Below are 56,219 nucleotides of genomic sequence, written 5' to 3'. Positions count from 1 at the left end.
ATGGCGGGATAAATAATAAATATTGTCCAGTCGGTAGCCGCCTGTCTCACAGTGGCTGATCGTAGCTGGGATCGTTGACGAACCGATCGAGATCGAGATCGAGCGTGATCGTCGAGGCGCTCGGCAGTCTGACCGTGAGTGTCGTCGTATCGAGATCAACCGATTCGCCCCCGTGTTCGACGTGTGTAATGTGGTGTTCGCCGTACGCACCCGCTTGCGTGCACACCGTTCTGGGGGCAACTCCTGCGTTGACGAACTGGACGGTGACGCCGTCGGCCTTCACGCTCGAAACCAGGGCTCCGACGCCGGGTGGCAGTCCTGGTCGCCCTCGTTCCGGGTCAAAATGGCGAAGCTGTGCCATCACCAGTCCACCGTAGTAGATCGGCTGGGGTGCCCCCATCGTCAGCTGTAACAGTGCGCGGTGGAACACTGGGTTGCGGTCTCTGAGATAATCCTCAGTCGGATTTGCTGGTGGCTCTCCCTCTTCGTCCATTCGACGGCACTGATGATACAGTCGTGATCGAGCGGCCCGGAGGACTTCCTCAGGGTAGTCAGGATATGCCCCGTCAAGATAGGAAAGCCAGGCGTATTCTTCTCCCGCGCCGTGTTTGGTGCTTGGCGTCGGGTCAACTCCTCTCCATGGCTTGGTGTCGTGGTTGCGAAGCCGTCGAACGCGATCTCGGTCAGCGTCGTCCAGTGACATATACCAGAGATGGATGACGTACGGCGGATCCGAGTGGGGTTGAAACGCATAGAAGCCGTCGCGATACAGCACTGAGCCGTCGTCATCGGTGAGGACAGCTCCTTCGTCATAGCGATATGGACCCGGATCGCCGTACTTGTGGGGAAGATAGAGGGTTTCGTTTCCGGCACCGTCCGGCACGGCGATGGCGTTGTCGATCAGTCGATCCAGTTGCTCTCGTGGAAAGTCGAGCGGAGCCGTCTCGCCACCGAGCAGCACGGCGTTTTCTGCGGCCACTGTCGGACCGATCCCCACGTAGTGCCATCCCCCCCACGACCAGCCGTAGTAGCCACCATACCACGAACCGCCGTTCGTTTCACCGATCGTTCCCGATCGACCGACGTTGTCCGGGATGATTCCGTCGTTCGCCGCCGTTCGCTCTTGCCAGGCCTCAAGGTAGTCAAACACCCACTCGCGGTAGGCAGCCTCACCCGTATGGAGATACGCGTTCGTCATCAATGAGGTGATATTCAGATTCAATGGAATATCGCCGGTGGAACACCGCTCTTCCATGAGCTCGAACAGTGCCGATTCGTTCGCCGGATCGAGCAGCTCTGTGGTGGAATCGAACGGGCCGTCGCGCCACGGTAGCCCGTGACGAGCCCAGCGGTAGTCTGCACCGTACGGGTGGTGTTCGTACGCCGAAAAGTCCGCGTACGATGGCCCCATCGAGCCGTTCATCGGTCCACGAACCAGTCGTCGATCGCCGTCGTAATTGTTAGTCGGGTGGTCCTGACGGTACAAATCGGCAAACCGCGTGGCCCGCGATCGAACGTCCTCGTCATCTGGCATGGCCAGCCCCATGTTGTAGGTGAACAGGCTTCCCTCGCCGAGATGGAACCAGTCACGGCAGGCCTCGAACTCGTCTTCGACCATGGCGTGACCGAACGGGGTCGGCGTTCGCGATGCCCTGGCGAGTGCACCCTCATAGACCGTGCGGGCGTGTTCGACGAGCTGTCGATCACCCCCCATCGCGTAGAGCAGCGGCCAGTTGTAGACCCCTTCGATGAGATCATCGAATCCGTCGATTCCTTCGTGGCCAGCCGGTGGCCAGACTGGCTCTCCATGGTCGGTCACGTACAACTCGACGAATCGATCGACAGCAGTCGTACTCAGATCGAACAGCTGCCGCTGGAGTGACACCCATTCCGGTGGCTCATAGAGCTCCGTCACCGCTTCGAATTCCACCATACGCCAGTTCTGTCTCGCAGTCACAATGAACGTTCGGGTGAAAGCTGTGATCTATTCTGGTTCTGGTGTTCTTACATAGTGTGGCCAGAATATTTGTATAGAAACATCGCGACAGGGGACTTGTGTTCGGCTGGGTAACGACCAGCGCGGTAGAACGGCGCTGAATCAGGAGTCAGAAGATTCGAGCGCCGCAACCTCGCCCGTGGTTATGCTGGCACCCGAGGTTGGTTTTGCCCACGCGACCGCGTTCGAGAGTACCCGCTTGATCTCGGGCTGGTGGTAGATTGGATACGCTTCGTGTCCGGGTCGAAACGCGAAGATTCTCCCCGACCCCCGTCTGTAACACAGTCCGGAGCGAAACACTTCACCGCCCTCGAACCAGGAGATAAACACCGTTCGATCCGGCTCGGGAACGTCGTACGGTTCTCCGTACATTTCCGTCGCAGGAACGACGAACTGTTCGTCGAGTCCGTCGGCAATCGGATGGCCGGGATCGGCAACCCACACTCGTTCGCGCTCTCCACCGTGGCGATACTTGATCGAACAGGACGTTCCCATCAGTCGAACGAACGGCTTGGAATTTTTTCCAGAGTGAAGCGGGATAAATCCCATCCCGTCGTGGACGGTCTCGACCACGCGATCGGCCGCGTCGTCGTCGACGGCGTCGTTGGCACAGTGAGACCACCACACCAGAACGTCCGTCTCTTCGATCGTCGTCGGATCCAGTCCACAGTCGGGTTCGTCGAGCGTTCGCGTTTCGACTGCGTAGCCGTCGGTTCGAAGCCCCGCCGCGATCGCACCGTGGATGCCATCTGGATAGCGCTCTCGAACCGACTCGTTTTCGCGTTCGTGTACATGCTCGTTCCACACGGTTACCTGAACCGTCATACACCGCTTACCTCACCGATCGAACTTAACCCTGTGGGACGCCTGCGCGTCATTGTCCATCACGTATCGATCAGTTCAGATGAGCCGCGCAATATCCTCGTCGAGACGGTCGTAGAGCTCTTTTGCCCGTTGCTGTTGTGGCTGTGTCAGTGGCTGACACGGCACCCTGACCGCACCGCCATGCAGGCCCCGCAGTTCGAGGGCTGCTTTCACGGCAGCAACGCTGCTGCCGCCGCTGATCGTGTTGTCCTCGCCGGTCTGTTCACGAAACTGCTGGTACGGCAGACAGGCGTTTTTCAGTGCTCGTGCTCTAGCCCACTCGCCGGACTCAAGTGCGTCGTACAGCGCAAGCCCCACTTCGGGTCTGAAGTTGCTGACACCGGCGGAAAAGCCATCGATCCCCTCCGCCCAGAACGAAACGGCATATGGCTCGGCGAGTCCGTCGACCCACGCAATTTCATCGCTTCCTGCCTCGATCGCAGCACCCAGCTTGACGGCATCGGGAATCGCGTATTTGATTCCCACCACACCGTCGATTCGACTCAGCGCAGCCAGATATTCGACTGATGGGTCGATCCCGCGGACGTACGGCACCAGGGGCGTCTCCGTGACATCGTCGAGCTTTCGGTAGTATTCGAGCAGTCCTTCCTCGTGAAGATATGTGTGATCGGGCGGCATGATCATCATCGCATCGACCCCGACGCCGTCGTACGCCTCGATCAACGACCGAGCGCCGCGGACGCTCCCTCCAACACCGGCCAGCACACACGCATCGCCCGGGAGTTCATCAACGCTGGTTTTGACCACTGCAATTCGCTCTTCGTGGCTCAGCGAATGATATTCGCTGATGTTTGCGGTGGCGAGAAACGTTCGAATCCCCTCCCCATACAGCGTCTGTGCATTTTCCCGGAGTTTGTCGTGCTCAACCTGGAGGGCATCGTCGAACGGCGTCAACAGACCGACTGCAACGCCGCTGAGCCGCTCCTGGACAGTTTCAGCTACCAACGACATACGTTCAGTATACATGCACCCAATGATAAAACCATCGACAACTCACACCTATCGACTCAGCGCAAGGATTATCCGGACACGGTTCGAGCCTCCGGTCATGCAGATAACGAATGTAACGGTGTATCCCCTCTCAGTGACGGTTTCGGAGCGTCTTGGCGACGCCCGCGGCGGAGGCCGGACCCGATCGACGGCGGTTCTCAAGCTCGTTACTGACGACGGGACGGTTGGCTGGGGTGAGGCGTTCGTGCCGGGCAACATTGCCTCGGCCACCGTTGAGTCCCTGTTCGAAGACCGGATTCTCGGCATGGATCCGTTCGCAGTCGAGTCAATAACCGAGCGGTGGTTTACGGACCCGTATCATTACGGACGGAGCGTCTTCGTGCAGGCGATCTGCTCTGCGATCGACGTGGCCTGCTGGGATATCATTGGGAAGACGGTCGGGTCGCCAATCTATCGGCTCCTCGGGAGTGGCGAGCGCACGACACTGACGCCGTACGCCTCAACGATGTATTTTGCTGATTCAGACCGTCCGATTGAAACTCCGATTGAAGCCGCCCGAGCGGAGGGCTTCACGGCAGTGAAGGTCAAGATCGGTGCTGGCCCGGACGATGATCGTCGTCGGGTCCGGACCACTCGAGAGATTATGGGTGATGATGCGCTCATCATGGCAGACATGAACGGGAACTACCGTCCCGATCAGGCGCTTGCGAGCGCACGCCGACTGGAGGAGTTCGATCTCGCGTGGATCGAAGAGCCCGTTCCGCCGGAGAATCTCAGCGGCTACCGAGAACTGGGAGCGTCGATGACAACGCCAATCGCCGCTGGTGAAGCGCTTGTCGGTCGGTTCGCGTTCAAGCGCCTCATTGATGATCGACTCGTGGACATTGTCCAACCGAATCTCGCCCGGTGTGGTGGACTCACGGAAGCACGACGGATCGCGACGCTTGCGACAACCGAAAACGTCGGTGTGACTCCACACGTCTGGAACAGCGGGGTCGGCATGGCGGCCGCAATCCAGTTTGCCACAGCCGTTCCTTCATATCCACACACGCAGTTCGAGCCAGAACCCGCGCTGTTCGAGTTCGACCGAAGTCCGAACCCGCTCCGTTCGGAGATCCTTTCGACCCCATTCGATCCTTCCGGCGGGACGCTGTCAGTCCCCCAGGACCCTGGACTCGGGATCGACGTGGACGAGTCGGCGCTGGAATTATTTTCGACGGTGGACTGATGCCCGGGACGTTCCCCACTGCCAAACGATGATGAGTTGTCCCACCGCCATCGAGACGTGTTGGTACGTTTGCGCGTGCACCTGAGACCGTGTTTTCTCTCTCTGTGACTGCTTCGTTCTGAGCGAGCCGTTTTGATCTGCCGAACGAACTGGCGACTGGTGTGGAATTGCTGTTACAGGCGTACGGCTGTAATGTTAGTTCGGTAATGGCTGTTCCACCCAAGAAGGGCTCACCCGCTCAGCCGTTGCACTGGCTGGTCGTCGTCCAGCAGCAACTCTCTACTGATCGACTGACATTGCTCCGACCGCCAGTGAGGTGACACGGTGGTGGTATTGCTCTATTTAATGATCAGCACTCGGTTTTTCATCACGGTGTTCGGCTATAAGAACGCCCACCTGATCATGCACGCGCTCGGCTGCCGTGATGGTGAACCCTTCGTCAGTGAGTACGTCCACGAGCATTCCAACGGTTGCCACATTGATCCCATGATCGAAGAGAGGTTCTTCAGGGTCTGCGGACCCGAAGAACATGGCGTCACCGAGCACGAATCGACGTGGCCCGAGGGTCCCAATGGCCCCAATAGCCTCGCGCTTTTTCTCATCGGGGAGATGGTGCAGGGCGAAATTCGAGACGACGATGTCTACGTCTCCGTCGAAATGTGGGTCGCAAAACTCGCCGTAGCCGAACTCCACGTTCTCGAGACCGTTGTCGGTAGCCTTCGATTGTGCTTGCGCTATCATGCCATCGCTGATATCGCGCCCGACAACGTGGCCAGCATTCTCGGCCAGCGCAAGTGCAATCAGTCCCGTCCCCGTTCCAAGGTCGAGGACGACGTCGTCGGGGTGAGGGTCGGCCTGTTCGATAACGAGTGAGGCGCACGCATTGTAGATCGGCTTTGTTTCGCTGGTGTGTTTCTCGTCGTACTGATCAGCAATCTGCGAGAAGCGCTCGGCGAGATCCTGCAGGTCCTCGTTCATTATTGTAGCCCCCAATCGAAGTCCTCCATAAACAGTTCCCCATTCATGGTCGTGCCGACTGCGTATCCATCCCCAACGGCGGATGGGATGGACGAAGAACCCACACTCAGGCCAGCAGTCTCGACGCCGATACTGAGAACGTCGAAATCAAAACCACTGACACCGGTTATTTGCATAAATAGTGCAATGAGGACTGAAACGATAAGACTGTCGCTATCGGAGGTGGGAAACATAAAATGGGATAGAATCAGCTCTTATGGGATATTTCGTCGGTATTGGCCGTTAAGATCGGTTGCTCACTATTGCGTAGTTGCCATCCCAACCGTCTTTCTTCGTAGTCCTAATTGCATTAATTGTGCAAATATTATATGGCTGCAGTACCAACCATCGATATCAATGCCAGACGCCATACAAAAGCAACTCCAGAAGGACCGAGAGTGGGAACGTCTTCTTGATTGTATGTTCGGACTCAATACGCTCGACAGGGGCGTCTTTAGACTGCTAGCGGAATCTTCTGAGCCCCTTACCGTAGATCACATTGCGAAGTTCATCGGTAAAGAGCGGACAACCGCGTACCGTTCGGTCAAACGGCTTGAAGAAACTGGAGTTGCGGTTCAGGAACAAGAAAGCTGTCCGAAAGGGGGCTATCACCACGTGTATCGCACCGCCGACCCAGACGAGATCGCAGATTCGCTCCAGCATATGCTTAACCAATGGTACGCCGAAACTGGCCAACTCATACAGGAGTTCCGAGATATATACGGTGAGAATCATTCTTCTGAAATACATCAATAATTTATTACCTTTGGTAATCTAACGCAGGATAATTGACTGCAGTGGGTGGAAACAACGTGAATGTTCCATTTGTCGCTATCCATGGGCATCTGGGATACTCTAATTTCGTCTATCTAGTAAACTACACCAGTCTGGATTGTCGATTGTGAATAGCTGCTATGGGGTAAGACGACGGATCCAAGATCTACAACAGAATCTATCAATCTTAGATATATGGCTCTTCTCAGATAGAAATTTTCCAGGAAGGATGGGTTTTTGATTGGCCTTTGAAATTTCCACTTATTCTCTAACGTTGTTTAGAATCTCGTCATATATATGCTAAGATAACGCGAACTGGTGGTAATCCAACGAAGGATCGCACACCAAAAACAAGCAGTAACAAACCGTGATTATAAGAGTTATTACTTTTATGCTATTGTCCTTAATATCTGCCTTTTCATTGTTTGTCTGCCGTCAGATCGACGGCGATCGATTCGATGGTGTCCGTAACGGAGTCTTCGGGGAGGTTTCCCTTCGATTGCCAGATGGTCATCATGAGCCTGGCAAACAGTTCGGTTCTGAACGGGTGACCATTTGTGGTGGTTTCGTCGGTCGGTGCACTACTGAGGGTATCGACCACGTCGGCAGTGTAATCCATCTCTGCGAGCACCGATCGAACGTCGAACGTCACGGTGCTGTCGTCGTCGGTCTGGAGCCACGGCGCAGTCCCCTGTTCGTCCGAGTATTCGAGCGTGTAGGAATCGCCACCGATGATTTCGATGATTTCTCCGAGCGGACCAATCTCGAGCCGGTCGTCATCCCGGTCAATGAACAGCGTTTCGTCGTCGATCGCGGTGTCATATCGGGTGGGCATGGCTGTCGAAGCCATCAGGCCTCGATAGCCATAAACGTGAGTGGTGAGCACCGCACCCACTGGGCGGATGGGGCGGCGTAACGTGTATCAAACACCTCGTCGTACGACGCCAGTATGGACGATGGCTCCAGTCAGCCACCTGAATGTGTCGACAGTATTTCTCGCCGGTCATTCGTCCGGTCGGCCGTGGCGGTCGGTGGCACTGCGGTCTTCGCCGCGTGTCTGGCACGCGAACGCCCACAAGCGCTTCCACAGGGGGTCACCGATCCGTCAACGCTCCCCGAGCGCCAGCACGCCTGGAACGAGGCGCTTTCGAAAGACGATCACGGCAACGTCGTCGTGCCCCGCCATCGGCTGTTGTTGTATCTCGACTATCGCTCGGAAGGTGTCCCGACGACCGATGAGCGATCCACGGTAGCAACGGCGCTTGAAACGTTGGAGCGGGCGTATCCCCGGTCAAATGAGGGTCTGTTGTTCACCGTGAGTTATTCGCCTCGGTATTTCGAACGGTTCGATGTGTCTCTCCCGTCGTCCGTTTCGCTCCCACCACCGGAGGCGCTTGCGCCGTTCGAATCACCGACGCTCGATACGCCAGACGCTGTCGTACACCTCGCGAGCGACTACGGATCGGTCGTGTTGAGCGCCGAGCAAGCACTGTTTGGGGAGCTCGATGCGCTCAACGGGCGAGGAGTCGATGCTTCGATCGAGGGCGTCTTTCACCGTCGCGAGCGACGAACTGGGTTCATCGGAGCCGGACTCCCGGCCGATAATCAGTCCGTAGCAGGACTCCCTGCATCTGAGCCAGTCTCAGAGGAGACGCCGCTGTATATGGGATTCAAATCGTCGTTCTCGAAGTCACAGGCCTCAGAGGATCGGGTAACGATCGACGATGGTCCCTTTGCTGGCGGTACGACCCAGCACATCTCCACGCTTCGGTTGCATCTCCAACAGTGGTACGAACAGGACAGTCGCCGTCACCGAGTAGCAACCATGTTCTGTCCTGCACACGCCGACGAACAACGTGTTGAAGGAGTCGGGGAGAATCTCGGAACTGATCCAGAGATCTCGGCGCAGGGGTGTCCGTCGAACACCCAAGCCGACTGGACTGAGCGTGGACGCGTGGGTCACGCACAGAAATCTGCACGAGCACGGCGCGACGATCGACCGATCATTCTGCGGCGGGATTTCAACTCTACCGACGACGACACGGCAGGCCTCCATTTCGTCTCGCTTCAGGCGTCGATTGAGGATTTCGTCGAGACCCGCACCGCGATGAACGGTACAGATCTCGATGGCGACGGGGGGTCTGTCCAGCGCTCGAACAACGGGATTTTGCAGTATCTAACCGTTCGGAACCGCGGAAACTATCTGGTTCCGCCACGGCGGCATCGAGTGCTTCCCGTACCGAATCCGACCCACAACGCTATAGAGTGACGGTTGGATTCTCCATCTTTAAGAATGCAGTCTCATACCCCTCGTGTCGAGCGATCTGTGGCGGTTGCTTGATCTGCAGCGTTATCTCATCAGCCCCGGAGAGTGCGCCGACGGGCGCGCCGTAATGATAGCCAAGCGCTGGAGTGATCGTTGGTGCAAGGTTCGTCTCCGTTCGGTCGCCTTCGCCTGTCACAACCGTTGCTGAAAGGCGCATGCTGACCAGCGGATATCGGTTGTATGGCGTTCGCGCGGAGACTGCAAGATACGGATCGTCGCCGTCGGTCCCGTTCGGTGGGGATTCGAGGCGTTGGACCACGAGTCGAGCATCGCCACTGGTGAGCGTTGCCATCGTGGAGCCCGCAAGTGATTCGGGTGTGGGGAGCTGTTCGTTCTGTGCTGCTCCCATTGGGGTGAGCGCGTCGCGGTCGCCTGCTCTCTCGGAGAGCGTCCGAAAGGAAATGTCATCTCGTTCGTTGGGATCGTACTCGAACGTCGTCGAGAACGTCCGACTCGATGGATCCAGGTCAGACAACCCGCCCGCAAGCCGTACCGTGATGGGGTCCATCGTTACGTCAAGCGTGTACGTCCCGGCCCCCGCGAGCGTGACGTTGTCTCCGAAATGAACGCCCATGTTCTGTGAGAGCATCGACCAGAGGCGCTTTGTCACGACCGTCTCGCTGTCGTTCGAGATCGTTATCTGCAGATTCGATGCCGGCAGTCCAACCGTTTGATCACCGTCCGTGAGCGTCGTCATCAGATGGATCGTTTCCGATTCATCGTACGGTATTTTTTTGGTGTACGTATCGGTCACCGTCCAGAACCGGTGTGGATAGCTGTAAAACACCGTGAGTGTGAGCCCGCCATTCGAAATCGTGTCGATCCGTTGCATGCCCTCCCGGTGTGTCGGCACGTACACTGCCTTCGGTCGATCCTCAAGCAGTGGTGGCGGTGCGTACACCGACCGTGTTTCGAACATCGATCCGAGACAACCCGCCGTCGAACTACACACCAGCATGAGACCAGCCTGCAGCGCCGTGCGTCGGTCCATCGGTCCGACTCACAGCTCCCAGCCATATACTCATTGCTGAAAATATAGATAAATAAATAATTTTTTCGGCTGTATCGAGGATTCGGTGAGGTGGGTTTATATATTAGCCCAGTAATTTACCGAGTTTGAAAACAATATTGTAGTTGATGGGATGATGGAATCTATAACCGTCTCTGGCGTTCGACGACGGGAGGTGTTACGCGCGATTAGTGGAGGTGTTGCTGGGTTGACAGCATTTTCTGAAGGAACCCGTGCGGCGAATGGAACGTACACCCGCCACAGCCATGATGGGCTCAGCTACACCAAATTCGTTCCCGATGGACTCGGGGGTGAATCGCCCGTCCCGCTGATTGTTATGCTCCATGGCTGTACCCAGACCGCAGACGATTTCAGGACTGGCACACGGATGAACGAGATCGCCACAGCCAACGATTTCATCGTTATCTATCCCGAGCAATCGACGAGCCGTCACGTCAATCGCTGCTGGCAGTGGTTCAATGATGAGAACACGACTCGTTCAAACGGAGAACTCGCCACGATCGCTGGAATGGTTGAGGCGGTGAAATCCACCCATTCGATCGATGGGCAGCGTGTGTACGCGGTGGGATTCTCTGCCGGTGGTGGGATGGTACCGAATCTGATCGTCGAGTACGGCGACGTGTTTGCTGGTGGTGCGATCCACTCGGGACTAGAATACGACGCCGTCGAAAGCCAGCTCGAAGGGACCCTGGCAATGACACAGTGCAGTGGGAAAGACCCACAAACGGCAGGTACGGCGGCATACGATCGGCTTTCCGCACTCGGTGTGGATGACCGTCTTCCGACGATCGTGATTCATGGCACGGACGACAGCACGGTGGCTCCCTGTAACGGCGAGCAGGCGCTCGAACAAGCGTTGCAGACGAACGACCTGCTCGATACTGGAGCAGATGACAACTCGGTCGGTGGCTCGCCGGACGAACAGCTGACCGACTGTTCGAATTCACTCTGTGCCGAGGGCGCTCGCTACACCGACAGCGCCGGTGAGACTGTCGTCGGACACTGGGCCGTCTCCGGGATGGGTCACGCGTGGTCGGGTGGCGACGCGGCGGGCACGTACACCGCACCCGGTGGCCCTGGGGCTTCGGCGATCATCTGGGAGTTCTTTGTGGCGTCAGCACCAGGTGATACAGACGATCCATCTAACTCGCCACCGACGGCTTCGGCCACTGTTGACAGAACCACCGTGATGCCGGATGAAATCATCACGTTCGACGGGTCGGCCTCGGTGGATTCTGATGGATCGATACTGTCCCACGAATGGACGTTTCCGGACGACACCACGGCCACCGGTGTGAGCGTCACCCGAAGCTTTTCCACCCCTGGCGAACGTATGGTAACGCTCACCGTTACTGATGATGACGGAGCGACAGCAACGGATTCGGTGACAGTCACTGTCGAATCGGCTTCGTTTGAGGGCTACTGTGGGGTTGCGTCGAACTACGAGCACGTTCGGGCCGGTCGGGCATACACCGAGGGGGGCTACGCCTACGCCGTGGGATCGGAGACAAAGCTAGGACTCTACAACAGCTTTTACACCACTAGATTACAGGAAACGAGCGACCGATATTTCGAGATCGTTTCCAGCTGCTGATCCAGCAAATTCAGGGAAATAATTTTATAGTTGTATTACAACTACCAGGTAGCGATCACGAACGGAGATGGCATCACATGATAGATATCACGATGGACATGGAGCAGTACGACTGCCCGTTCATCGATGTCACAGACGACACCGACGTGACGTTCTCGGCGGTCCACTGGGAGTTCGACACGGCAACCGAGCAGTTGGAAACCAGAATGGTCGTCGAAGCTGGCGACCGGTCGGCTCTCTCACAGGGGCTTGACGCGCTCGGTGCGCACGCAGAGATGGTTTCGTATACCCTTCTTTCGAAGCGTCAGAACGTTGCCCACATCCGGACGACGATCACGCAGACGTCAGCGATGGCGGCCATTCGAGAGAACGACGGCTACATCACGGGGCCGTTTTACATTGAGGATGGATCTGAGCTGTGGCATATTGGATTCGATGAACGGGATCGAGCAGACAGTGCGCTCTACGCACTCGATGATACGAACGATTTTTCGGTGGTAGACCGCCAGGAGGCCGAGTATCCCGAGCTGCAGGGATTCGTTCAGAACGCCGGTGCGGCGATGACGTTGATTGAGGGGTGTCGTGGACTGTCGGCAGTCGAACGGAAGACGCTAGAGCGAGCCGTCCAGGGCGGCTATTTTCAGAGCCCGCGGTCAGCGACGCTCGGGAGTCTGGCCGAGGAGTTCGACGTGTCGAAACCGGCGGTTTCGAAGAACCTCCGACGGAGTCAGCGCAAGGTAATCCAGCGAGTCGTTGACGTGCTCGAAGAGCTTGAGTGAAGTTCGCGCGACGGGCAATACGAGCCTTTATCAGGCTCATTGGCGTACTCAGCCTGGCATGATACTTTCGGGGACTGTGATCGTCGATTCGACGACAGTAATCGACGATGGGGGAGTTGTGGTAACCGGCTCCCGGATAGAGGCGGTAGGAGAGCGCTCGGCCATGCGTGCAGAGTTTCCTTCCCACGATGAGCGCCAGTTCGGGATCGTGATGCCAGGATTGGTTGGCGGGCACGTCCACTCGGTGCAGAGTCTCGGTCGAGGGATTGCAGATGATACTGAGCTGTTGGACTGGCTGTTCGATCACGTGTTGCCGATGGAGGCGTCGCTGTCGGCCGAAGAGATGCGCGTGGCCGCCCAGCTTGGCTATCTCGAATGTCTTGAGAGCGGCACCACCACGGTGATCGACCATCTTTCCGTCTCACACGCCGACGAAGCGTTCGAGGCGGCCGGCGAGCTCGGCATTCGCGGGCTGCTCGGGAAGGTGTTGATGGATCAGCGCTCGCCCGAGGGCCTCCGTGAGGACACCGAAGCCGGCCTCGCAGAATCACGCCGGCTCATTGAGCGCTATCACCGCTCGTTCGACGATCGCATTCGCTATGCCGTCACCCCACGCTTTGCCGTCTCTTGCTCTGAAGCCTGTCTCCGCGGCGCTCGCGAACTCGCCGATCAGTACGAGAACGTTCGCATTCACACCCACGCCAGCGAAAATCAGAGCGAAATCGAAACCGTCCAGGAGGACACCGGCATGCGAAACGTCGAGTGGCTCCACGAAGTTGGTCTCACCGGCGAGGATGTCATCCTCGCACACTGTGTCTGGACCTCCGAAGACGAACGCCAGCTCCTCGCTGAAACCAACACCAACGTCACGCACTGTCCATCGTCAAACATGAAACTCGCCTCCGGCATTGCCCCCATCGAAGAGTATCTCGAGCGCGACATCACCGTCGCTCTCGGGAATGATGGCCCGCCGTGCAACAACACACTCGACGGACTCACCGAAATGAAACAGGCGAGCCTCCTCCAGAAAGTTGACGCGCTCGATCCGACCGCGACGCCAGCTCCGACGATCTTCGAAATGGCAACCATCAACGGCGCACGAGCCGCCGGCTTCGAAAAACTCGGTGCCCTACGGCCCGGCTGGAACGCGGATATCATCGGCCTCGAAACCGAGCTCACCCGCGCAACCCCACTCCACGATCCCCTCTCGCACGTCGTCTTCGCCGCACACGGCGATGATGTCGTCTTCACTATGGTCGATGGGGAGGTTGTGGTTGATGATGGCGAGCTCACCACGGCAGATGCTGCGACGATCAGAGAGCAGGCCCGCTCGATCGAGCTCGATCTCGAGGGCGCACACACCACCGCACAGAACGCACAGAGCTAACGAGGATAGTACAGCTGTCAAACACTACTTCTGATTACATATCATAGCAGCGGGTGTGATACCATTTGGTTCGCTGCTCCGAATGATCGTTCGTCCCGATCAAGCGTTCGAGTCCGGGGCTCCGTCGTTTCGAATCGCGTGTGCGATCGTTCTCGTTCTCGCGGTCGCCAACGGTTTCGGCGTGGCCCACTCGATCCAGGTGGTCACTGAGCTCGTTTCTGGAACGGTACGTATCGAATCGTCGTTCGACAGAACGGCGATGAGAACTGCAACTGGTGTGGTTGCCCGCGCCACGAATGGTCTCGTTCTCGGTGCCGTGCTTGCGGTGCTCTCTTGCTGGCTCGCCACGGCCGCCGTGTTTGCCCTGCTCCTTGGCCGGAATCGCGGCGGCTTTCGAGAACTACTGGCGCTGGCTGGCGTGGGATTTGCACCCGCTGCCGTCAGATACACGGCTAGACCACTGTTCGTCTCACGTGCCGGTTCGTCGTGGCCAGTTCCTGAAACGGCCCCTGGACTGCGTGAAGCTGCCCCCCGATTCGTCACGGGTGTCACCCTAGAACCGTTTCTCGTTGTGGCTGTGGTCACGATTCTCTGGCAGGCGGTGATCTACGTGTATGGACTCAGTTCGCTGACCGACGTCTCTCGTCGACGCGCAGCCATGTGGGTCGGGCCCGTTGTCGTGGCGTTCGTCGGTTCGCTGTCCATGGAGCCGTTCCAGGGTCAGTTTTCGATTGTCAGCTTGTTCTGTCTGTGTGTTGGCGGACCGCTGGTGACATGGCCATACAAACTGAGCAAATTCGGCGAACAGCTCGATGCGATCGGTAGCAAACGGCGGATGCGAGACGTTGAGCCCGCTGCGTGGAACGTGTGGCTGAACCGATTACTAGGAACTGTGTTCTGTACCGCTTCAATCGTGTTCTTCGGAGGGACTGCTCTCCTGTGATTGTTTGCTCACTTCGTGGCGATCGCTTCGATTTCGAGCGCAGCACCCTTTGGCACCGCGGCCACCTCGATAGCGCTGCGGGCAGGGGGATCTTCGACGAAGAACTCGCTGTACGTTTCATTCATCTCGTCGAAATCGTCGATATCATCGAGAAACACGGTCACCTTCAGCACGTCGTTCATGGTGAGCCCCTCGGAATCAAGAACTGCAGCCACGTTCGAGAGCGCCTGCTCGGTCTGTTCGGCGACCGAGCCATCATCGAGTAGTGTCCCATCCGGTGTCATTGGCAGCTGGCCGGCCGTAAAGAGGATGTCGTCGTTCGTCGTTGCCTGGCTGTATGCGCCCACCGCAGCGGGGGCTTCGTCAGTGCTGACCGTCCGTTTCATACTCCTATAACTCGGGCACCGAGGGATAAAGTTCCTGACCTGGCGATACTGTGGGTGAGAGTGTCACCCTATTGCTGTGGGCTAGATGCCGGTTCGCGCCGGCCGAGTGTCACCTCGACAGTCTGCTCGGAGCCATCACGCAATAGCGTGCCGGAGACGGCCGCTCCCGGCGAGGTATGCAGCGCGATGAATGAACTCAGCTGTTGTTGTGAATCGATCTCGGTATCGTTTGCCCGCACGATCACGTCATCAACCTCGATCGTGCCACGTGCTGGATCACTCACCTCCGTGACGACGACACCACGCGGCCGGCCCATTCCGAGATCTTCTGCCACGGACGGTGTCACGGTAGCCGCGTTGATTCCCAACTTTGGATGGTGATAACTGCCCGAATCAACGAGCGAGGGAACGACCCGCTCTAAGAGCGGCGCAGAGATCGCAAACGCCAGATTCTCTCCACCTCCGGCGGAGATCACACCGACAACTGAGCCATCGACGGTGAGCAACGGTCCCCCGGAGTTACCAGGATTGACCGGCGCGCTGGTCTGTACAGCGTCCGGAATGGTGTAGTTGTTTGGCGCTGGCATCGACCGATTCAATCCACTGACGATACCGGTGGTCATTGTTCCGTCGAGTCCGAACGGTGTACCGATGGCGACAACGGTGGTACCGATGGCCGGCTCTCTGTCGTCGATCGGCAACGGCGTGACATAATCCGGGACGGCAGCGGGTTCGATTGCAGCCAGATCGCTGTAGGGATCGGAACCAAGCACCGTGGCTGAGCGCCATTCTCCACGCGCGAACTGCATCTCGATCGATTCCGCCCGAGAAACGACGTGTGCGTTGGTGACGATCGTGTTCCCATCGATGAGAAAGCCCGAACCCTGGCCCTGCTGGCCACCGCGTGCGGTCACCGAGAGCATCACGATCGAGTCGATCGTCTGGTCGTAGACACGCTTATATACCGACGATCCACCACCGCTGTCGGGTGTTTGGTTCTCGGTCGGCGTCGAATCCGACGGAAATCGATCGGTCAGCCCCTGACAGCCCGTGAGTGCTACCGCCGTTCCAACAACACCTGCCAGATACGATCGCCGCGAGAGCCCGGTTCGTCCCATTGCGTACTCCTTGTTTGTGAGGGGAATAAACGCACTGGATCGAACCAGTTCGTTGATGTTCGCGAACGGAATTCTCACACTGACCGTGTCCTGAATCTTCACCTGGATGTGTGGATGTACGACCCCGTTGCCGGCATGGATTCTGACCGCACCGATTCGCTACACGGTGAATCGTCACAGTGGATGAAAGTTTCTGGATGGCTACCCCCTGGATCTTGCTGGCCGACAGTTCGATCCCTCCACGGGTGCGCCCATTGTCCAACCCACAGATGAGAGTTATGCTTCTATTACTAGTCGTCGTTCTAACAGTAGATTTGTCACCTCAGCACTGTCGATGATCTCCGGGGTGGTTGCTGCTGGATCACCACTGGGATCGTACCGACGAACCTCGAACGAATCGAGGCGATTTCGATTCTCGGTTACTGATTTGTCGACTCGAATCAGTTGATCTGTCACGAGATCACGATAGACAGTATCCGGCTCGAAACTGACAACTGGGATGCTTTCGGGCCATTCTATCAACAACATTTTGTGATAGTTATCAAATTTCCATACTAATTCTTCTGGCGTGCTGGTGCTCGATTCCGATTGGCTATCGATCCGTGAGAGCGTTCGGTCCCAGTAATCGATAACACAGTGTTGAAGATCGTTTTCGAGCGATCCGTCCACAATCTTTTGTTCGAGCGGATAATCAACGTCGATCGCGACGATGCTGTGGTGATCGAGCGGTGACAGACAGCTCTGACAGTCGATTTCGAGCACGGAAATGTCAATTGTGCTCTCAGTCGTGAGGTGAACGACTTCGTTTCCACAGTTTGGACACCACAGGAACAACACACCGTTCTGTGGCTGTGTGAGTTCTGCGAGCACGGTGAGTGTTCCAAATTCGCCATTTCGCTCGGGTTCGGGCTCTCCTGTGTGTTCTGTTGGAGGTGTGGTCTCGGGTGATGCGACGAGTCGTGCCAACTCGCGGTCTCGGAGCAGTGATTTGATAACGGAATCGTGAGAGGAGTGTGACTCGTTGGATCGGATCCGGTCTAGTTGTTGTTTTGTCCACTCCCGTACCCTGATTGTTGCCATTGCACACACGGTTCGGACAGCGTACACTAATAATTCCTCCTGATTGGTTTGTGTTCGAGACCGCGATGGAGCTGTCGGACGATGGCTGGTATCAATCGAGGGCGTCCGGATCGATCCGTCGGTAGAGTGCCGTTTCCGAGACAGTGATCTGGCCGGCTGCCAGTTGATTCGTCACGATGTGGACGAGATTGAGCTTTTCGAGCAGCTGGCGAACGGTGGAGACGCCAAGGTCAAGTCGATTGCTCACCTCCGTGATCGAACTGGCGTCGTTGATGATTTCGGCGAACTCAGCGAGCGTCAGCTCCCGTGGAATGCCAAGCCCGTCGGCTGCAATCGAATCGTCACCGTCGGCCCGCTCGAGCAGTTCTGCGACGGATTCATCGGCGTACGGTGACACGTTCGATGGTTCGGTAGATCGCTCGACAGTAGTCGACGTGATGTGAGCAGACCCCTCTGTGCTGGCCGTCTCTGGGACGTCGTCGCCGAGTGCGGCCGCACGAAGCTGCTGCGGTGAGTGGTCGGTCGGGTCGTGGATTTCGTATTCGACCATGTAGCGTCTGACCGTCTCGGAGGTAACGTCCACGCCGAGTGCCTCGGTCATCTCCGGGAAAGTATCATACTCGTGGTAGACGGCTGCCAGCGCTTTGGGATCTTTGTACGCTGGTATTCGGTGGGCATCCTGTAACTGTCGGGCTATGGTGGGCTGTCTGGTCTGTCCGCCTGTCGGCCCATCCGTTACGGGTAGTGACACGGAGAGACCAACCTGTAGCCGGTCTTCGTCCATTGAGAGCTCCGTCGGCTGAACGGTAACGGTCGAATCATCGGCCACCGCGTGAACCATTGGGATCTCGAGAGAGAGCTCGGCCGCGAGCTCTGCGTCCCGGTCGGTGATCCGTTCTGGCATCGTGACGTTGCCGATCTCGACATCCGACAGCTCGATGCGTTTCAAAAGCTCGGTGAACTGCTCGAAGGTACCGCTAACCATCGTATCAGCATACTTTCGCGGTCAGTCCAATTATGTATTGGTTTAGGAAATATTGTCCTGGTTATCACAATTACTCGTGCTATTCGAGTTAGTATTTCGTCGGTCCAGCTGTGAGCGTTGCGGACACTCAGGTGGCGTTGGCGATCGTCCACTCCGTGGGATCGACAACGGTTGTCTCAACCATGGTGTGCTCTGGATACGCCGTAAACACGAGATACTCCGTCCGTTTGTGGAGATATTCGACGAGCGTCCGGAGATTGTCGGCTGCGAGCCCGCCGATTCCGTCGACGAGCAACAGCGGGACCGTTTCGGCGACATCGAACGCTGCTCGGCCGGCAAGTGCGGTGACGAACCCGAGCAGCTCTCGTTCGCCCTCACTGAGCGCCGACAGACTGGCGCGTCTGCCATCACGAGCCACGACGAGCTCGAACGAATCGGTGAGTCTTGCGGTTTCAAACCCGGTTTCGAACCGCTTGAGCAGCGCGTCGATTGTCTCGTCGAACGCTTCCCGTGTCTCACGTTTGATTCGGTCTTTGCGTTCTCTGAGCTGTGTAATCGCCTCAGCCGTCGATTCGCGCTCGTTTCGCAACAGCTCGACTCGCTCGGCTCGATTTTCGAGCGTATGATACTCCGCTCTGGTTTCGGTGAGTTCGGCCTGCCGATATTTGATTTCACTCTCGATGTCAGACCGCTCTTCGAGCACGCCGTCGATCGCATCGGTGAGATCATCAACGCGTTTCTGTGCAGTTTTGACTCGTTCGGTGGCCGTTTCGAGCTCTTCGGTGTGATCCTCTAGGCGGGCTTCGAGTTCGTCGATTTCCTCGTCGAGATCGGATTTGTGGCGCTCTAGCTGTGTGATCTCCTCTCGCTTGGCTTCGAGCTCGTCGACTTGCTCGCGGTGTCGGTCGGTTCGTGCACGCAGCGTCGAAAGCGTCTCTGCGAGCTCATCAAGGCGTCGTTCGAACGCATCGGTCGGTTGGTTGCCACCACAGACCCAGCATTCGACGGTATCACCTGATAGTGCGCGAGTAACGTCCGTGATGACATCCAGCCGACCCTCGTGGAGCAGCCGTTCGTTCGCCGTGTACACCGATTGCAACAGCTCCGTGTCTCGCTTGTGTCGTTCTAGCCGCTCCCGGGCTGTTTCGAGATCATCTACGATCGAACCCCGATCCGGAACTGTTAGCGACGCTCGTTTTTCACGGCGATCGCTGAGTCGGTTTTCGATCCTCTCGATCGACCCTTCCAGGCGACGGACGCGAGATTCTGCAGACTGGAGCTTGGTCCTTGCCTGTGCGAGTTCCTCGTGGGGCCCGGCTGTCGTGTCGTCTGTGCTGGAGGTGTCTCCTTCGATCGCATCGCGTTGGCTGGTTAGGTGCTCGATTTCCCGTTCGAGTCGCTCGATCGTACTGGCGACATCATCGAGTCGGCGCTGTGCGCCCTGGGCCTGTGATAGCTCCGTCTCGATGCGCTCGCGCTCGCGGGTGAGCTCTGCGATCTGTTCGTCGATGTTTTCGAAATCGAGCGGACGCAACAACACAGACTCCAGCGTTGACTCTCCTCTGATGGCGCGTCTGATGGGATTATCTTCGTCGAGACAGGCGAACAGCTCTGCACACACCACTTCATGCTCGCCAGCGAGATACGGCGACCCCGATTGAGTTATCGCTCCGTTTTCTCGGGCGAGTTCGACCCGCAACTGCCCGTCGGGATACGAAACCGACACGCCCCCACGAGTGTGTCCCTCGGTCAGTTCAGCCGTCGTTCCGAGTGCGGTCTTGAGCGCCGTGATGAAGCTCGATTTTCCTTGCCAGTTCGACGCCTGAACGGCGTTGAGTCCCGGCTCGATTGTGGCCGTCCCGTGGACGATGCCAGCAATGCTGTCGATTTCGATCTGCCAGGTCATTTTCTGTTCCCCCCACCGTCACCATGGGTTGCACAGATGTAGCCCCGTTCGATCGCAACCCCGAACGGGACCTGGGTTGGACAGGACCCACAGCGTAGCTGTATCTGCACGTCGATGGCGGCCGTTGTTCCGTCTGCGATCACATCTTTGCCGGTAAGCGATGAGACCGCTTCTTCGACCGTCTCGTGGACAATCTGTCGGGCACGATCGACGCTCTCGCGTTCCCAGTTACCAGAGGACTGCTGGGGCTCTTTTTCTCCATCGAGACACTCCGTGAGGTGCGTTCGCATCGTTCCCCAGGAGACGAAATCCGATTGGAGTTGCTCTCCGTCGATCCCGTCCACGGCGAGACTTTCAATCAGCTCAGCAGTGTCCAAAGGGTCGTCTGACTGGAGTGTCTCGTAGGCAGCCTCAAGTCGCCCAGAGAGCGTTTCACGGCCGTGTTCCGTGTAGACCGTTCTGAGGAGGCGTTTGTTGAACCAGTCTGTCAGCGGACGATATCCCTGCGGTGTTCGTCCCGCGTTCCCACGCCAGCGCGCGAGCAATCCATCGTCAAGCGAATCGAACTGCGGATCGGCATCGAACAGCCCGTACTCCGCAATGATCCGGTCCACCTTGCAGCCGGTGGTTGCTTCCATGACTGTCAGGTCGTTGCTGATACATGATAAACCTTCAGACGGAGCGTGTACTCACCGTGTGCACATGCACAATATTGTGTGTCACTGACACGCATCGATCAGTGTTTAACACCCTAAGGATGTTAATTTTGGTCCGAAAATCAGCACTCCCAGTGTGTGCTGTGGCCTATAATCGTTCCCAGAGGTCCCTGGTGGCTTCCGTAATTCGGTTTCTGTCCGCAGGTGTGACGCCTCGAACGCCATTGCTGGTGTCGTACACCACCTGCCCCTCCCGAATCGTTCGTTCGACTACAGCTGTGCCACCGGCACTGACGACGTATCCCGGCGCAGAGTCGGGCCGTACTGGTGTTGGGCCAAGATCGAGGGTGACGAGATCGGCTCGCTTTCCGGGTTCGATCGAGCCGATCGCATCGTCCATTCCGAGAACGGCTGCGCTTCCAATGGTTGCCCATTCGAGCGCGAGTGCTGGATCGAAGCCGCTTGGATCGTTGTCCTTCAACCGGTGAATCCCGGCGGCCGTGCGCATCGTCTCGAAGAGATCTGGATCCCAGCCGTCCGTTCCGAGTCCGATCGTCAGATCGCGCTTGAGCATCGATTCGACATCGGCAATGCCGACCGCATTGTTGGTGTTCGAGTAGGGATTGTGCGCGATTCCAACGTCATTGTCCGCGAGCACGTCCAGTTCCTCGGGGGTAACATGGACGCAGTGCGCACCGATGACACGGGCATCGAACAGGCCCAGTTCGGCCAGTGCCTCCACTGGACGACAGCCATACTCGCCGATCGCATCGTGCACATCGACGAGTCCCTCCGAGAGATGGAGCTGGATGGGACGGTCGTCTTCGAGTGCGCTCGACACACACTCGTCGATGATCTCGGGAGTGTTCGTAAACAGGGTGTGCAGACAGTAATGGCCCGTCACGTGCTCATAGTCGTCTTCTTCTTCCCGGATGAATCGTCGATTTTCCCCAACACCTGCCATTCCGTCTGCGACAGTGTCGCGTGCCGTTGCCTCGAACGAGATGGTTCCCCTGATTGGTGTTGTGCCGACGCCGGCTGCGACCCCAGAGAGCCCCCCATCGATCGTGTTCGGCCCCGAAAAGTTGTCACAGAACGTGGTGACGCCGCTTTCGAGCATCTCAATACAGGATCCAAGCGCGGTGAGCTCTGCGTCCCGTTCGGTGAACGCCACATCGACTTCCCACCAGATGTCGGTGAGCGCCTCATAGAAGCTTCGTGGACTCGCCTCGATTGGAGCACCTCGGAGCCCAAGCGCATACTGGTGTGTGTGACAATCGACGAGTCCCGGAATCACGACCGATTCGCTCGCGTCAATCACATCGGATCCGGTCACGAACCCGTCCTCGATGCCGACGATCGCACCGTCCTTGGTGATGACGTGGACTTCCTCTCGGACCGTTCGGTCGTCGTCCATCGTCACGAGTGTGCCTGCGTTCAGTATCACAGGATCGGGATCACTGGGTGTTCACTAAACTGTTGATACGGACACATTCGATTGGTACTCGTGAGCCGATGGCACAGTCGGTGTGTGGCCACACGTCGCTGTGGGGCCGGTTAGTTTTGGTGCTGGCGGAGCCACCAGCACCGATGATCGACCTGCTCGTCGAGAATGCACGCATCGTTTCGCCGACTGGCGTCACCCGTGGTTCGATCGCGATCGCCGACGGAACGATCGAATCGGTTGGGGACGCCACAGCTGTCACGACAGCGCGCCGAACGATCGACGCATCAGGAATGGTTGCGCTCCCCGGGGCGGTGGATATCCACACGCACATGCACGATCCCGCGGTCTTCCCACCGGGAATCGACTTCCAGAGCGAGACTGCAGCTGCCACAGCCGGTGGTGTCACGACCGTCGTCGAACTACCCACCCAGACACCGATCACGACGCCGGCCGCGGCCCACCGAAAAATTCGGCACTGTAGCGAACGCGCACACGTCGATTTCGGACTGGTGGCAGGAAACGTCCAGGAGACTGGGATCGACGTGGCGGGCCTCCAGTCGGTCGGCATTCCTGAGCTCAAAGCGTTCACCGCTGATCCGTATCGTGCTGCCGAGGAGACGCTGTTGGAGCTGTTCGCGACGGTTGCCGAGACCGACACGACCGTGCGCGTTCACTGCGAACACCAGCCGATCCTCGATCACGCGCGCGATTCGGTTTCTGGCACCGATCCCTCGGTGTATCCTGATTCGAGACCAATCGAAGCCGAACTCGCTGCGATCGAACGCATTGGTCGACTCGCGTCGTACACCGACTGCCCAGTTCACATCGTTCACATCTCGAGCGCCAGGGGTGTTGCGCTGGGCAACCGGATTGCCGAACGAACCGACGTGCCGGTGACGCTCGAAACCTGCCCCCAGTATCTGGCGTTCACCCGGGACGCCCTCGCGGCGAAGGGACCATACTGTAAGGTAAACCCGCCGCTGCGCTCGAGTGGTGAACGTGATCGGCTCTGGGAGTTCGTTCAGGATGGGTCGATCGATTGCATCGCCACGGACCATTTCCCGTCGTATCGAGCCGATCGACAGTCCGGCTGGGACGATATCTGGGAGCCACCGGCTGGGTTGCCAGGCGTCGAAACGCTACTAGAATGGCTCATCAGCGAGGGCGTTCACGACGGTCGAATTAGCTGGGAACGTGCGTGTGCGCTCGTCTGTGCGAATCCAGCGCGCAGGGCAGGACTCTATCCCCGGAAGGGATCGCTCCGTGTCGGCACGGACGCGGATCTCGTTCTCATCGACCGAACGACACACACCGTCACTCCGGAGCAGTACGCGTTCGTTGGCGACTGGACGCCGTTTTCGGGCCGTGAATGGACCGCTCGCGTGGCGACCGTGATCGCCGGCGGCGAGATCGTCGCAACCGATCACACGGTCCACTCCGATCCGGGTCGAGGTCGGTTTCTCCCGAGGTAACCGTCGTCCGTACGCCGTTCAATCTGCGAGCTGTAGCGACTGTTCGGCTTCGAGATGCGTGACTAGCGCCTGGTGGATCGAGCCGTTCGATCCGAGCAGTTCATTGCGCTTGGCAGTTTCCTGGCCGAGCTCATAGGGCGTTCCGTCCGCAGTGGTGACCGTTGCGCCGGCCTCCCGGGCGATGACCACGCCGGCGGCCACGTCCCAGGGATAGGTATCGTACTCCCAGACGGCGTCTGCGCTGCCACGGGCCAGATAACAGAGATTCAGCGCTGAGGAGCCCAAACTTCGAACGCCACGCGTCGATTCATAGCAGTGTGCGATGAACTCGCCGTTCGGATCGTAGCCCGAGAGCAACATGCATTCCGCAAGCGACGACCGGTCGGTCGTCGAGAGTGGCGTCCCGTTCACCGTCGCACCGGCTCCCTCGATCGCGCTGAACAGCTCGTCGGTTTCGGGCGCGTAGACAACACCCATCACGGGCGTCTCGTTTTCGAGCAGCGCGATCGAGATCGAGTAGTTCGGGTTGTGGTGGGCGTAGTTTCCGGTTCCGTCCAGCGGATCGATCACCCACGTGAATTTCGAGCTGCCAGCCACGGGATCGCTCTCTTCGGAGCGGATGCCAAACTCGGGGTACTCCTCTTCGAGGACCGTCGTGATGATATCGTTCGATCGGTAGTCGGCCGCCGTTACGATGTCGGCTGCATCGGATTTGATGGTGACATCTTCGATCGTGCCGTGGGTCTCGCGCAGGGTTTCACCGGCTGCCCGAGCAGCCTCGGCCGCGACGCGTCTGGCCCGAGAGAGCAGATCAGACGACTGCGTGTTGCGGTCTGTGAGGAGCGCTTCTGGCCCGCTGTCGTGACGGTCGTTTCGGGGTGCCCAGCCGAGCTTCTCGGCAATCGAAGTGAAAAAATCGTCGTCGTAGCTCGTCGAGACCACGAATGCCTGTGTATCCGCCCCCGAAACCCGAATTACGGCGTTGTCATCGAGCGTTGTGTGAGCTCTTCCGCCATCGACGAGCAACGAGCCACCGCCTGTGGCGACGATTTCGACCGTCGAATCGCTGTCGAATACGACCGGACGAACCCCCATCGAATGTGTGTGCAACCCCAGAAGCTGGAGTGTATCGTTGTTCATCGGAAGATGGACCGGCCCACCAGCAGAGAGCGACACGCCGGTCGATCCGGTGGGCGTCGAAACCGCGACGCCGCTCCCTTCGTACTCGCCAATGTACTCCTCGTCGATGAACACCTGGAGTCTGCTGATCTTTCGATCAACGGGATCCTCGGGTGGTTCGTGCTCGATCATCACGTCGTTGATGCCTGTACAGTCGACACCGGGCGCGCGAACGTGGAGCTGCTGGCGGCGATCGATCGTCGCTCCTCCTGTCACCGTTTCTGTCAACGCTGCTGGTAGATCGCTCGGCGAAACCCCTGCCAGAAACGCGAGCGAACCGGCGTTTACGCCCAGTATCGGAATCCCATATGGGCTGAACTGTCTGACGCCCTCGAGATACGTTCCATCGCCACCGAGCGTCACACCGAGGGTTTCACCGTCCGGTTCATAGACCGAATCGATTGTGTCACCGACCGGTACCATCTCGACGGGGAGATCGTTCTCGGATGCCCACTTCTGTAGCACCGATTGGGCGTCGTCGCTGTTCGGACTGACCAGTGCGATAATCCGCTCGACCGTTGCTAATCGTCTTCCATACATTGTTTGCCTGCTGGGGACTCCCGACACGAGTGACAGCAGTCACAGTGCGTTGGTCTAACCCAGCGGTGGAGTAATCAAATCAGTTTCGTAAATAGCTACGGTCCACACGGCTGGTTGTCGATGTGCCAGATGGGCGTTCGATGCCCACACCCTGTTCAGGATTCGCGTCCGTTAACAGGCTGTAGTCGGCCCGTACACGCTGCATCCACCCAACTCCCACAACTGACATCCGTCGGGATAGTTAAGTAATCGTCTTTCTTTGGGTGGGTGTATGGGTATGAAGCATGTCAAAACGGTAGCCTGTACGCTGTGTGGAAAACAGTACGACCCCGAACAGGTGGTGTACACCTGCGACGAACACGACGGTGTGGCGGGGATTCTGGAGGTTGTCTACGATTACGACGTGATCCGCGAGCGATTCGAGGCCACCGTGGGTGGACCGATTCCGAATCAGTGGAAATACCGGGCGTTTCTTCCGGTCAATGAAACGGCAGAGATCGTCACGTTGAACGAGGGTGGGACGGAACTGTTCGACGCCCCTCGATTGAGCGATGCGCTCGGCGTACGAACGTTGATAAAGGATGACGGGCGCAATCCTACCGGCTGTTTCAAAGATCGGGCAAGCTCGATTGCGGTGACGAAAGCAAAACACGCCGGCCGGGAGATCATCACCTGTGCCTCAACAGGAAACGCGGCCGCCTCGCTCTCTGGATACGCAGCCCGTGGTGGCCTCGACTGTCGAATTTTCGTCCCGGGTGATGCGCCGGCTGGAAAACTCGCTCAGCCCCTCGTGTACGACGCAGATGTCCTCGCAGTGGACGGCAGCTACGACGAAGCGTATGACCTGAGCGTCGCGGTGACCGAGCAGTACGGCTGGTACAACCGGAATGCGGCGATCAACCCGTTCCAGATCGAGGGAAAGCGAACCGTTGGACACGAACTCGCCGATCAGTCGGTCGCCCGTGGGGAGATTCCCGACTGGGTCGTGTTCTCGATGGGAGATGGCTGTACGATCGCTGGAGCGTGGAAGGGATTGCGAGAGTTTTACGAGCTGGATTTCATCGAAACGACGCCAAAAATGCTCGGCGTCCAGGCTGCGGGTGCGGCGGCGATCCACGACGCGTTCTACGACCACGATACTGTCGATGATGTGGCAGAAACCCTGGCCGACTCCATTGCGGTGGGTCGGCCCAGAAACACCCTCAAGGCGTGTCGGGCACTCGAACAGAGCGGTGGTGCGTCGGTTCTCGTCTCTGATGCTGAGATTCTCGACGCCGAGGCGTTGCTCGGTCGGACGGAGGGCGTCTATGCCGAACCCGCCGGCGCTGCGCCGGTAGCTGGCGTCCGCACTGCTCGCGAGCAGGGGATCATCGACGCCGACGAAACCGTCGTGGTCGTCACCACGGGCTTTGGATTGAAAGACGCAGAAAGTGCACAAAAAGCGGCGGGAAGTGTCGAACGGATTGCGCCGTCGATCGAGGACGTGGATCGGCGCTACGGCGACGAACAGTAGCTCACAGATAGCCGTCTGCGAACTCGTCGATCATGAGCTGGCGATCGTCGCCGAGTGGGTAGAGAATCGGACAATCACAGCCGTTGTCGGCGTACTCGCGAACTTTTTTCCGACACTGCTCTGGCGTGCCACTCGCGGTGAGTTTATGAACGACCTCGTCGGGAATGAGCTCCATTCCAGTCTCGATGTCGGCCTTATCGGCTGGCCAGCCACCAATTGCCTCTCCAACCGAATCGATCAGCCCCTGGCTCACGCCGCTTGCTTTCATGATGTGGGGCTGTTGGCCGAGATACTGTGTGATCAGCTCTCGGGCGTTGTCGAGAGCGATGTCTGCGTCGTGGTCCATCGAACAAACAACGAGCTGTGGACGATCGATATCGTCGAGCGTTCGCCCGCCTCGTTTTGCTCCTTCCTCGAGCGCGTCGAGCGCTTTTTGATTGTACTCCGGACTGACGAGATAGTTCAGCAACGCCCCATCAGCAAAATGTCCCGTGAGCGTGAGCATCGAGAATCCAGTCCCTCCCACGTACACCGGCACCGTCCGGGGGCCGTCGTCGCCGTGGACGACATCGAGCTCGACGTCGCGCAACTGGACGTACTCACCATCGTAGGTGACGTTCTCCATATCGAGGAGTCGCTGTGTCACTTCTACGCACTCGCGCATCGCCCGCAGCGCGCCGCTGCGATCGATACCAACTTTTTTTGCAAGTGGATCCCACCATGCACCGATTCCACAGAGGATCCTGTCGGGGCCGGCAAGCTCTTCGAGCGTGCTCATCGACTGGGCGATGAGCGCGGTGTTGCGCGTCCAGTTGTTGATCACACCAGTGCCGAGTCTGATCTCCTCGGTGACTGCACCGTACGCACCGAGCGGACTGATCCCATCGCGCGCAAGCCGGGATTCGGCCTGCCATATCTCGTCGATCCCCTGTGATTCTGCGTACTGAACCAGTTCGAGGTTCGCTTGCAGCGATCGTTTATCTTGCAGATAGATTCCAATGCGGTCACCGCGGTCGAAGACCTGTTCTGCCATGAGTCGAACGCACGGTTTTTTGAAAACGGACTTAACAGTTTGGGAAGTGATAATTCACACACTGAATCTGTGGCGGCTGTGGCTGACAGGTGTCGTCTGTTTCAGACGCACACTTAGCAGTTCGTTCGATGGAGGGTCGGACGGCTGCGTCCATCCCACTCCGTCGTTGAGCGCAACACGGTGCCGGTCCGTTCGCCAGTCGGTGTTTCGTCTTCGAGGACAATTGTGCCACCAACCACGACGTACTCGAATCCCTCCGTCAGCTGCCATGGCTTCTCGAACGTTGCACCCGTATGCACGGCGTCCGGATCGAACACGACGAGATCAGCAACGTAGCCCTCGCGCACGAAGCCCCGGTCCTGGAGCCCGAGAATGTCTGCTGGCGTGCCGGCCGCTTTGGCGACGAACGCTTCGAGCGAGAGCGTTTCTCGTTCGGTGACGTAGCGGTCGATGAGTCGCCCAACCGTTCCGATCGCACGCGGATGGGGCTTACCACCAAAAATTCCATCCGTGCAGAACGTTCCGCGCATATCCTGGATGAACTGTTCGATGTCACCCTCATCCATGATGAAATCGGCCATCGTCACGTCAAGCTCCTCCTGGAGGAGCAGTTCACAGAGCGCGTCTACTGGCTCACGATCCATCGACGCGGCCATCGCTTCGATGGTGGTGCCCTGCCACTGACCGCTCTTTGTGTCTGTGATCAATATGTTCTCCCAGCTCCCGGCCGCGCGCGCAAGATTCTCCCAGTCTCCATCGCCGTTGATCGATTCGGCGATCCGTTCTCGCGTGGTAGTCGATCGGAGCCGTTCGAGAATTTCAGGCGTTTCGCCCTGCCGTGCCCACGGCGGTAACAGCGCGGTGAGTGTCGTTGAGCCGGCGGTGTAGGGATACTGATCGAAGGTGACGCGCTGGTCGTTTTCGAGGGCGCAGTCGATCAGTTCGATGATCTTCGTTGCGGCTCCCCAGTTTTGCTGGCCGCCCACTTTGAGATGGGAGATGTGTGCATGACAGCCCGCCCGGTCACAGAGTGTGAGATACCGGTCGATTGACTCGATCACCCGATCGGTTTCGTTCCAGACGTGTGAAATCATAAATGAATCGCGTTCTGCGAGCACCGCCCCCAGCGCCTCGAGTTCGTCGTCTCGTCCGTACGACGATGGCGGATAGATCATCCCTGTTGAGAGCCCGAACGCCCCCTCGTCCAGTGCGACGTTCAACAGCGCCTCTCCCTGCGACAGTTCGTCATCGTCCAGCGGCCGGTCTTCAAATCCAGCCACGTGTGAGCGGAGGTTGCCGTGTGGAGCATAGTACGCCGCGTTGACCGCTGGTGTGGCCGCTCCTAGCCGATCGAGGTACTCACCGGTGGTCGTCCAGGGCCACTCCTCATCGAGCGCTCCATCGAGTGACTGCACCCGCTCTGCCCATTCCGAACGCAGTGATGCTGGCGTTGGCGCAACGCTTACGCCGTCCTGTCCGAGCACCTCGGTAGTGATCCCCTGGGTGAGCTTCTCGGTTGCCTCCGGATGCTCGAACAATCTGAGATCCGAATGGGCGTGCATGTCGATGAATCCTGGTGCGAGCACGCTTCCGTCCAGATCGATGACTCGGTCCCCGTTGCCTGGGTCGGTTCCAATCCGCTGAATAATCCCATCTGTAACCGTTACGTTCGCCGTAAACCGCGGCCCGCCACTTCCGTCGCACACGGTTGCGTTCTGAAATTCGATACTGGTGTCATCTGAACGAGACATGGTGGCTGTGCGATGGTTCGGTGTATTGCTTTTTCGCCGGTGTGTGGCGTGTGTCTGTGATTCGTTGGCCGACATTGTTATGTGACAGTTAGATGAACCCACTGCCCATGCGTTGTCTCTCGATTGATACCGACCGTTTTGCAAAGCGATTCGAGGAGTTCAGTGCCATCGGGGCGACTGACGACGGTGGCGTTAACCGGCCAGCACTTTCACCAGCCAATAAACGCGCCCGCGATACACTTATAGAATGGTTCCAGTCGGCAGGACTTGACATACGGATCGACACGATGGGTAACATCTTCGGTCGCCGCGCTGGGACCGATCCGGACGCGCCGGCGGTGATGACGGGTTCGCACATCGACAGCCAGTACAACGGCGGCCGATACGACGGTGTAATCGGGGTGCTCGGTGGGCTAGAGGTTCTCGAAACGTTGCAAGACGAGAATGTGAACCACAAACGACCGATTGAGGTGGTGGCGTGGTCGAACGAGGAAGGTGTTCGGTTCCAGCCTGACATGCTTGGCAGTGGCGTCTACTGTGGCGTGTTCGACGAAGACTACGCGTACGACCGAACTGACGACGACGGCGTGGCATTTGGTGATGCGCTCTCAGCGATCGGCTACGATGGTGACGTTCCGTGTTCGGCCAACGACATCCACAGCTACTTCGAACTCCACGTAGAGCAGGGGCCGTATCTCGAACGCGAGGATCGCTCGGTGGCGGCGGTGACGGGCGTGTTCGGCTTTTCATGGCTCACTGTCACGTTGACGGGGCTCGCGAATCACGCCGGCCCGACGCCGATGACGATGCGTCGAGATCCACTGGCTGCCTTCGCGTCGATAACCGACCGACTCCGGTCGATCACCGCAACGGCTGGCTCCGATCTCGTCGCCACGGTCGGCAGCGTTGATGTCTGGCCGAACGCGATCAACGTGATACCAGAAACCGTCGAGTTTACCGTCGATCTGCGGTCGTACGACGATTCCGTCGTTGATGATGCCGTCGCACAGCTCCGCGCTGAGATAGCACACGCCGCCAATCGAGAGGGCGTAGAGTTCACCACCGAGGAGATCATGCGTGTCGACGCCGATCCGTTCGATCAGTCGTGTATCGATACCGTGACGAACGCGATGGAGCGCCTAGACTGTGACTACACCACCCTCGTGAGTGGGGCGGGCCACGACGCCAACTATCTCAACACCATCGCGCCCACGAGCATGATCTTCGTTCCCAGCGTCGATGGGGTCAGCCACCGTGAATCGGAGTTCACCGAGTGGTCGGATGTCGTCACCGGAACGAACGTGCTGGCAGAAACTCTCAGACAGCGTGCCACCGAGTGAGTGCTCACTCGAAGCGAACGCCCAGATCGTGCATTCCGTCGTTGTTCATGGCGAGATTGATGAGAAGCGGTGTGAGTGCTTCAACGCTAGCTGTAGCCGATAATCCGCCGCCATCAATCGCGCGAATGCCATCGAGCTCGCTTGCGAGCTCTGTGACGGTGGCCGTCGCCGCCTCATCGTCGCCGGTGACGACCACGTCGGCTTCGATTGCCGTTTCGAGCGAAGCGAGCGCGCCTGCTGCCAGATTCTGGAATGCGCCGACCACTGGAACGTCGTCGGGGGCAGCCTGTGCAGCTGCCTGAGCAACACTCCCAGCCGCCGGCGGATCGTAGACAAATCCACCCGGCCCTCGATTCATGCTGACGGCTGGGCTGACGAGCACGTCACCCATATTGAGCGATGATTCGATCGATTCGATCGTCGAGACGACATACTCCGGTGGAACGCTACAGACGATCACGGAAGCGCGCTCGGCTGCGGATTGGTTGCTCGAGCCAGTGATCTCACCGGCGTCGTCTCCGAGTCTGGTAGCGTACGCATCGGCGCTCGCGGTTGCCTTTTCGGGCGTTCGTGAACCGATGTGAATCGTGTGGTCAGTGTCTCGTATAAACCGAAGCGCCAGCCCTTCTCCAATGTCACCCGTGCCGCCGAGGAGTGCAATCTCCATGAAATGATCGTCGGAGTCGGCTACCGAAAAACTTCCGACGCCGGCGAGATCGGTCGGTGGCGCACAAAAAACCGTGGCAAAAGCCACAGATCAGTGTGTCTCCAGCAATCTATTTGGCCACCGTGTACCCAGCCGGACACACCCGCGCCGTTTGGAGCCGGTATGGGTGATAGTGCATGCACGTGGAACTAACAATTAATGACAGCCCGAGAGAGCTTTTCGTAGACGAATCGGAGTCGCTGGCAACAGCGCTCAGACGAGCCGGTCACACCGAAGTCCTCTGTGGGTGCGACGGTGGAACCTGTGGTGTCTCGAAAGTGTTCGTGGACGATGAGGTACGGATGGCATGTGGAATGGACGCCCTGGAAGCTGACGGAACCGCCGTTCGGACCGTCCAGGCACTCGGTCGGCAGGATGCGTTGCACCCGATTCAGCAGGCGTTTATCGATCACCACGCTGTCCAGTGTGGATTTTGTATCCCTGGGATGATCATCGAGGCCGCCGCACTGCTTGAGGAAAACCCCGATCCATCGCCGGAAACCGTCCGGGCGGCGATCGACGACACACTCTGTCGGTGTACCGGGTACCAAAAGCCCGTTCAGGCCATTCTGGACGCAGCAGAGCGACTGCGAACGCCGCCAGTGGCTGACGATGGAGTGATCGCTAATGAGTGATTCGGTCGGCGATTCGGCGGAGACAGCGGATGCGCATCCACTGGAGTGGGACGAACCCGAAGATAACCGAAAGCCGCCCGAAGATCGCACTGCTGTTTCCAATCGCGTCGAGAAGGTCGACGACGAAAAGCTGGTCACCGGCAATGCCCGCTACACCGCAGATTTCGTCCACAACTTTCGGTCCGTGGGTCGGGTCTCGGTGGTCCGAAGCGAGATTCCCCACGGTCGTGTCCTCGACATCGATCGGAGCACGGCAGAGTCGATCGACGGCGTCTGGGCCGTCCTGACGCCAGACTCCGATATCATTCCAGAGTCCCTGTACACCAGTGCCGGACAGTCCTATCCCGAACCGAGTCCGTGGGATATGCACGTCCTGCACGAACACGTCAGATACGTCGGCGACCCAGTCTGTGCGGTCGTGGCCGTCGATCAACCGACGGCAGACCGGGCGGCCGAAACGATCGAGGTATCCTACGAGCAATACGAACACGTTGTCGATCCGGAGCTCGCATTTTCGAGCGACGCCCCCCAGCTGTTCGGGCCAGACGAGGTTGACAATGAGATCGTCGGCCACGACTACGATCGCAACCGGATGGCACACATCGAGGGCGAACTCGGATCGGTGTCATCGGCGTTCGAGCGCGACGACTGTGTGGTACACGAGACGACATGGGAGACAATCAGACAGTCACACGCCAACGTGGAAAAACACACGGCGCTTGCCTACACCGACGAGGACGACCGACACGTTCTTATCACGAGCACGCAGGTGCCACACCACACGCGCCGACAGCTCGCCCATCTGTTCGACATACCGATCCGTGATATTCGCGTGAAAAAGCCACGCGTTGGCGGTGGGTTCGGTGGAAAGCAGGCGATGGTGATCGAACCCATTGCGCTTGCCTGCTCGCTTGCGGTGGATCGGCCAGTCCTCTATGAAGCGTCTCGCAGAGAAGAGTTTGGCGCAATGCGCTCGCGCCACCCAATGCGCGTTCGAGCTCGGTCTGCTGTGACCGAGGACGGCGCTATCGAGGCGCTTGAGCTGTACGCACTCTCGAACACCGGCGCGTACGGCAGCCACGGCATGACGGTCGCTGGCAACGTTGGCAGCAAGCCACTGCCGCTCTACTCGAAGGTTCCCAACGTGCGGTTCGAGGCCGACATCGTCCACACGAACACCCCTCAGACGGGAGCGATGCGTGGCTACGGTGCGCCACAGGGTACCCTCGCGCTTGAGGGCCATCTCGATGTGGTTGCGCGCGATCTCGGCGTCGATCCAATCGCATTCAGACAAGATCACTACATGGAGGTCGGCGACCTTGACGAAATCGCCGGGATGATGGGTGGTGAGGGAGCAGAGCGTCGGATCAGATCCTGTGGTCTGGACGAGTGCATCGAGCGCGGCAAAGCCGCCATCGGATGGGACGAACTCGAACAACCCGATGATCCGGACTGTCATCGTGGCGTTGGGATGGCGCTTTCTGCACAGGGCACTGGTGTCGCGGGCGATGAACTCGGCGGCGCACAGCTAATGCTCAACGAGGACGGCTCGTTCCATCTCCACGTTGGTGGCGTCGACATCGGTACGGGAGCGGATACGGCGTTCGTCCAGATTGCGGCCGAAACGCTTGGCTGTTCGCCCGAGACGATCATCATCAAGAGCTCCGATACGGACGTGACGCCCTTCGATTACGGTGCGTACGCCTCTTCGACCACGTATATCAGCGGCATGGCGGTTCGAAAGGCCGCTGCTGGGGTTCGAGAACGACTGTTCGAGTGGGCCTCGCGCATGCTCGACGTACCGATTGGGTCGCTCGTGGCTGTGGACGACCGTGTCCGCTGTGAGACCACCGGCGAGTCGGTCACGTTCGAGGAAATCGGATACGAATCGATGTACGGTGAGGACGACCGCGAGCACATCATGGCAACTGGCTCACACAGTACGGACGAGAGTCCGCCGCCGTTTGCGGCACAGTTCGCCGACGTGACGGTCGATTCGACCACCGGCGAGTTCACCGTCAACCAGCTCGTCGTGGCCGTCGACTGTGGCGTTGCCATCAACCCCGGCATGGCGGAGGGGCAGATCGAGGGTGCAAACCATATGAGCTACGAGCTGGCCGTCAGCGACGGCATCACAGTCGATGCTGATGGCGCCGCGACCGTCGAGTCGTTCGACGAGTACGGACTTCCGAGCGCAACCGAGACGCCACCGATTGAGGCCATCCTGGTCGAAACCCACGAACCAACCGGTCCGTTTGGCGCAAAATCCGTCGCGGAGGTCCCAACGAACACCGTTCCACCGGCCCTCAGCAACGCGATCGCGGATGCTGTCGGCGTTCGAATCAGTTCCATGCCGATCACGCCGGCCACAATACGGGACAAACTCACAGAGTGACTGTGTCGGTGCCAACGTATTTGTGGCCCGTCAATAATTGTGGACAGCGATGGAGTCACTCGGCATACTGCTCACGGGTGGTCCGTTCGACAGCCAGCGTTGGCACACGGCGTACGAACTGGGCCGCACAGCACTCGATCGTGGTCACGAGGTAACGTATTTCCATTATCTCGACGGGACGTTCGTCCCAGTACAGACACAAACACAGCCAGAGTGTGGTCCCGGTGCGCCGTACGATCCACTCCCGGTGGATGCGTTTCGCACATTGCTAGACCGAGGTGCGACGGTGATCTGTTGTGGTCTCTGTGTCGATATACGTGGCCTTGACAGGGAGGCGGCGTATCCTGATGGCGTGACGGTTGGTCTGCTCGGTGATCTTGCCGAGCTGCTCGGTAGCGTTGATCGGGTGATTTCGCTGTGAAACGCGATGTGGTCGTGTTGCTGACGCGATCTCCGCACGGCAGAATCCACGCCGGCGAGGGACTCCGTGGGGCGCGTGGTGTGGCCGCTGGCTTCGACCACCACGACGTGACGGTGATTTTCACCGGCGATGGCGTGTACGGTGCCCGCGCGAGCGCAGACAGGGACGCACTCGGGTTTGGCGACCAGCTCGCACAGCTCTCCGAGCTCGGTGGAACGCTCATCGTCGATCGCGCCGCGATGGAGCGTCGTGGCCTCGTGCCATCCTCGATCGCGCCGGATCTGCGTGTCGAGCCCGGCCCGGCTGTGATCGATCGAATTCATGACGCCGATTGCACACTCGATTTCTGAACATGTTATACCTGATTGATACACCATTGGCACCCATCGGAGAACGGGCGGCGCGAGCGGACGAGTCTGCGGTAGTCGTTCTCATCCAGGACGGCGTGGAGCTCTCACCGGATCTTGACGCCCCACTATACGCCATCGAGTCCGACGTTCGTGCTCGGGGCGTCACGCCCCCTGCCCCAATCACACCTATAGATTACGACCAGCTGCTCGAACTGCTCGAATCACACGAGGTGCGATCGTTCGTATGACACTCACGGAACTACTCGCCGACCGAACGCGGACGAATGGCCCCGAAATACTGGTGCAGATCGTCGACACGACAGGCTCGACGCCGCGGTCAGTCGGCGACGCCATGGTCGTCACCGAGAACGATACCCACGGAACGATCGGTGGGGGGACCGTCGAGCATCTGGCGATCAAGGCCGCCCGTGACGTGCTCTCGGGCGACGCAGACCCTGGTCTGCGAACGTTCGATCTCGAGCGCGGTGGAAACACTGGCATGGTCTGTGGCGGAACAATGACGGTGTCGGTGACATCACTCGAACAACCGGCACGGCTCGTCATAGCGGGTGGTGGTCACATCGGTGTGGCGCTTTCGGAACTGGCTGTGCGGTGTGGCTATCACGTCACCGTGATCGACGACCGGGAGTCCTACGCCACAGCTGACCGATTCGACGACGCCGTGACGGTCGTCATGGACGGATACGCCACCGCACTGGATGCGATGACACTCACCGAAACGACGGCCGTGGCGGTGGCAACTCGTTCGAGCACGTTCGACCGGGAGGCACTCGCCAGCGCACTCGATGGAGAGGCAGGATATCTTGGCGTCGTCGCCTCAGAAACCAAGGCGGCTCACATCCTGGACGGTCTTCGAGACGACGGTTATTCTGATCGTGCCCTCCAGCGGGTTCGTGCACCCGTCGGTCTCACGCTCGGGGGAACCGGCCCGGAACACGTCGCGCTCTCGATTCTCGCGGAGCTGACAATGGACCTCCACGACGCCAGTCCCGAGCGAGCCACGGCGTGTAATCTCGAAGATCTGGTTGTTGTCCGTGGCGGTGGCGATCTCGCGAGCGGCGTCTGTTATCGACTTCACGAGGCGGGCGTTCCCGTTGTCATTACCGAACAATCACAGCCGACGGCGGTCAGACGGCTGGTGGCGTACGGGTCAGCGATCGATGCGGGCGAAATCACCGTTGCAGGTGTCACCGCTCGTCGAGTGGCTTCGCTCGATGGTGCCATACGGACGCTATTCGACGGCTCGATCCCGGTGATTGAGGACCCGGACGCCTCACGCGTTGGCTCGTTCGCTCCACACGCCGTTGTGGATGCGATTCTTCCGAAAGGGAGATTCGACACTGGAACCCGTCGTGAAGATGCTCCCATTGTGATCGGGCTCGGCCCAGGATTTTCCGCCGGCGAGGATGTCGATGCCGTCGTGGAAACCCATCGTGGCCACCAGCTTGGCCGGGTGTACTACGATGGAACCACGGATCCATACGATGGAACTCCGGGCGAACGCAACGGTGTAACCACCGAACGCGTACTCCGTGCGCCGACCGCGGGAGAGTGGGAGACGACAGCCGAAATCGGGGAACTCGTTGAAGCCGGAACTGCCGTTGGCTACGTCGAGGAGACGCCGGTCGAAGCCCAGATCGATGGGCTCCTGCGTGGATTGCTCGCGGATGGACGAGCGGTAGACTCCGGTATGAAACTCGGGGACGTTGATCCACGGGGAAGAGACGTCGATCCAGCCACGATCTCTGATAAGGCGCTCTGTGTTGGCGGTGGCGTATTGAGCGCACTGCTCGCACTCGGTCAATAACTGATCTGCTCGATCGTTGGGTCGTCGAACACCACTCCGTCGCCGTCGGTGACATGGCCTACCGGTCGATAGAACACGCCTGCCTCCCCGAGTGCTGATTCGACGGCGGCTCGCTCGCCGGGAGGGACCGAAAACAGCAGCCCTCCACTGGTTTCTGCAGTTTCACCGGTTCTGAGTCCCGCTCCGAACAGTTCTGCGAGTGCTGGTGTGCTCTCGATCACTGGCAGGTGCTCAATCGCGAGGCCAACACCCGCCTGCGTTGCGATCGATCGTCCAGCGCCGGCGAGACCGAACCCGGTTACGTCGGTGGCCGCGGTTGCCAGCGGTGCGATCGCGTTCGCTGCAGTCGCATTCGGCGTGGTCATCCAGGCGACGGCGTCGTCCCGGATCGCATCGATCGGTCGATCGACGGCCGCAGTGAGCTGGTCGACGAGCGGCGGATCCTTGATCCGGGCTGCGCCCATGGCTGGCTGGATTCCCTGGGGTTTCGTACAGTAGAGTTGCTCACCAGGGCTCGCTCCGTCGGTTCGTAACAACTGCTCTCGTGTGGTTGTGGCCGTGATTGCGCCCCCGGCAAACGGCCAGGGAGACACGATCGTGTGCCCCCCGGTGATTGTTCCGCCCATCTGCGCGAGTGCGTCGCTCATCCCCTCAAGGATTTTTGGTGCGATAGTTGCATGGCCGGCCGGCAGACCGAGTGTGACGAGACAATCGAGCGACTCGGTTGCGCCGGTCGCGAACGCGTCGCTGGCGGCGTTACAGGCCACAATTTGGCCGAATTCGTACGGATCGTCGAGAATTGGCGTGAAAAAGTCCACCGTTGAGACGAGAAAGCGCTCGTCCGAGAGCCGACGAACCGCGGCGTCTTCCCCGATCGTCCGCTCGTGTGCGGTTGTGGCCGGAAGTGAGGTCTCTTTGAGTAGCTCCTCCAGCGAAGATTCATCCAATTTGCACGAACAGCCGTGGCGTTCGACCATCTCCGTCAGCGCCAGCGCTTCATCCGTCTTCATTCGGCGCCTCCATCGCGGTATCTGTCCCTGTGGGTTTGATCTGTAGTTCGAACTCTCCATCCGGGGCCGATCGCTCAGTAACCCCAAAGCCATGGTTCGAACAGAGTCGTTTCAAATTCCGTTTTGCGGGTGGGAAATCACCACGGACGATGAGTAATTCGTCGGCGTTCACTGTCTCCAGTGCGTCGCGGACCAGTAGCGCTGGTCGCGGACAGACCTCATCGCGCACGTCTACGCGAGCCATAGCGTCCGTCGATTTCGGAGCCACAAAGAGATAGTGGGCAATCTGTCGGCGAAACGCTTAGGTACAATGGACAGGACTCCACGAAATCATGCAGCTCTCCAGTGCGCTCGGACTCGGTCCCAAAGCGATGGTGGCGTTCGTTGGTGCCGGTGGGAAAAAAACTGCCATGCGACAGCTCACGCTAGAAGGCCTCCGACAGGGCCACCGCGTGGGATACACGACGACGACGAAGATGCCGGTTCCGTCCGGGATGACTGTTCACGTCGGACGGCCGGAAACGATTCCCGATGCTATCGAACGCCCAGTTGCTCTCGGAGCAGAGCGTGTTGAAAATCCCGACCGCGTCGACGCAAAGCTCGATGGATACACACCATCTGTGCTCTGCGACGCTCCCATCCGTGATCGATTCGATTGGCTCATGGTAAAAGCAGACGGTGCACGCCAGAAAGAACTCACTGCTCCGGCGGCACACGAACCCGTCATTCCCGGCGGAGCCACCCACGTTGGTGTCGTCGCATCGGTCCGTGCCGTCGGCGTGCCCGTCGAAAGCGAGCTGATTCACCGATCCGAACGCATCAGTGCGATCACTGGGCTATCGAGCGACACGCCGCTTACGACCACGGCGATAGGGACGTTGCTGGCGAGCCCTCAGGGTGTGTGTGCCGACATCGATCCGACCATGACGGGTGTTCCAATCGTCAACAAGGCTGACACGGAAGCGTTGTGTCGTCGTGCTCGGTCGGTGGTGCGGACGGCAATCGACCTGCGCGATCAGTTCGACTGGGGACTAATCACGTCGTTTCGGACCGGTCATCTCGAGCGAGTCGAGGCTGGCGGTGAGCAGGCCGGGAGTCGGGTGGGCGTATGAGTAGGGACACACGAGCACCGGTTGGTGCACTCGTCCTCGCAGCCGGTATGAGCCAGCGCTTTGGCTCCGCGAACAAGTTACTCGCCACGATCGAGGGCGCGCCGATCGTGTATCACGCAACCGCCATCGCCTGTGCGAGCAGCGCAACGCCCGTCGTCGTGGTGACGGGTGCTGAGAGGGGAGCAGTCGCATCGGCGGTTCGTTCCTGTTCCGTCGCAGTGCGGTACAACCATGCGTACGCGAGTGGACAGGCGAGCTCAGTCAGTCTCGGTGCCAAAATTGCACGGGACGATGGCTGGGCTGGGCTCATTTATTGTCTGGGTGATATGCCATTCGTCGCCCCGTCTACGCTTGATCGACTTGTCGATCGGTTTCGGTCGACCGACGCGACGATCGTGTATCCGGAGTACGACGGCCAGCGAGCGAATCCTGTCCTGTTTGGGGAACGCTGGTTCGATGCGCTCGTCTCGATAGAAGGAGATCGTGGCGGCCGCCAGCTTTTCAATCAGTGTGACAGCACCGCGGCAGTACCGTGTGCCGATTCAGGTGTCGTTCGGGATATCGACACTCCCAACGATCTGGAACGCTACTGTGACTGACATCCCTGTAACCAGGCTGCTCAGTGGGTATAGCCGCCGGCAGTCACCCAGAAGTAGCCAACGAACAACAATGCCATCACGAGCTGGGCAACGTGTACGTCGTCGTGATCACCCTTGGCGAGTTTCACCAGCGGATAACTGATGAGTCCAGCTGCGATGCCGTTCGCGATCGAGGCCGTCAATGGCATCAACACGATCGTGAGCCCGCTCGGAATAAGCCACTCGGCCCTGTCCCACTCGATGTCTGTGACGTTCTGAAACATCAATAATCCAACGAAAATCAATCCAAGATACGACGCAAACGTTGGAATTGCCGCTATCAACCACACCACCGGCAACGAAAGCAAAAACGCAACCCCAACCACGAACGCCGTCAGTCCGGTTCGACCACCTTCTTCGACGCCGGTCGAACTCTCAACCACGGTCGTCACCGTCGATGTGCCGATCGCCGCGCCGAATGTGGTTCCAATCGCATCAGCCAGCAACGGCCGGTCCATCTCGGGTAAGTTGCCGTCGTCGTCGAGAAACCCACCGAACTGTGCGACGCCGAGCAGCGTTCCGGCGGTATCGAAAAAATCGACGAAAAAGAACGTAAACACGACGATGATAAACGTCTGTGGATCGACAGCCGCGAATCCGTCGATGAACGAGCCCACCAGCGGCATCACGTTGTACTGCATCTCTGGCATCGACGCTGGCGTGAGGACGCCCTGTTCGACTACACCGGCGATCGTCAACCCCCAGCTGGCGAGCGCCGTTGCACCGATGCCAATCAGTATGGCACCGGTTGTTCCTCGGGTGTAGAGCACGACGATCGCACACACGCCGGCAAGAGAAACCAGCGCGACCGGATCGCTCGCGACGGCTCCGAGCGCAATGAGTGTGTCCGGATTTCCGACGGCGATCTGGGTTTCGATGAGTCCGAGCAACAACAGATACAGCCCGATACCCGCTCCAATGGCGTATTTCACTGGCTGTGGAAACAGCTCGATGACGGTGCGTCGAAGGCCAACTGCAGATAGCGCCGTGAACAAAAGCCCTTCGACGAACACCGCTGCCAGTGCGGTCTGCCACGGCACGCCCAGACCGTTCACGACTGTCACCGCGAAATACGCGTTCAGTCCCATTCCTGGTGCCAGCCCAAAGGGGCGATTGGCATACAACGCCATCACGAGACACGAGAGCGCACTCGCCAGAATCGTCGTGATGGCGAGCATCTGAAACACCTCTCCGGTGGTGTAGCCGGGGATCGTTATTGCCTGTGAAAGGATCGCTGGGTTCACCACGATGATGTATGACATCGTGAGAAACGTCGTCAGGCCGGCGACGATTTCCGTCTGAATCGTCGTGCCGTGACGGTGTAGTTCGAACGTTTCGATGAGCCGACTGGAGTCGAACAACCGGTCTGTCAACGACCGACGGTTGACAGACACAGTTTGTAACTCGTCATCGTCTGGCATGTACTGTTCGGATTCCTAATGAATCAAAAATATTTGGTACACAACCGTTTACTTTGGGTCTGGTATGTCAGAAGTGTGTGGAACACGAACTGTGTGGCAAAGACACACTGTCGTGTGGAGACCTGTCTTTAGGGGCCGACCGCACCGACGATCGGGTGATGCGACGACGAATTGCAACCGACGATGCACCCAATGCGGTTGGTGCGTACAGCCAGGCGACGACGAACGGTGATATTCTCGTTACGGCCGGCCAGTTGCCGATGACGCCGGATGGGACCTTACTCGCTAACGAATCGGTCGGTAAACAGACCGCACAGGCGCTCTCGAACGTCGCTGCCATTCTCGACGCCGAGGATCTCACGATGGAGGACGTACTGAAAGTGACGGTGTATCTCGATGATATCGACGATTTCGAGGCGATGAACCAGACCTACAGCGAGTTTTTCGGAACGAAGCCCCCTGCTCGGAGTGCGATCGAGGTCGGAGCCGTTCCGAAAGGGGCCGCACTCGAAATCGAAGCGATTGCCACACGATAGCTTCTCAGTCACTAGCTCTCATCGGGAACGGTGATGGTGAGCACGAACTCACGCTCGCCGATTGGGCCCCCGGAGACGTGAAAGCCACGACGGTAGCAGGCACGTCTGATCGAACGCTCCGCTGGTGGGTAATCTCCCCGAACGGTAAGCTGATCGGCTGGCTGGAGTTCCATAAGACACCGTCGAACGACAAGTGTCGTCCGTGGACAGACCGTGTTTCGAACGTCGAGTTCCATACCCGCGGATCGATGTCGGCCGTGCTAACTCTCACGCGACACACGCCGGTGTGTCCCCACAACGTACTTATGTGGGGTTGGAAAACCGATCACGGCATGGGTCTGTCACGACGAGCGTTGCTCAGTGGGCTGACAACAGTATCGCTGGCCGGCTGTCTCCGGTCAAGTGGGGCCAATGCGCTGACGATCGGGATCGTTCCCGACGTGGATCCTGATACGGCAATCTCGAAGAACACGGCGCTTGCCGACTATCTCGAATCAGCGCTTGGACGACCGATCGAGCTACAAACGGCGAGCGAGTACGCCGGTCTGGTCCAGGCAATGGCCACAGACCAGCTTTCTGTTGCGTACTTCGGTGGTGTCTCGTATATGCTGGCACACGAGCGGGCGTCGGCGACGCCGTTTGTCGTGGGAAAACGTGACGGAACGACGAACTGGCACACTTCGTGTATCGTTCCGTCGGATGCTCCACAGCAATCGATGGCTGACGTCGTTGAATCGGCGTCGTCTCTCGAACTGGTGTTTGGCGATCCAATCTCGACGAGTGGGACAGTGATGCCGACCTATTATTTCGAAACGAAGTTTGATCTGACACCCACAACGGCGTTCGCATCGGTCACCCACACCGGTGCCCACGACGCAACGGCAAAAACCGTCGGTGCCACCGACGGCACTGTGGGTACTCTCAACGCGAGGATCTTCGAGCGACTCCGCGAGGAGGACTCCGCTGATACGATTCGAGAAATATGGCGCTCTCCAGGATTTGTGGACTATCCATGGGCCGTTGGACCGTCGGTCTCAGCATCGTTGCGCGCCGACCTTCAGGAGGCGTTTACTTCGCTTTCACCGGACGAACACGAGGAAATCCTCGCCTCACAGAACGTCGATGAATACGTTTCGATCTCTCACGAGGCGTTCACATCACTCGAGACCGCCGTCGAGATGGCGGGTGTCGATCTGTGAGCAAAGTGTCTGGTTCACCCCTGCTTTGTGTTTCTGGTGTCAAAAAGTGTTTTTCGGGAGCGTCGGTTCTGTCGGATATCTCCTTTGTGGTGTCTCCCGGCGAACGGATTGCCATCGTCGGTCCCTCCGGTGTGGGCAAGACGACGCTACTCAGGCTCCTCGCCGGTGGGATCGCGCCGGATGCAGGATCGATAACGGTCGATGGCCACCCTCCCGGTCCCGGCCAGCTCCAGTTAGCCTACCAGGGAACGACGCTCGTTGGACACCGAACGGCACTGGCGAACGTCCTTGTTGGCGAGCTGGCCGCCCAGTCAGGAGTAACCGGGCTGGTCGCGCCGTTTGGTGGTGGGGACACCGATCGCGCGCTCGAGCTCCTGCGGGCCGTTGGACTCGGAGACAAAACTGACACCAGGGTCGACCAGCTGAGTGCAGGTCAGCGCCAGCGCGTCGCGATTGCGCGGGCGTTGCTCGCCGATGGGTCGATCGTGTTGGCAGATGAGCCTACCGCCAATCTCGATCCGCAGACTCGGTCGTCGATCCTTGAGTTGCTCGATACCGTCGTCGGGTCACGGCCGTTGCTCGTTGCGTTACATGATATTGAACTCGCAACGAGCCGATTCGATCGCGTCATCGGGATGGCAGACGGAACGATTGCGTTCGATGAACCCGTGACGGCCGTAACCGATGGGAGATTGGCCGAACTGTTTGCCGACGAATCGGAGCACCAACGTCAACCGTCGGTCGAGCAGTCGACACCAACGCCAGCACGGCACGGCGGTGGCTGGTATGGGTGAGCACGCTCCCAGCAGTCACCGCCGGCGCTGGCAGGGCCGGCTGGTTGCTGGAGCTGTTTGTCTGGTTGTTTCCGGCTGGATCGTCTCGTTCGATCCAGCAAAACTGGTCGCGCCAACCGCTCGTCAGCAACTGCTGGCGTTCGTTCAGTCCGGATTTCCACCAGATCTCAGCCGATCGTATCTCGTCAGTCGAACGGTTCGAGACGGACTGCTGTGGGCGATCGTCGAGACGCTGGCGATCAGCATCGTCGGAACGGGACTCGCGGTCTGTTGTGCCGTCCCCGCATCGCTGCTCAGTGCCAGTTCAGTCACCCACGAAGGACCGCTCTACGTTGGAGCGAGTCAGCGGCGACTGGTGAGTGGGCGACTGGTTCACACTGGTGTTCGCTGGCTCTTATCGTTCTGTCGTGCCGTCCCGGAGATCGTCTGGGGCGTGCTGTTCGTTACAGCACTCGGCCTCGGGCCGTTTGCGGGCGTGCTCGCGCTTGCGGTGCACAACACGGGCGTACTCGGCAAACTGTTTGCCGATTTCTTGGAGGAGACGGATCCACTGACCACCGAAGCGGTCGCCACCGTTGGCGCTTCCAGATTGCAGGCCGTCTGTCACGGCATGGTTCCACAGATCACCGCGACGGTCGCCTCCTACACGGTGTATCGGTGGGAGTGTACTATCCGGTCGGCCGCCGTGCTCGGATTTGTCGGTGCGGGCGGCATCGGGTATCATCTCCTGCTCACCGTGCAGCGACTCCAGTATCAGCGATTAACCACCGCGATCATTGCGGTGTTCGGTCTCGTGCTCTGGAGCGACTGGCTCGCCTCACGTGTTCGAGCGTCTCTCGGATGAGTCAGTGGCTGGCTGGTGGCTCGTGTGTCTCGTCCGGTGGCAGCTCGATTGCGCTCGCCGCCGCACGAACCCGGTCACCGTCGATCGTCTGTATCTGGCCTTCCTCATAGCAGATCTCCCCATCGACCATAGTGAAGACGACATCATCGCCGTGTGCGGCGAAGACGACGTGCGAGAGGGGATCGTGGAGGGGGGTTGCGCGGGTGAGCTCGGTTTCGAGGCCGATAATATCCGCGTTCCAGCCGGGCCGTAGGGCACCGAGTTTTTCGAAGCCGGCGGCGCGCGCGCCGTTGATGGTTGCCATTTCGAAGATCGTCGGAGCTGGCGTCGCGGTCGGATCGAGCGCGTCAACTTTCTGGAGGAGGCTCGCCTGTTTCATTTCGGTGAGTCCGTCGAGTGTGTTGTTGCACGGCGGGCCATCATTCCCGAGAGCGACGGTGATGTCGCGCTCGAGATACTCTTCGATGGGGGCAATGCCGGAGGCGAGTTTCATGTTTGACGATGGACAGTGCGTGACGTTGGTGTTGGTTTCAGCGAGGAGCTGGCGTTCGTCTTCGGAGGTCCAGACACAGTGTGCGAGGATGACATCCTCGCCGGTGAGACCAACTTCGTGGAGCCACTCGACGTTTCGCATGCCGGTGTCCTCCTGGACGGTTTCGATTTCGCTCTGATTTTCGCTGGCGTGGGTGTGAATGCGAACGTTCTCGTACTGATCGGCGAGTTCGCGAGCGCCGCGGAGACAGGCTTCAGAGCAAGAGACGGCAAAGCGTGGGGTGACGGCATAGCGAATGCGATCGTCGAACGAGCGGTGATAGCGCTCAATGAGCCGGCGTGATTCTGCGAGGCCGGCTTCGGTGTCCTCACGGAGGCCCTCGGGCGAGCGCTGATCCATCAACACCTTCCCGAGCAGCCCGCGAATGCCGAGCTCGCCGGCCGCCTCGAACGCTTCGTCGGCGTGTGAGACGGAAAGATGGTCGATCACCGTGGTGGTGCCGCTCTCAAGACATTCGAGATAGCCGAGCTGGGCGGCTACGCGCATCTCTTCGGCCGATAGCGACGCCTCCATCGGCAACACGTGATCGAACAGCCAGTCCAACAGCTCAGTGTCGTCAGCAATCCCTCGACCGAGACTCTGCACCGAGTGGACGTGCCCGCCAACCAATCCTGGCATCACGATCCCGAACTGGCGCTCATCGTGGGAAGGAAACTCTGCACGCATGGCCGAGCGCTCTCCCACCGCCTCTATCCGGGAGCCGGTTACCACTACGCCACCGTCGGCGATGATCGTTTCAGTATCCGCGATGACCGTTCCTGTCAGTAACATCATCGCGGAACAACACCGAACGCCGTCAATAGAATGGCGGCCAACACGCCACACACGAGCCACACGCGGGTTGGGTCACTGTGGTGGTGACAACGATCCAGACTTTAGACTCATCTGGACGATGAAATCGTGACGTACTCGACGTATTTGATGCAGTCGTACGCTGAGAGCTCCGCTGCGGTCTCGCCGGTGACCCCAGCGCCACGCTCGTTGGCACAGAACTGTATCAGACAGTCCATGGCAGCATCCGACAGCTCGTCAAAATGACCGACCGCTCCCTGGACACTGTTCGGTCGCCCCCGATCGAGTGTTATCGATTGTGTCATGGTATCGCGTCGCTGCCCAGTTCTGGTAACTCACTAATGAAACTACTGGCAGCAGATCTACGTGTGGACATGGGACCACTGGCACGATTCGCACCCACGACCGGTCCGTTCGAATGAGACAGACTGCATCCGGAACGATTCCGTGGCTACCCGAAGAACTATCATTAATAACCCACACGGACGGAGCATGGGATCACAGGCAACTGAAATCATCTCGATCGGTGAAACGCTGCTCTCTCGGTATCCAGACGAGTTCACTGCCGACTTTGAGGCGAACAAACGACGTGTCGAGCGGCTTACGGACGTGGAATCGACCCGCGTCCGGAATCGAATTGCTGGCTACGTGACGCGACAGCTCGCTGCTGAGAATGGCACTGAGAAATAGTTGGATGATATAACTGGTTTGTATGGCAAATTCTTCCGTTTTCTGGAAAAATCTGTTATTACGGAGAGATACGGGGCAAGCCGATCGATACTGGGTAACTGAGAACTGATCTGAGACTACAATTCTGTACACATGTGCGTAACCATAATTATAGTCTGGATTAGTGTATCTCCTTACTTCTGATTTGAATTTGTCTCGGATGATCGCTTTCGCCGTCGTGCGTTGAGACAGAAAAACACCGGCTGTCGAGATTCTTTCGCATAGCGATCGGGGCGTCGTTCAGCAAACGCCGCTGTGGGCTGTGGTTCGACGACCGATTCAATCGCAAATCCAGCATCGAGTATGGGCTGGATCATCGCTTCGAGCGGTCGCCGGTAGTACGGAATTTCGACGTCCCAGGATTTCGTACACCGCTCGATGTCGAAGTAGTTCTGCGCGTCCTCGTTTTCTGTGCCGAATTCGTCGAATGGATGGGTCGTCGCAATCACGAGCCAGCCCCCAGATCGACAGACGCGGGCGAACTCACGAAACAGTGCGTCCCAGTCTCTGATGTAGCTCACTGCCAGCGAGCTGACAATCCCGTCGAAGCTGTCGTCAGCGAACCCAAGCGGTTCGTTCAGATCTGCCCGCAGCACATCCCCGTCACCATCGAGGCGATCCCGTGCCCGAGCGAGCATTTCAGTGCTACAATCGATGCCAACCACGCTGGCACCCTGATCTGTGAGCCATGTCGAGTAGGCTCCCGTTCCACAGCCAGCATCAAGCAGTTGCTGTCCCGATACGTCACCGAGCAGGTCGGTGATCGCCGGAAACACAATGTGTGCGTTGTACGCATTGGACTCGACGTCGTCCGTGTAGGTGGCTGCGAGCTCGTCGTACGCCCGTGCTGGTGAGTGGAGATCGTCAGCTGGCATGGAATCGGGCGATATCACTGCCGGTGGGGTAGCCGTTTCGATTCGCACTGCCAAGGGGTTACAATCGTGTGGATGAAAGCAACGCAGATGACACCGGACGACGAACTCGAGGCAATTGCCACGGCAGCGGCCACTGTTGGGGGAACAGTGCTCCGCCATCGATATCAAACGACCGACCGGGAGCTCACCTACGAGAACACTGACGTCTCAGCACGGGCCGACGTGGCTGCAGAACGCCGAATGCTCCCGGTAATTCGGACCGCGTTTCCGGAGCATGCGGTCTACTCTGAAGAGGCCGGTGATCACGGCGGAAGCGAGCCATATCAGTGGTTCGTCGATCCCCTGGACGGCACCAACAACTACGCGGCTGGGATTCCAGGCGTTGCCAGTGCGGTCGCCGTCGAACACGATGGAACACCGGTTGTTGCGGCGATCTACCAGCCGATTTCGGATGTACTGCTGGTTGCCAGACAAAACGACGCCATCACACGCAATGGTGTGGCAGTCGCCGCCCCGACTGTCCCGTCGCCAGAAGCGAGCGCCGTTGCCACAATTATCGGGCGATCGGTTCCACAGACGCCGGCGCTGAAAGCTGCGTTCGATGAGATGGAAACCGCCATCAACGCGCGCGTCAAACGGGTGATACACAGCTGGGCCCCAACCGTTCATACGAGCGCGTTCGCTACCGGAACTATCCAGGCGATAGTTGCGTTCCACCCGAACGAAGAAGAGCGAGCTGCGATCGAGCTGTTCGCCGCCGAAAGCACAGCAACCGTTCGATCCGCTGGGGGGCTGCTGGTGGGGGCACACGACGAGCGACTGCTAGAACTGCTCTGGGATGTGACGGATGAGCTGACAGAGAACACATAGATGGTTGTCACGATCCGATGGGTTTTTGGTCGCCACAGTACCCCAGCTACAGTAGAACACACTGGATTGAGTTAGCGCTACAATGACGAAACAACGATACACCGAAATCACGATCGTCGGCGAAGATTCCACAGGTCTGATAGCGAACTTCACGAATCTCCTGTTCGAACGCAACATCAACATCGAGGATCTGGACCAGGCCGTCCAGGACGGGCTGTTCCGGATGACGATGCACGTGGATGCGACCGAAATGGTCTGTCGCGAGGCGACGCTTCGCGAGGACCTCCAGGAGCTGGGCGACGAGCTCGGCGTGAGCGTACAGATCCGATTCCCGGACGAAGACGACTCGCGGAACATAGGCGTGCTGGTAACCAAAGAGTCTCACTGTCTCGAGGCGCTCATAGAGGCAGTCGAATCGGGCGCACTGGAGGCAACCATCGCGTGTGTGGTCGGGAACCACTCCGATCTGGAGCCGATCGCTGCGCGCGCTGGAATTCCGTTCTACGACATCGGCGACGAGAACGGAACGCCAGACGAGACCGAGCTTCTCGAACGGCTCGATGAGTACAACGTAGAGCTGATCGTCCTGGCAAGATACATGCGAATTCTGAGCCCCGAAGTGGTGTTTCGGTACGAGCGCCGGATTATCAACATCCATCCGTCGCTGTTGCCGTCGTTTGCTGGGGCCGAACCATATCGGCAGGCAATCGATGCGGGTGTTCGGGTGGCCGGGGTGACAGCTCACTACGCAACGACAGATCTCGATCAAGGGCCGATCATCACACAGCGCGTCTTCGATGTGCCCGACGATGGAACGCCCGAAACGCTACAGCGGCGCGGACAGCCTCTTGAGGCCGAGGCGCTTCTCGAGGCCGTTCATCTCCATCTCTCCGATAGCATCTATGTTCACAACGGCACGACCCATCTCCGCGAGGACGTTGACAAAGCTGCAATCCAGCTTGGCACCCCGACCCAGCTTGAGGCAGCCATCCCGGATGGACCCACAGATGACACAGACGTCCCACTCGGGGCACAAAGCGAGTGATTGTGGTAGCGAAAGACACTTTGTATCCCCATTGCTTGCCCAGATATGGCCCAATCCAGTCCGTCTCGGTCCAACGTTCCACGTGATCGGTTCGATTTCACGCACCGAGCAACAACCGACCAATCATTCGAGAACGCACTGGAGGCCGCACGAAGCGGTGATCGGCTGTCGATCGAGGACGGCGTCGCACTGTTGACAACCGGGACGGACACACCCGGCATCGACCTCGCACGCAAAGAGCAGGTGCTCGAGCTCGCCGATCGTCGCCGACAGGAACGAGTTGGTGAGGAGGTCACGTTCGTGGCGAATCTCAACAACAACGTGACCACCGCCTGTAACACTGGCTGTCTCTTTTGCAATTTCAAAGATCGGTCGAAGCTGTTTCTTCGCGAGGGGCCCGAATCACACGATGGCTTTACGAAACCCCCTGCAAAATCGCGTCGCATCGTCCAGGACGCACTCGACACTGGTATCTATGAGGTGACCTCCGTCTCCGGGCTCCATCCCGCCTTTGCGCTCGACGACGATCATCGCGAACTGCTCGAAGCAAGCGAGCGCGGTGATCTGAACTACAAATCACCCGAGCGCTACACCGTCGATCCGGGAACGTATGTCGAACAGATTCGGGCGATGGCCGTCGGTGGCGTCCACCTCCATTCGATGACTCCAGAGGAAGCCTACCACGCAAAACGGGGGGCTAACTGGGGGTACGAGACGGTGTACGGCCGACTTCGTGATGCTGGACTCGACAGTGTTCCGGGAACGGCCGCCGAAATTCTCGTCGATGAAGTTCGTGACGTGATCTGTCCGGGGAAGATGAACACGGACGCCTGGCTTGCAGCGATGCGGGCGGCCGCGTCGGTCGGACTCTCCACGACAGCGACGATCATGTATGGACACGTCGAAAACGAGCGCCACCGGATCATGCATCTCGATCGGATCCGTGATCTACAGGACGAAATCGGTGCGATCACAGAATTCGTGCCGCTCTCGTTCATACACCAGCAGACGCCGCTGTACGAAGAGGGCTACGTCGACGATGGTGCCTCGATCCACGAAGACGAGCTGATGATCGCCGTCTCCAGGCTCTATCTCGACAACATTGACCACATCCAGTCTTCGTGGGTGAAATATGGTGACGAAGGCGGCCTGAAAATGCTCTCGTGTGGAGCGGATGATTTCATGGGGACGATCCTCTCAGAGGAGATTACTCGACGCGCCGGCGGTCGGTATGGGCAGGCCAGATCGTTCGCCGAGTACGTCGAGATGATCACGGCAATCGGTCGCACGCCGGTCGAGCGATCGACGGATTACACCGAGCGCCGCGTGATCGATCCGGACGATCCCCCGTTTGGCCCACAGCTTGGTCCTCGTGCCGATGGGACGCCACTGCTTGAGTGATCGCTTATTTCGTCCGGCGGACGAAGGCTACGATCTCTTCGGCGATCCGTTCGCCAGCATCCTCCTGCAGGAAGTGGCCAGCGCCCTCGATCCACGTGTCGGGCTGTTCTGATGCAGTGGGAATGTGCTCACGCAGTGGCTCACGGTTGTTCTTCGTGATCGGGTCGCTGTCGGAAAACAGGACGAACGCTGGTTTTGTCCACTCGCCCAGCCGCTCGCTCGCTTTGCGGGTAATTTCGTGGCCGTCGCCACCACCCTTCCGCGGTACCATATCCGGCCACGCACGCGCACCGGCCTTGTGTGACTCCGTGGGAAACGGCACGTTGTAGGCTTCGAGGGTTTGTTCGTCCAGGTCGGTTGCCGTTGCGTTCTGGATCAACGTTCCGATCGGTAGCTCCTCTGCGGATTCGACGAACGATCTGAACCGCTCCCAGTCCTCTGGCATCGTCTGCGTTCCGCGTGGGATGCCGGTGTTCATCGGAACGAGCCGGGCGAATCGCTCCGGCTCGTTGGCCGCAAGCGAGAGTCCCAGGATTCCACCCCAGTCCTGACAGACCAGGGTGATATTCTGCAGGTTGAGCGTCTCGACCAACCGCAGTAGTGCATCGTAGTGGAACTCGAACGAGTACGCCTCCGGGTCATCGAGTTTGTCCGATCGCCCAAAGCCAAGAAAGTCGGGGACGACGACGCGACCAGCCGTCGAGAGCGTGGGAATGAGCGACCGGTAGAGGTAGCCCCAGGTTGGCTCGCCATGGAGACAGAGAAACGTTTCCTGACCGCTCCCAGCTTCGACGTATGCCATCGACAGGCCGTCCACGTCGATCGACTGGGGTTCGTACGGGTACTCCGGGATGGCGTCAAAACGGTCTTCGGGGGTGTGAAGCACGCCCATTGTGCCCTGACAATATCTATTCAGTTACTAATATGTTTGGAGGGGATCGGGATGGTCATCCGTGTTCGATTCCGATGTGGTGTGGAGCAGCTGAAACCGGCCTGCCACCAGACCAATGGCAATGCCGGCGAAATGCGCCATGTTCGCGACGCCTGGGCCCGCATTCTGTGCGGTGAAAAAGGCGGCGATGAGGAAGATTAGCAGTATCTGCACCCGTCGGCCGAGTCGAGAGAGTAGCCCTGCCGAAAGCGCGTTCCCGCTGATAGCGTAGCCCAGCAGCGCGAAAATCGCACCGCTTGCGCCCAGCACGCGGATCGACCCCGGTGGAAGCATGGCCAAGCCGGTGGTAAACACCACCTGAGCAATTCCTGAAAGCGCCCCCGAGATAACGAAAAAGGCGTGATAGCGGAGTGGTGTGGTGAAATACTCGACGGCCAATCCGAACAGGACCAGTGCAATGCAGTTTCCGATGAGGTGCATGAGCCCGCTGTGGGCGTATACGCTCGTAACGATCGTCCAGGGCTCGTCGGTCAGTGGCAGGTGTAACACGAACGGCTCGTTTCCGAGGCCAATCGTCACCGACACCAACTGGAGGACGAACACGACGAGGATGATTTTCAGGGTCGTCAGGGTCGGACTTCGGGACACGGTGGCTCTAGTGATGGCAAACAAGTTAGGATTTCCGAAGATCGAAAGCGTGCTTCGATTGGCCGATCGTGGGCTCGTCTGCTGGGTGTTTGATCACGGTTTCACATTCACTTTCACGTTTCTTGAATCGTATTTAACTGCGTGTATCACACAGCCCTGGTATGGACGACAGAGTCCGCCGACATGCCGAACTTCTGGTTGATCACTGTCTCGAAGTTACGGCCGATGACGACGTTCTAGTGATTGGCAGCCAGAACGCAACCCCGCTGGTTACGGCGCTGTATGGCGTTCTCGGCGAGCGAGGCGCAACGCCGATGGGGCAGTTGCACGACGAACGAGCGCGCCGTGCGTATCAAAAGGCAGTCGATCCTGAGAACGTTTCAACGAGTGCCCCCAGACTCGCCGCGATGGAAGCGGCCGATGCCGTGGTGTTGATCAGTTCCACGACGAACCCGTACGAGACGATGGGCGTCTCGGATGCCGTAAAAACCGAAATAGACGATGCTCATAGACCGATTCTCGATGCGCGTCTCGACAATCGATGGGTGATCACCGTCCATCCGACCGCTGGTGGTGCCTATCGTGCCAGAATGGGAACCGATGCGTATCGGTCATTCGTTTACGACGCCGTGGATGTCGACTGGGAACACCAGCGTCGCCGCCAGCAACGCGTCGCCGATATCATCGACGCCGGTGAAACGATCCGAATTCAGTGTGGGAGGACCGATCTAACCATGTCGATCGCAGATCGAACCGCTCTCAACGACGACGCCACCCGGAATATGCCGGGTGGTGAGGTGGCCACCAGTCCAGTCGTCGAGAGCGTCGAGGGGACGGCGCAGTTTGATCTGCCGTTCTTTTATCGTGGTGACCGCATCGAGGATGTAACGCTCACCTTCGAAGACGGTGTCGTCGTCGACTGTGCGGCTGGTGACGCCCAAGACGCTATGGACCGTCTCCTTGAGCGAGATGCGGGCGCACGCCGTCTCGGCGAACTCGGCATTGGGATGAACCGTGGAATCGATCGCGCCACGACAAACACGCTCTTCGACGAGAAGATGGCCGGGACCGTCCATCTCGCGCTCGGATTTGGATTTACTGAGTGTCTGCCCGACGATCAGAAACCGAATCAGAGCGATATCCATACGGACATGCTCATCGACTTGCGTTCGGACTCCTTGCTCACCATTGATGGCGATCCCATCATCGAAGACGGCAATTTCTGGTTCGAAGGCGAGTGAGAACCGATCAGCCCATCGTTTCACTTCAGTGGACTGATTGGCAAGCACACTTGTTATTGAATAACATACTATACTTTCTATGGATGATTGGCTGGGTACTGACACCCCCCGGTTGGTGTCACTCTGACGGAGGGTTCCACGACGGATGATCCGCCCGCATCGATGTGGTCTATCCACGGTCGTTACCGTGCTCGTCGTGGGAGCGCTCCTCACCCAGTCGTTTAGCGTGCCCGTCCGTGCCCAGGAGCATTCCATTACAGTCACTCAGGGTGACCAAACGATCCCCGTGACGCCGCTGGGTGAGGGCAACCAGTCGGTAGAATCGTTTTACGACTATCGGGCACCATCATCCGAACCATCCGGTCAGTACAGTTCCTACGGGACGGACGAGTTACAGCGTGATCAGGTGAGCCAGCTGTTTCTCTACCGGGGTGAGTCGGGGCTGAGTCTCGTGTTTCTTCACGACCAGCGGGGTGGCGATGGCGGAGCTGTCATTACGGCCGATATTGAGGGACTTCCAGAGGACGGAGCGTGGGCCGTCGAAGACGACACGTACACACACCGTGACGATTCGTTTGTCCACGACGACCGATCAAGCCACATTGAGTGGTTCATGAACGGGGGTCGAACCGATGGAGCCGTTTTCCGTGGACTCGACGGCGGCGGTGAGAAAACGATTACTGTCACGATGCGGTTCAACGACCGTACCGACAACTATCCGTTCGACGAGTGGTCCGGGCCGCCCGAAGACAATGAAATCGAATCGTGGATGGTACGCTCAGGGAGTGGTGAGACCACTGAACTGGCGATGGATGAACCCGTTCACATCCATGTGACCGAGAACCCACCGCCTGCGCCGGCGGACACCCCTACCGACACGCCACCAAACACGACGTCGGACAGCTCAGCCGACACACTGAGATGTCCACCGCCCCAGATGGTATCCGTAGAACCTGCCGGAACACTGACGGCAACGCCAACGGCAATCGCCTCGGCCACGACACTCCCACGGCTGAACACGCCGATCACGGCGACAGTTCACACGCTGCTACCAGCGCCTGCACGAACCGACCATTCGAACCGAGCCAATCCTGCCCTGCTCTCGAACGCTGGCGTCCTCATTACCATCTTCGGGATCCTGGTTGGTGGTGTGCTCAGAATGAACAACAGCTGATCGGCTGTTGGACGTAATCGTCACCGTCCCCGTAATGATTTTTGACAGCTCCTTCGATTACCGTCCATGGAGTACCGACCGGCTGTGGCTGCTGACCTGCGATCGATACGAACTGTCGCCAGTGCGGGCTGGCACGCCGCGTATGATGAGATACTCGGCCAGTCAGCCGTCGAAACAACTGTCGAGACCTGGTATAGTGAAACTTCGCTGCAATCGCGCATTGAATCGGCCGACAACGAGTTTCTCGTTGGGGCCGATGCTGGGGAGATCATTGGATTCGTAGACGGTGGCCCCACTTCGGATGGCCCGTGTGAGGCTGCGGTCAGTGCATTGTACGTTCATCCCGACCGCTGGAACGAAGGGATCGGCTCAGCGCTCCTCGAGCGTTTGTTCAAGCGGTTTCAGAGTGCCGGCTACGACGACGTCTGGCTCGCAGTGCTCGAAGACAACGCCGTTGGTCGTGCATTCTACGAATCACACGATTTCGAAGTACATAGACGGCAATCCACAGAACTTCCAGCTGGGAGTGCAATTGAACTGCTTCTCACACACAAACTGTAGCCACTGTATATACGGTTTCTACTGTACAGACTTCGATTCTGTCAATCCGAATATTTTCCGCAATCCAAACCGTAAGCTGTCATCCTCCTGAAGATCGGGAAATGAGTGGGCCCACAACAGACACGGAGACCAGTTGGAATTCCCAGCGATACGACGAGGAGTTCGATTTCGTTGCTCGCCACGGAACGGCTGTCGTCGATCTTCTCGATCCCCAGCCTGTTGAGCGGATTCTC

Annotated in this window: 57 protein-coding genes (1 of these 57 cut by a window edge); 30 read left to right on the top strand and 27 right to left on the bottom strand. The window is 58.8% G+C overall.

Going from position 1 to position 56,219, the window contains the following annotated elements; all coding sequences use genetic code 11:
* Positions 1–46: 46 nt before the first annotated feature.
* From JXQ78_RS16010 to JXQ78_RS16000, 3 genes are all read right to left on the bottom strand, one after another.
* The gene (locus JXQ78_RS16010) at positions 47–1,933 is read right to left on the bottom strand and encodes a hypothetical protein (protein WP_330633524.1); all 1,887 of its coding nucleotides are present in this window, start codon (positions 1,931–1,933) and stop codon (positions 47–49) included.
* Positions 1,934–2,098: 165 nt separating this feature from the next.
* Positions 2,099–2,821, bottom strand: coding sequence for a ThuA domain-containing protein (locus JXQ78_RS16005; RefSeq protein ID WP_330633523.1), 723 nt, complete (start codon positions 2,819–2,821; stop codon positions 2,099–2,101).
* 75 nt (positions 2,822–2,896) lie between these two features.
* Positions 2,897–3,832, bottom strand: coding sequence for a dihydrodipicolinate synthase family protein (locus JXQ78_RS16000; RefSeq protein WP_330633522.1), 936 nt, complete (start codon positions 3,830–3,832; stop codon positions 2,897–2,899).
* A 97-nt stretch (positions 3,833–3,929) separates the two neighbouring features.
* Here JXQ78_RS16000 and JXQ78_RS15995 point away from each other — a divergent pair, with 97 nt between their 5' ends.
* Positions 3,930–5,060: a mandelate racemase/muconate lactonizing enzyme family protein gene (locus JXQ78_RS15995; protein WP_330633521.1), complete on the top strand. Its 1,131-nt coding sequence runs from the start codon at positions 3,930–3,932 to the stop codon at positions 5,058–5,060.
* Between the two features lie 342 nt (positions 5,061–5,402).
* On the opposite strand, the gene JXQ78_RS15990 is transcribed toward JXQ78_RS15995, so the two are convergent.
* Positions 5,403–6,038, bottom strand: a complete 636-nt coding sequence (locus JXQ78_RS15990; protein WP_330633520.1) for a class I SAM-dependent methyltransferase — start codon at positions 6,036–6,038, stop codon at positions 5,403–5,405.
* Positions 6,038–6,214 carry a hypothetical protein gene (locus tag JXQ78_RS15985; protein ID WP_330633519.1) on the bottom strand — a complete coding sequence of 59 codons (177 nt, stop codon included), beginning with the start codon at positions 6,212–6,214 and terminating at the stop codon, positions 6,038–6,040. Before JXQ78_RS15985 ends, JXQ78_RS15990 begins: the two co-directional genes overlap by 1 nt.
* A gap of 220 nt (positions 6,215–6,434) precedes the next feature.
* Between JXQ78_RS15985 and JXQ78_RS15980 the strand changes: the two genes are divergently transcribed.
* Entirely contained in the window at positions 6,435–6,833 is a 399-nt protein-coding gene (locus JXQ78_RS15980) for a helix-turn-helix domain-containing protein (RefSeq protein ID WP_330633518.1), read from the top strand.
* Positions 6,834–7,269: 436 nt separating this feature from the next.
* Here the strand turns inward: JXQ78_RS15980 and JXQ78_RS15975 are convergent, their stop codons facing one another.
* Entirely contained in the window at positions 7,270–7,701 is a 432-nt protein-coding gene (locus tag JXQ78_RS15975) for a hypothetical protein (RefSeq protein ID WP_330633517.1), read from the bottom strand.
* 99 nt (positions 7,702–7,800) lie between these two features.
* Between JXQ78_RS15975 and JXQ78_RS15970 the strand changes: the two genes are divergently transcribed.
* A complete protein-coding gene (locus tag JXQ78_RS15970) occupies positions 7,801–9,120 on the top strand; it encodes a DUF7405 family protein (RefSeq protein WP_330633516.1) in 1,320 nt (439 codons plus the stop codon).
* On the opposite strand, the gene JXQ78_RS15965 is transcribed toward JXQ78_RS15970, so the two are convergent.
* On the bottom strand, positions 9,110–10,168 hold the full coding sequence (locus JXQ78_RS15965; RefSeq protein ID WP_330633515.1) for an iron transporter: 1,059 nt from the start codon (positions 10,166–10,168) through the stop codon (positions 9,110–9,112). The two genes, JXQ78_RS15970 and JXQ78_RS15965, sit on opposite strands and share 11 nt — an antisense overlap.
* A 154-nt stretch (positions 10,169–10,322) precedes the next feature.
* On the opposite strand from JXQ78_RS15965, the gene JXQ78_RS15960 reads away from it, so the two are divergent.
* The 4 genes from JXQ78_RS15960 to JXQ78_RS15945 all read left to right on the top strand — a co-directional run bounded on the left by JXQ78_RS15960 (position 10,323) and on the right by JXQ78_RS15945 (position 14,910).
* On the top strand, positions 10,323–11,801 hold the full coding sequence (locus tag JXQ78_RS15960) for an extracellular catalytic domain type 1 short-chain-length polyhydroxyalkanoate depolymerase (protein WP_330633514.1): 1,479 nt from the start codon (positions 10,323–10,325) through the stop codon (positions 11,799–11,801).
* A 77-nt stretch (positions 11,802–11,878) separates the two neighbouring features.
* Positions 11,879–12,580 (top strand): helix-turn-helix domain-containing protein, encoded by a 702-nt coding sequence (locus JXQ78_RS15955; protein ID WP_330633513.1) that lies wholly within the window; start codon positions 11,879–11,881, stop codon positions 12,578–12,580.
* Positions 12,581–12,638: 58 nt separating this feature from the next.
* Entirely contained in the window at positions 12,639–13,967 is a 1,329-nt protein-coding gene (locus JXQ78_RS15950) for a 5'-deoxyadenosine deaminase (RefSeq protein WP_330633512.1), read from the top strand.
* Positions 13,968–14,049: 82 nt separating this feature from the next.
* Positions 14,050–14,910: a YIP1 family protein gene (locus tag JXQ78_RS15945; RefSeq protein ID WP_330633511.1), complete on the top strand. Its 861-nt coding sequence runs from the start codon at positions 14,050–14,052 to the stop codon at positions 14,908–14,910.
* An 8-nt stretch (positions 14,911–14,918) separates the two neighbouring features.
* Here JXQ78_RS15945 and JXQ78_RS15940 read toward each other — a convergent pair whose 3' ends face one another.
* From JXQ78_RS15940 to JXQ78_RS15910, 7 genes are all read right to left on the bottom strand, one after another.
* A complete protein-coding gene (locus JXQ78_RS15940) occupies positions 14,919–15,296 on the bottom strand; it encodes a Rid family detoxifying hydrolase (protein ID WP_330633510.1) in 378 nt (125 codons plus the stop codon).
* Between the two features lie 68 nt (positions 15,297–15,364).
* The gene (locus tag JXQ78_RS15935) at positions 15,365–16,492 is read right to left on the bottom strand and encodes a S1C family serine protease (RefSeq protein ID WP_330633509.1); all 1,128 of its coding nucleotides are present in this window, start codon (positions 16,490–16,492) and stop codon (positions 15,365–15,367) included.
* Between the two features lie 198 nt (positions 16,493–16,690).
* Positions 16,691–17,494 (bottom strand): hypothetical protein, encoded by an 804-nt coding sequence (locus JXQ78_RS15930; RefSeq protein ID WP_330633508.1) that lies wholly within the window; start codon positions 17,492–17,494, stop codon positions 16,691–16,693.
* A gap of 91 nt (positions 17,495–17,585) precedes the next feature.
* Positions 17,586–18,479: a hypothetical protein gene (locus JXQ78_RS15925; RefSeq protein WP_330633507.1), complete on the bottom strand. Its 894-nt coding sequence runs from the start codon at positions 18,477–18,479 to the stop codon at positions 17,586–17,588.
* A 127-nt stretch (positions 18,480–18,606) separates the two neighbouring features.
* Positions 18,607–20,385 (bottom strand): archaea-specific SMC-related protein, encoded by a 1,779-nt coding sequence (locus JXQ78_RS15920; protein ID WP_330633506.1) that lies wholly within the window; start codon positions 20,383–20,385, stop codon positions 18,607–18,609.
* Complete coding sequence (gene rdfA, locus JXQ78_RS15915; RefSeq protein WP_330633505.1) at positions 20,382–21,023, bottom strand: rod-determining factor RdfA; 642 nt, start codon at positions 21,021–21,023, stop codon at positions 20,382–20,384. Before rdfA ends, JXQ78_RS15920 begins: the two co-directional genes overlap by 4 nt.
* Positions 21,024–21,189: 166 nt before the next feature.
* Positions 21,190–22,488, bottom strand: a complete 1,299-nt coding sequence (locus tag JXQ78_RS15910) for an amidohydrolase family protein (protein ID WP_330633504.1) — start codon at positions 22,486–22,488, stop codon at positions 21,190–21,192.
* A 68-nt stretch (positions 22,489–22,556) separates the two neighbouring features.
* Between JXQ78_RS15910 and JXQ78_RS15905 the strand changes: the two genes are divergently transcribed.
* Complete coding sequence (locus tag JXQ78_RS15905; RefSeq protein WP_330633503.1) at positions 22,557–23,960, top strand: dihydroorotase; 1,404 nt, start codon at positions 22,557–22,559, stop codon at positions 23,958–23,960.
* 18 nt (positions 23,961–23,978) lie between these two features.
* Here JXQ78_RS15905 and JXQ78_RS15900 read toward each other — a convergent pair whose 3' ends face one another.
* Positions 23,979–25,679 carry an inositol monophosphatase family protein gene (locus JXQ78_RS15900; RefSeq protein ID WP_330633502.1) on the bottom strand — a complete coding sequence of 567 codons (1,701 nt, stop codon included), beginning with the start codon at positions 25,677–25,679 and terminating at the stop codon, positions 23,979–23,981.
* A gap of 271 nt (positions 25,680–25,950) precedes the next feature.
* On the opposite strand from JXQ78_RS15900, the gene thrC reads away from it, so the two are divergent.
* Complete coding sequence (thrC, locus tag JXQ78_RS15895) at positions 25,951–27,192, top strand: threonine synthase (protein WP_330633501.1); 1,242 nt, start codon at positions 25,951–25,953, stop codon at positions 27,190–27,192.
* Position 27,193: 1 nt separating this feature from the next.
* Here the strand turns inward: thrC and JXQ78_RS15890 are convergent, their stop codons facing one another.
* Together JXQ78_RS15890 and JXQ78_RS15885 are read right to left on the bottom strand one after the other, a co-directional pair.
* Positions 27,194–28,225 (bottom strand): LLM class flavin-dependent oxidoreductase, encoded by a 1,032-nt coding sequence (locus JXQ78_RS15890; RefSeq protein WP_330633500.1) that lies wholly within the window; start codon positions 28,223–28,225, stop codon positions 27,194–27,196.
* Between the two features lie 113 nt (positions 28,226–28,338).
* Positions 28,339–29,976 carry an N-acyl-D-amino-acid deacylase family protein gene (locus JXQ78_RS15885; RefSeq protein WP_330633499.1) on the bottom strand — a complete coding sequence of 546 codons (1,638 nt, stop codon included), beginning with the start codon at positions 29,974–29,976 and terminating at the stop codon, positions 28,339–28,341.
* A 107-nt stretch (positions 29,977–30,083) separates the two neighbouring features.
* Between JXQ78_RS15885 and JXQ78_RS15880 the strand changes: the two genes are divergently transcribed.
* A complete protein-coding gene (locus JXQ78_RS15880; protein WP_407934085.1) occupies positions 30,084–31,316 on the top strand; it encodes a Zn-dependent hydrolase in 1,233 nt (410 codons plus the stop codon).
* A 4-nt stretch (positions 31,317–31,320) separates the two neighbouring features.
* Here the strand turns inward: JXQ78_RS15880 and npdG are convergent, their stop codons facing one another.
* Positions 31,321–31,983: an NADPH-dependent F420 reductase gene (gene npdG / locus JXQ78_RS15875; protein ID WP_330633557.1), complete on the bottom strand. Its 663-nt coding sequence runs from the start codon at positions 31,981–31,983 to the stop codon at positions 31,321–31,323.
* Positions 31,984–32,159: 176 nt separating this feature from the next.
* Here npdG and JXQ78_RS15870 point away from each other — a divergent pair, with 176 nt between their 5' ends.
* Genes JXQ78_RS15870 through yqeB form a run of 6 tightly spaced genes read left to right on the top strand, consistent with a single transcriptional unit; the run spans position 32,160 to position 37,651 of the window.
* On the top strand, positions 32,160–32,657 hold the full coding sequence (locus JXQ78_RS15870; RefSeq protein ID WP_330633497.1) for a (2Fe-2S)-binding protein: 498 nt from the start codon (positions 32,160–32,162) through the stop codon (positions 32,655–32,657).
* On the top strand, positions 32,650–35,052 hold the full coding sequence (locus JXQ78_RS15865) for a xanthine dehydrogenase family protein molybdopterin-binding subunit (RefSeq protein ID WP_330633496.1): 2,403 nt from the start codon (positions 32,650–32,652) through the stop codon (positions 35,050–35,052). The genes JXQ78_RS15870 and JXQ78_RS15865 overlap by 8 nt, the downstream gene beginning before the upstream one ends.
* A gap of 49 nt (positions 35,053–35,101) precedes the next feature.
* On the top strand, positions 35,102–35,473 hold the full coding sequence (locus JXQ78_RS15860) for a DsrE/DsrF/TusD sulfur relay family protein (RefSeq protein WP_330633495.1): 372 nt from the start codon (positions 35,102–35,104) through the stop codon (positions 35,471–35,473).
* On the top strand, positions 35,470–35,823 hold the full coding sequence (locus tag JXQ78_RS15855; protein WP_330633494.1) for a DsrE family protein: 354 nt from the start codon (positions 35,470–35,472) through the stop codon (positions 35,821–35,823). The genes JXQ78_RS15860 and JXQ78_RS15855 overlap by 4 nt, the downstream gene beginning before the upstream one ends.
* 26 nt (positions 35,824–35,849) lie before the next feature.
* Positions 35,850–36,071 (top strand): DsrH/TusB family sulfur metabolism protein, encoded by a 222-nt coding sequence (locus tag JXQ78_RS15850; RefSeq protein ID WP_330633493.1) that lies wholly within the window; start codon positions 35,850–35,852, stop codon positions 36,069–36,071.
* The gene (gene yqeB, locus JXQ78_RS15845; RefSeq protein WP_330633492.1) at positions 36,068–37,651 is read left to right on the top strand and encodes a selenium-dependent molybdenum cofactor biosynthesis protein YqeB; all 1,584 of its coding nucleotides are present in this window, start codon (positions 36,068–36,070) and stop codon (positions 37,649–37,651) included. Before JXQ78_RS15850 ends, yqeB begins: the two co-directional genes overlap by 4 nt.
* Here the strand turns inward: yqeB and selD are convergent.
* A complete protein-coding gene (gene selD / locus JXQ78_RS15840; RefSeq protein WP_330633491.1) occupies positions 37,645–38,661 on the bottom strand; it encodes a selenide, water dikinase SelD in 1,017 nt (338 codons plus the stop codon). The two genes, yqeB and selD, sit on opposite strands and share 7 nt — an antisense overlap.
* Positions 38,648–38,905 (bottom strand): sulfurtransferase TusA family protein, encoded by a 258-nt coding sequence (locus tag JXQ78_RS15835; RefSeq protein ID WP_330633490.1) that lies wholly within the window; start codon positions 38,903–38,905, stop codon positions 38,648–38,650. The genes selD and JXQ78_RS15835 overlap by 14 nt, the downstream gene beginning before the upstream one ends.
* Before the next feature lie 88 nt (positions 38,906–38,993).
* Here JXQ78_RS15835 and yqeC point away from each other — a divergent pair, with 88 nt between their 5' ends.
* Positions 38,994–39,773: a selenium cofactor biosynthesis protein YqeC gene (yqeC, locus tag JXQ78_RS15830; RefSeq protein WP_330633489.1), complete on the top strand. Its 780-nt coding sequence runs from the start codon at positions 38,994–38,996 to the stop codon at positions 39,771–39,773.
* On the top strand, positions 39,770–40,372 hold the full coding sequence (locus JXQ78_RS15825; RefSeq protein ID WP_330633488.1) for a nucleotidyltransferase family protein: 603 nt from the start codon (positions 39,770–39,772) through the stop codon (positions 40,370–40,372). Before yqeC ends, JXQ78_RS15825 begins: the two co-directional genes overlap by 4 nt.
* Positions 40,373–40,392: 20 nt before the next feature.
* Here the strand turns inward: JXQ78_RS15825 and JXQ78_RS15820 are convergent, their stop codons facing one another.
* Entirely contained in the window at positions 40,393–41,832 is a 1,440-nt protein-coding gene (locus JXQ78_RS15820; protein ID WP_330633487.1) for an NCS2 family permease, read from the bottom strand.
* Positions 41,833–41,990: 158 nt separating this feature from the next.
* Between JXQ78_RS15820 and JXQ78_RS15815 the strand changes: the two genes are divergently transcribed.
* Positions 41,991–42,368 carry a Rid family detoxifying hydrolase gene (locus JXQ78_RS15815; RefSeq protein ID WP_330633556.1) on the top strand — a complete coding sequence of 126 codons (378 nt, stop codon included), beginning with the start codon at positions 41,991–41,993 and terminating at the stop codon, positions 42,366–42,368.
* An 11-nt stretch (positions 42,369–42,379) separates the two neighbouring features.
* On the opposite strand, the gene JXQ78_RS15810 is transcribed toward JXQ78_RS15815, so the two are convergent.
* Positions 42,380–42,604 (bottom strand): sulfurtransferase TusA family protein, encoded by a 225-nt coding sequence (locus JXQ78_RS15810; RefSeq protein ID WP_330633486.1) that lies wholly within the window; start codon positions 42,602–42,604, stop codon positions 42,380–42,382.
* A 96-nt stretch (positions 42,605–42,700) separates the two neighbouring features.
* Between JXQ78_RS15810 and phnD the strand changes: the two genes are divergently transcribed.
* The 3 genes from phnD to phnE are packed head-to-tail and all read left to right on the top strand — an operon-like array spanning position 42,701 to position 45,205.
* Positions 42,701–43,567, top strand: coding sequence for a phosphate/phosphite/phosphonate ABC transporter substrate-binding protein (phnD, locus tag JXQ78_RS15805; protein WP_330633485.1), 867 nt, complete (start codon positions 42,701–42,703; stop codon positions 43,565–43,567).
* Positions 43,564–44,361, top strand: coding sequence for a phosphonate ABC transporter ATP-binding protein (locus JXQ78_RS15800; protein WP_330633484.1), 798 nt, complete (start codon positions 43,564–43,566; stop codon positions 44,359–44,361). Before phnD ends, JXQ78_RS15800 begins: the two co-directional genes overlap by 4 nt.
* Positions 44,354–45,205 (top strand): phosphonate ABC transporter, permease protein PhnE, encoded by an 852-nt coding sequence (gene phnE, locus JXQ78_RS15795; RefSeq protein WP_330633483.1) that lies wholly within the window; start codon positions 44,354–44,356, stop codon positions 45,203–45,205. The genes JXQ78_RS15800 and phnE overlap by 8 nt, the downstream gene beginning before the upstream one ends.
* Before the next feature lies 1 nt (position 45,206).
* On the opposite strand, the gene JXQ78_RS15790 is transcribed toward phnE, so the two are convergent.
* Both JXQ78_RS15790 and JXQ78_RS15785 read right to left on the bottom strand, forming a co-directional pair.
* Complete coding sequence (locus JXQ78_RS15790; RefSeq protein ID WP_330633555.1) at positions 45,207–46,529, bottom strand: 5'-deoxyadenosine deaminase; 1,323 nt, start codon at positions 46,527–46,529, stop codon at positions 45,207–45,209.
* A gap of 110 nt (positions 46,530–46,639) precedes the next feature.
* Complete coding sequence (locus JXQ78_RS15785; RefSeq protein ID WP_330633482.1) at positions 46,640–46,855, bottom strand: hypothetical protein; 216 nt, start codon at positions 46,853–46,855, stop codon at positions 46,640–46,642.
* 187 nt (positions 46,856–47,042) lie between these two features.
* Between JXQ78_RS15785 and JXQ78_RS15780 the strand changes: the two genes are divergently transcribed.
* Positions 47,043–47,240, top strand: a complete 198-nt coding sequence (locus JXQ78_RS15780; RefSeq protein WP_330633481.1) for a 30S ribosomal protein S17e — start codon at positions 47,043–47,045, stop codon at positions 47,238–47,240.
* A gap of 173 nt (positions 47,241–47,413) precedes the next feature.
* On the opposite strand, the gene JXQ78_RS15775 is transcribed toward JXQ78_RS15780, so the two are convergent.
* Positions 47,414–48,154, bottom strand: a complete 741-nt coding sequence (locus JXQ78_RS15775; RefSeq protein ID WP_330633480.1) for a class I SAM-dependent methyltransferase — start codon at positions 48,152–48,154, stop codon at positions 47,414–47,416.
* Between the two features lie 87 nt (positions 48,155–48,241).
* On the opposite strand from JXQ78_RS15775, the gene JXQ78_RS15770 reads away from it, so the two are divergent.
* The 3 genes from JXQ78_RS15770 (at position 48,242) to cofH (ending at position 51,470) form a co-directional block, all read left to right on the top strand.
* Complete coding sequence (locus JXQ78_RS15770) at positions 48,242–49,024, top strand: inositol monophosphatase family protein (RefSeq protein ID WP_330633479.1); 783 nt, start codon at positions 48,242–48,244, stop codon at positions 49,022–49,024.
* A gap of 82 nt (positions 49,025–49,106) precedes the next feature.
* Complete coding sequence (locus JXQ78_RS15765; protein ID WP_330633478.1) at positions 49,107–50,069, top strand: formyltetrahydrofolate deformylase; 963 nt, start codon at positions 49,107–49,109, stop codon at positions 50,067–50,069.
* Positions 50,070–50,114: 45 nt separating this feature from the next.
* On the top strand, positions 50,115–51,470 hold the full coding sequence (gene cofH, locus JXQ78_RS15760; RefSeq protein WP_330633477.1) for a 7,8-didemethyl-8-hydroxy-5-deazariboflavin synthase subunit CofH: 1,356 nt from the start codon (positions 50,115–50,117) through the stop codon (positions 51,468–51,470).
* 4 nt (positions 51,471–51,474) lie between these two features.
* Here the strand turns inward: cofH and JXQ78_RS15755 are convergent, their stop codons facing one another.
* Both JXQ78_RS15755 and JXQ78_RS15750 read right to left on the bottom strand, forming a co-directional pair.
* Positions 51,475–52,362: a haloalkane dehalogenase gene (locus JXQ78_RS15755; RefSeq protein WP_330633476.1), complete on the bottom strand. Its 888-nt coding sequence runs from the start codon at positions 52,360–52,362 to the stop codon at positions 51,475–51,477.
* Positions 52,363–52,389: 27 nt separating this feature from the next.
* The gene (locus JXQ78_RS15750; protein ID WP_330633475.1) at positions 52,390–53,010 is read right to left on the bottom strand and encodes a rhomboid family intramembrane serine protease; all 621 of its coding nucleotides are present in this window, start codon (positions 53,008–53,010) and stop codon (positions 52,390–52,392) included.
* Positions 53,011–53,171: 161 nt separating this feature from the next.
* On the opposite strand from JXQ78_RS15750, the gene JXQ78_RS15745 reads away from it, so the two are divergent.
* From JXQ78_RS15745 to JXQ78_RS15730, 4 genes are all read left to right on the top strand, one after another.
* Positions 53,172–54,251, top strand: coding sequence for an aminopeptidase (locus JXQ78_RS15745; RefSeq protein ID WP_330633474.1), 1,080 nt, complete (start codon positions 53,172–53,174; stop codon positions 54,249–54,251).
* Between the two features lie 145 nt (positions 54,252–54,396).
* Positions 54,397–55,425, top strand: a complete 1,029-nt coding sequence (locus JXQ78_RS15740) for a cell surface glycoprotein related protein (protein WP_330633473.1) — start codon at positions 54,397–54,399, stop codon at positions 55,423–55,425.
* 66 nt (positions 55,426–55,491) lie between these two features.
* Positions 55,492–55,986, top strand: coding sequence for a GNAT family N-acetyltransferase (locus JXQ78_RS15735; protein WP_330633472.1), 495 nt, complete (start codon positions 55,492–55,494; stop codon positions 55,984–55,986).
* 101 nt (positions 55,987–56,087) lie between these two features.
* Positions 56,088–56,219 carry the 5' portion of a class I SAM-dependent methyltransferase gene (locus JXQ78_RS15730; protein WP_330633471.1) on the top strand. The gene runs 654 nt beyond the window's last position, so 132 of the gene's 786 nt are visible here — the first part of the coding sequence; its start codon is at positions 56,088–56,090; its stop codon lies beyond the right edge, outside the window.

Source organism: Halocatena halophila, assembly GCA_027563145.1.
Classification (GTDB): Archaea; Halobacteriota; Halobacteria; order Halobacteriales; family Haloarculaceae; genus Halocatena; species Halocatena halophila.
The sequence above is the reverse complement of the archived record's forward strand: the minus strand, read 5'-3'. Positions and strand labels throughout refer to the sequence as shown.

Coding starts and splice junctions, on each gene's coding strand:
- JXQ78_RS15960 (WP_330633514.1), top strand. CDS start 10,323: ATGGAATCTATAACCGTCTCTGGCGTTCGACGACGGGAGGTGTTACGC.
- JXQ78_RS15785 (WP_330633482.1), bottom strand. CDS start 46,855: ATGACACAATCGATAACACTCGATCGGGGGCGACCGAACAGTGTCCAG.
- JXQ78_RS15775 (WP_330633480.1), bottom strand. CDS start 48,154: ATGCCAGCTGACGATCTCCACTCACCAGCACGGGCGTACGACGAGCTC.
- JXQ78_RS15770 (WP_330633479.1), top strand. CDS start 48,242: ATGACACCGGACGACGAACTCGAGGCAATTGCCACGGCAGCGGCCACT.
- JXQ78_RS15815 (WP_330633556.1), top strand. CDS start 41,991: ATGCGACGACGAATTGCAACCGACGATGCACCCAATGCGGTTGGTGCG.
- phnD (WP_330633485.1), top strand. CDS start 42,701: ATGGGTCTGTCACGACGAGCGTTGCTCAGTGGGCTGACAACAGTATCG.
- JXQ78_RS15780 (WP_330633481.1), top strand. CDS start 47,043: ATGGGATCACAGGCAACTGAAATCATCTCGATCGGTGAAACGCTGCTC.
- cofH (WP_330633477.1), top strand. CDS start 50,115: ATGGCCCAATCCAGTCCGTCTCGGTCCAACGTTCCACGTGATCGGTTC.
- JXQ78_RS15870 (WP_330633497.1), top strand. CDS start 32,160: ATGCACGTGGAACTAACAATTAATGACAGCCCGAGAGAGCTTTTCGTA.
- JXQ78_RS15970 (WP_330633516.1), top strand. CDS start 7,801: ATGGACGATGGCTCCAGTCAGCCACCTGAATGTGTCGACAGTATTTCT.
- JXQ78_RS15790 (WP_330633555.1), bottom strand. CDS start 46,529: ATGTTACTGACAGGAACGGTCATCGCGGATACTGAAACGATCATCGCC.
- JXQ78_RS15885 (WP_330633499.1), bottom strand. CDS start 29,976: ATGTCTCGTTCAGATGACACCAGTATCGAATTTCAGAACGCAACCGTG.
- JXQ78_RS15905 (WP_330633503.1), top strand. CDS start 22,557: ATGGCACAGTCGGTGTGTGGCCACACGTCGCTGTGGGGCCGGTTAGTT.
- JXQ78_RS15740 (WP_330633473.1), top strand. CDS start 54,397: ATGATCCGCCCGCATCGATGTGGTCTATCCACGGTCGTTACCGTGCTC.
- JXQ78_RS15880 (WP_407934085.1), top strand. CDS start 30,084: ATGCGTTGTCTCTCGATTGATACCGACCGTTTTGCAAAGCGATTCGAG.
- JXQ78_RS16000 (WP_330633522.1), bottom strand. CDS start 3,832: ATGTCGTTGGTAGCTGAAACTGTCCAGGAGCGGCTCAGCGGCGTTGCA.
- JXQ78_RS15965 (WP_330633515.1), bottom strand. CDS start 10,168: ATGGACCGACGCACGGCGCTGCAGGCTGGTCTCATGCTGGTGTGTAGT.
- JXQ78_RS15890 (WP_330633500.1), bottom strand. CDS start 28,225: ATGGCAGAACAGGTCTTCGACCGCGGTGACCGCATTGGAATCTATCTG.
- JXQ78_RS15860 (WP_330633495.1), top strand. CDS start 35,102: ATGGAGTCACTCGGCATACTGCTCACGGGTGGTCCGTTCGACAGCCAG.
- JXQ78_RS15940 (WP_330633510.1), bottom strand. CDS start 15,296: ATGAAACGGACGGTCAGCACTGACGAAGCCCCCGCTGCGGTGGGCGCA.
- JXQ78_RS15955 (WP_330633513.1), top strand. CDS start 11,879: ATGATAGATATCACGATGGACATGGAGCAGTACGACTGCCCGTTCATC.
- thrC (WP_330633501.1), top strand. CDS start 25,951: ATGGGTATGAAGCATGTCAAAACGGTAGCCTGTACGCTGTGTGGAAAA.
- selD (WP_330633491.1), bottom strand. CDS start 38,661: ATGAAGACGGATGAAGCGCTGGCGCTGACGGAGATGGTCGAACGCCAC.
- npdG (WP_330633557.1), bottom strand. CDS start 31,983: ATGGAGATTGCACTCCTCGGCGGCACGGGTGACATTGGAGAAGGGCTG.
- JXQ78_RS15995 (WP_330633521.1), top strand. CDS start 3,930: ATGCAGATAACGAATGTAACGGTGTATCCCCTCTCAGTGACGGTTTCG.
- rdfA (WP_330633505.1), bottom strand. CDS start 21,023: ATGGAAGCAACCACCGGCTGCAAGGTGGACCGGATCATTGCGGAGTAC.
- phnE (WP_330633483.1), top strand. CDS start 44,354: ATGGGTGAGCACGCTCCCAGCAGTCACCGCCGGCGCTGGCAGGGCCGG.
- JXQ78_RS15985 (WP_330633519.1), bottom strand. CDS start 6,214: ATGCAAATAACCGGTGTCAGTGGTTTTGATTTCGACGTTCTCAGTATC.
- yqeC (WP_330633489.1), top strand. CDS start 38,994: ATGCAGCTCTCCAGTGCGCTCGGACTCGGTCCCAAAGCGATGGTGGCG.
- JXQ78_RS15735 (WP_330633472.1), top strand. CDS start 55,492: ATGGAGTACCGACCGGCTGTGGCTGCTGACCTGCGATCGATACGAACT.
- JXQ78_RS15820 (WP_330633487.1), bottom strand. CDS start 41,832: ATGCCAGACGATGACGAGTTACAAACTGTGTCTGTCAACCGTCGGTCG.
- JXQ78_RS15980 (WP_330633518.1), top strand. CDS start 6,435: ATGCCAGACGCCATACAAAAGCAACTCCAGAAGGACCGAGAGTGGGAA.
- JXQ78_RS15925 (WP_330633507.1), bottom strand. CDS start 18,479: ATGGTTAGCGGTACCTTCGAGCAGTTCACCGAGCTTTTGAAACGCATC.
- JXQ78_RS15900 (WP_330633502.1), bottom strand. CDS start 25,679: ATGTATGGAAGACGATTAGCAACGGTCGAGCGGATTATCGCACTGGTC.
- JXQ78_RS15755 (WP_330633476.1), bottom strand. CDS start 52,362: ATGGGCGTGCTTCACACCCCCGAAGACCGTTTTGACGCCATCCCGGAG.
- JXQ78_RS15990 (WP_330633520.1), bottom strand. CDS start 6,038: ATGAACGAGGACCTGCAGGATCTCGCCGAGCGCTTCTCGCAGATTGCT.
- JXQ78_RS15950 (WP_330633512.1), top strand. CDS start 12,639: ATGATACTTTCGGGGACTGTGATCGTCGATTCGACGACAGTAATCGAC.
- JXQ78_RS15810 (WP_330633486.1), bottom strand. CDS start 42,604: ATGGAACTCGACGTTCGAAACACGGTCTGTCCACGGACGACACTTGTC.
- yqeB (WP_330633492.1), top strand. CDS start 36,068: ATGACACTCACGGAACTACTCGCCGACCGAACGCGGACGAATGGCCCC.
- JXQ78_RS15745 (WP_330633474.1), top strand. CDS start 53,172: ATGGACGACAGAGTCCGCCGACATGCCGAACTTCTGGTTGATCACTGT.
- JXQ78_RS15975 (WP_330633517.1), bottom strand. CDS start 7,701: ATGGCTTCGACAGCCATGCCCACCCGATATGACACCGCGATCGACGAC.
- JXQ78_RS15945 (WP_330633511.1), top strand. CDS start 14,050: ATGATCGTTCGTCCCGATCAAGCGTTCGAGTCCGGGGCTCCGTCGTTT.
- JXQ78_RS15835 (WP_330633490.1), bottom strand. CDS start 38,905: ATGGCTCGCGTAGACGTGCGCGATGAGGTCTGTCCGCGACCAGCGCTA.
- JXQ78_RS15765 (WP_330633478.1), top strand. CDS start 49,107: ATGACGAAACAACGATACACCGAAATCACGATCGTCGGCGAAGATTCC.
- JXQ78_RS15920 (WP_330633506.1), bottom strand. CDS start 20,385: ATGACCTGGCAGATCGAAATCGACAGCATTGCTGGCATCGTCCACGGG.
- JXQ78_RS16005 (WP_330633523.1), bottom strand. CDS start 2,821: ATGACGGTTCAGGTAACCGTGTGGAACGAGCATGTACACGAACGCGAA.
- JXQ78_RS15865 (WP_330633496.1), top strand. CDS start 32,650: ATGAGTGATTCGGTCGGCGATTCGGCGGAGACAGCGGATGCGCATCCA.
- JXQ78_RS15825 (WP_330633488.1), top strand. CDS start 39,770: ATGAGTAGGGACACACGAGCACCGGTTGGTGCACTCGTCCTCGCAGCC.
- JXQ78_RS16010 (WP_330633524.1), bottom strand. CDS start 1,933: ATGGTGGAATTCGAAGCGGTGACGGAGCTCTATGAGCCACCGGAATGG.
- JXQ78_RS15930 (WP_330633508.1), bottom strand. CDS start 17,494: ATGGCAACAATCAGGGTACGGGAGTGGACAAAACAACAACTAGACCGG.